Here is a 56221-nt window from a genome sequence, read left to right as displayed (position 1 = left end):
AGCCAGATCAACGAGGCGATCCAGCAGCTCGACAAGGTCACCCAGCAGAATGCCGGCGCCTCGGAAGAGATGTCCGCCACCTCGGAAGAACTCGCCGCTCAGGCCGAGGAACTGCAGGCCTCCATCGCCTTCTTCAAGGTGGACGGAGCATCGAGCAAGGCTGTGATGCAGCAGGCAAAACAGCTCCAGTCGGTCGCCCGGAAGATGGCAGCGGACGTGCCGGCCAAGCGCCCGGTAGTCGCAAGCCGTCCCCAGGCCAGGCCGAATGGTTTTGCCCTCGACATGAGCATGGGCGGCCCCGACGGTGATGACGAAGATTTCCGTCAGACGGCCTGATCCGAAACCTTAGAAGAAACCACGTCATCGGCCCGCTTCCATCGGACATGCGGGCCGGTGCCCCTCGCCGATCCCGATCGCTGTTCTCCATGTCCCAAGGATCTGATGCGGTGCCGAAATCAAGGAGTGTGCCCTATGGCCATTGCAGCAACTGAATCGCAATATGTGACCTTCAGCCTCGAAAACGAATGCTTTGCCGTTCCTGTCGAGGTCGTCCGGGAAATTCTCGACCACGAGGATCCCTTCCGCATACCTCACGGCCCAAGTTATCTCCTGGGCCTGCGCGATGTTCGCGGTCACGGCGTGCCCGTCATCGACCTGCGTCTGCGGTTGGGAATGTCACGGACCGAGAAGACACCGCACACGCGAATCCTCGTGATAGACGTGCCGATTGATGGCCGGTCTCTGTCGCTCGGCCTTGTCGCCGACCGCGTCTTTGAGGTCACCTCCTTCCGCCATGACGCGATCGAGGCAGCCCCTGATATCGGCATCCGCTGGCCCTCCGATTACATCGCAGGCGTCGTCCGCCGCACCGAAGGTTTCGTCGTCATCGTCAATTTGGCCAAGCTCTTCTCAGGCACGGACGTACGGTCCCTCGGCTCTGTCGCCGCCAGCAGTCTGGAACACGCATGAACGCTTTAGCCTCGAAGACATATGCGACAGCGGGTCAGGAAGGGCGGATGATGGCATCAGCCCTTGGCGACGGCCTGAGCCCGCGCAATTTCGACCTCTTGGCGCGCTACATCTATGACTACAGCGGCATCAAGATGCCGATCACGAAGAAGACGATGCTGGAGGGACGACTGCGTCGTCGCCTGCGCTTCGTCGGCGTCGACGGACTGAACCAGTATTGCGATTACCTCTTCCAGCATGGCGGGATCGAGAGCGAGGCCATTCACCTCATCGATGTCGTGACCACCAACAAGACCGACTTTTTCCGCGAGCCGACGCATTTCGACCACCTGAGCCGCAAGGCTCTTCCCGACCTCTTGGCGCAGGGGCATCGACGGCTGAGGGTCTGGAGTTCGGCCTGCTCGATCGGAGCCGAACCGTATACGCTTGCCATGGTGATCGAAGATTTCGTCCAGGCAAACGGCGGCCCCGACTATGCAATCCTTGCCACGGATCTGTCCACGGATGTGCTGCGCGTGGCAAAGCGCGGCATCTTCTCGACGGCAATGATCGAACCGGTCGATCGGGAAAGACGCAAGCGCTATGTCATGGAGCCCCGCGACCCCGGCCGCGGCGAAGTCCGGATACATCCCAAGCTGCGTGCCAAGGTCGGCTTTGCCCGGCTGAACCTGATGGATGCGTCCTACGGCGTAGGCGACCCCATGCAGATCATCTTCTGCCGAAACGTCCTGATCTACTTCGACAAGAAGACCCAGGAGAAGGTGCTGACCCGGCTCTGCGACCGTCTCGTGCCAGGCGGTTATCTCTATGTCGGCCATTCCGAAACCATCACCGGCTTCGCCCTGCCTGTCCGGCAAGTGGCCAATACGGTTTTTCAGAAGGTGTGAATTTGGCGATGGGCAAAAAGATACGCGTACTCATCGTCGACGACTCGGCCAGCGTTCGACAGGCGCTCACCCAGGTTCTGGAAGCCGATGGTGACATCGAAGTCATGGGTGTAGCGTCCGACCCCTTTGTTGCAGCACGACGCATCCAGGAGGAAGTGCCTGATGTAGTGACGCTGGACGTGGAAATGCCGAAGATGGACGGCATCACCTTCTTGCGCAAGCTGATGGCACAGCATCCGATCCCCGTCGTCATGTGCTCGTCGCTGACCGAAGCGGGATCGCAGACCTTGATGCAGGCGCTGGAGGCCGGCGCCGTCGACGTGATCTTGAAGCCCAAGATCGGCGCAGCCGACCATCTGGCAGAGGCCGGAGCCACCATTCGCCAGACGGTCAAAGGTGCAGCCCTCGCCCGCGTCAAGTCAGACCGCCGCCGCGTGGCATTTGCCGGTGCGACGGAAGCCAAACTGACCGCCGATGCGGTCCTGCCGCCACCGACCGGTCGGGCCATGGCAAAGACCACCGAAATGGTGGTTTGTGTTGGCGCGTCGACAGGAGGAACGGAGGCGCTGCGCGAACTGCTGGTCGCCCTCCCCGCCAATGCGCCTGGAATCGTGATCGTCCAGCACATGCCGGAAAAATTCACCAGCGCCTTCGCCTCTCGGCTCAATACGCTGTGCCAGGTCGAGGTGAAGGAGGCGGCCCATGGAGATCCGGTTCTGCGCGGTCACGTTCTGATCGCGCCGGGCGGCCATCACCTTCTGCTCGAGCGTCAGGGCGCGCGCTATCAGGTGGCGATCAAGGAGGGGCCACTGGTCTCTCGCCATCGTCCCTCGGTCGATGTCCTCTTTCGCTCCGCCGCGCGCGCGGCCGGGTCCAATGCGATGGGCGTGATCATGACGGGTATGGGAGACGACGGCGCGCGCGGCATGGACGAAATGCACAAGGCCGGCGCCTATACGGTGGCGCAGGACGAGGCGACATCGATCGTGTTCGGCATGCCCAAGGAGGCGATTGCCCGGGGCGGCGTGGACCGCATCGTACCGCTGGAGCAGATCGCCCGCGAGATACTGGCAGCCGACCGCAGGCACCTGGGATGAAAACCATCACCGTGCGGCACTTGAAGACGACAGCAATGAACACGAGAAACGAGGACTTGAGATGAATACCAAAAGAGCGCGTCAGTCCGAACGTTACTCGTCGCCAACAGACATCACCGGGCCAGAGATTGTCATCGGCAGGAGATTGAACGAGGCCCTTGCACAAATCGAGCAGCGTTTTCTCGACGGTGGCACCGTGCTGGTCGCCGTGCTCGAAGTCTTCAGCGGCCTGTTGACCTCGCTTGGCAGCATCTCCGATGCCTTGCGCGAGGACGAGGCCGCCGAAGCCACGGCGGAACTGGAGCACACCGCAGCCCTGATTGCGGCGCTGCCTGCCCAGCAGCAGGATCTGCGCCTTCGTTTTGAACGGATCGGTGACTATAGTCAGGCTCTCACCAGTGAAGTCCTGGCGATGGAAGACACATTGCGCTACCTGCGCACCTTCGCTGTCACGGCAAAGATCACCGGGGCGGGCATCGCCGATTTTGCAGGCTTCGCGGAGGAGATCGTCGAGCGCATCCAGTTCGCCAGCCACGAAGTGAAATCGTTCGGCGAGCGCATCGTCGCACTGCAGGATCTGATCACCCATGCCCGGACCGGAAGTGACGGTCTTGCCCAACACGACCAGTCTATCCCCGCAATCGTCGGCGATCTCGGCCGAAATGCCAATGCAATCCAGACCCAGCGCAGCTCGCTCGCTGATCTCGCGTCCCAGGTGACGAGCCTGGCGATGAAGGTCCAGGGTCGGCTGGCCAGCACTCTGTCGTCGTTGCAGATCGGCGACGTGACACGCCAGCGCCTGGAGCATTGTCAGGCAGCCTTCGATATCGCGCAAACCCATCTGGCCCGCTCGGAAGGACATGAGTTAGCACCCGCAGAACGCGAACGGGTTGTCCTCCTCATCATCCGCCTGGTCCGTGACCAGCTCATCGCCATGTCGGAGGATTTCCGCGCCGAATGCGCCACGATCGTGAGCAATATCGGTGCCTTCTCCCAGGATGTGACCGCGCTGATGGATCTGCAGCACTCGATGCTGCCGGCCGCTGACAACGCCTCTTCACGCTCTGCCATGGGCCTTGTCCGCGAAAGCCTGGAGACAGCCCGTGCCGTCGTCGGAGGCATCCAGCAGTCCGCCGGAGAAGCCCAGCGATTGAGTGCCGCCGTCAGCAGCATGGTCAAGGATCTCGTCGAAAGCGTCGAAACCATCCAGATCGTTCGAACCGACATCCAGTATATGGCTCTGAACACCAACCTGCGCTGCAGCAAGCTCGGCGAAGAGAGCCGCGCCATCAACGTGGTGACCAATGAACTGCGCACCTTCTCCGGCCGCCTGGATGATGTCACCGACCGCGCACTGGACCATCTGCGTCTGCTGGACGATCAGGCAACCGGCCTCAGCCAGACGGAAACCAGCCAGGACGGCGAAGGGGAACCCGACCTTGTGGCCCGCATCGAGGTGGCCCTCGCCCATGTCACGCTGGCAGGCAACACTCTGGACGACAAGCTGAATGACCTGCAGCAGCAGGGGCAGGAAATCTCCATCCGGGTGGCCAAGGCAACAGCCGGGCTGGACTTCCATCACGACCTGACGGCGATCCTCAACGACTGCTGCACCTTGGCGGCCGACGCCATCGACATGGAGCCGACCTGTGACGGCCTCGAAACATTCATTTCGGGCATCGCCGGTGAAATCTATGCGACCTATACGATGAAGTCGGAACGCGACGTGCATTCCGCCATATTCGGCGCGGCAGCGGACAAGGGTGAAATGGTCGAGGCTGCCCCGGCGCAGGCGCTTACGGACGACGAACTTTTCGACGACGCCCTGTTCTGAGCTCCTTGTAAAGGGAGCGGGCGGTGGCGAAGGTCAGGCGACCATTCTGACGGTTTGCGGTTCAGAAACCGCGGCCGCACCGATGGTGCAAAAGCGCATCAGACGCTCCATCACCTCGCGTCCCAGCATCTGGGCGTTTTCCTGGGCTCGGTCGAGATTGCTCACATGGCGGGGATCCATCGTGTAGAGCGTCTCGCCGCAGGAAAAGACGTCGCGGAAGGCCGCCCGCTCGACGATCGGCGTTGCCAGCAGATGCACCCGTTTCTCCGCCATCAGAGCCTTGACGCCCTGCAGGGCACGGGTGGTGATGATCGGGTTGATGCGCGTCAGCACGACCGAGTGCGGAACGCGGATGCCCGTCTTGTCCTGCAGATAGTAGAGCAGGTCGATGACATTGGCTGCTCCTTGCGCGTCCATCGCCGATCCCTGGGCCGGGATCAGCACGTAGTTCGAATATCCGAGCGCCTGGGCAATCAAGGGACTGCGATGGCCCGGCAGGTCAACGACCACAAGGTCGACGACATGCTGGTAACGCTTGATCTCGCGCTCGAGGCTGGCGGCGGAGACATAAGGGACCACCTGCAGCCGCTCCGGGCAATTCGGACCCAGTTGCTGGTGCCACCGCGAAATCCAGTGCTGCGGATCAGCATCGAGCACCGCGATCCGCAACCCCATTCGCGCCAGTTCGGTCGCGATGAGAAGCACTGCCGTCGTCTTGCCGGCACCGCCCTTCGTGTTGGCGAAAGTCACAACAGGCATATGAGCGTCCGTTCCCAGGCTGGCATGGCCGAAGCCTGCATCAATCTATCCGAATGAAATCCAGCATGACGCAATCATGCTTAACCATCGGTAAACCGGGAGCGAAATACGCGGAATGCGTGCGCGTTTCGTGGCAGGATCGGATCGACCTACGGTGCCTTCGAAACGGCCCCCGCGCCACTGTCCACCGGGATCGGCTTCGTCGCGATGTCAGAAACGGCAAATCGACGCGCGAGCCACGCACAGACCATAAGCTGAATCTGGTGGAAGAGCATGAGCGGCAGGACGATCGCGCCGACCGACTGCCCAGCGAATATGACGCCGGCCATCGGCACACCACTGGCGAGGCTTTTCTTGGAGCCGCAAAAAACGGCCGCGATGCGATCTTCCCGGCTGAAGCCGAAAAGCTTGGAACCGAAGAAGGTGATCGTCAGCACCACAGCGAGAAGAAGAACGTCGAGGCCAATCACCAGAGACAGATCCGCCGCCGAAAACTCGGACCAGATCCCCTCAATCACCGCATTGGAGAATGCAAGATAGACGACCATCAGGATCGACCCCCGATCAACAGGCGCGAGCAGCGATTTGCGTGCCCGGATCCAGTTGCCAATGAAGGGCTGCAGCACCTGGCCGAGCACGAAGGGCAGGAAAAGTTGCAGCAGGATTTTCCAGATCATGTCGAGCGACACGCCGACATGACCGCCCGCCGAGAAGAGAACGGCAACGAGCGCCGGCGTCAGAAACATGCCGAGGATGTTGGAGGCGGACGCCGCACAGATCGCAGCAGGCACATTACCTCCGGCGATCGATGTGAAGGCGATCGACGACTGCACTGTTGAGGGCAGAACGCAGAGATAAAGCAGCCCGAGATAGAGGGCCGGAGGGATCAGCCAGGGCGAGAGAAGACCCAGCAACAGGCCGAGCAGCGGAAAGACGACGAAGGTGACCGCCAGGATGAAGCTCTGCAGGCGCCAATGCAGGAAACCGGCCACCACCACATCGGTCGACAGACGCGCACCGTGCAGGAAAAACAGCAAGGCAACGGCCAGATTGGTTGCAATCCCGAACCATTCTGCAGGCTCGCCTGAAATCGGGAACACCGAGGCCAGTGCCACCATGGCGACGAGCAGCAGCGTGAAAGTATCGGGAATGAAGCGTTTCATTTGAGCGTTCCGGCATGGCTGGACAGTCCGCAGAGATTAGTTATTGTGAATTCCGATGCAAGAGATAACAGTCATCGGATATCGTGATATGCTTGATCTCGTTCACTTGCGCAGCTTTGTATCGATCTCGCAGCTCGGCAGCTTCACCGCCGCCAGTCAGAAGCTGGGCTTGGGGCAGTCCACCGTCAGTCAACACCTGCAACGGTTGGAAGCCGCCATCGGACGCCGACTTCTGGATCGTGACACCCACGGCGTCCAGCTCACTGCCGATGGGGAAGCCCTGCTTCCTCATGCCCGGCAGTTGCTCTCGCTCGAACGACAGACATCATCCCTGTTTGAAGCCGCTCGGCCGAGTGGCCGGTTGCGGCTCGGCATCTCGGAAGATCTTGTCTCGGGACAGCTGCCGGTCCTCCTTCAGGATTTCATCGCGGACTATCCGGCCGTGGAACTGCATCTGACCGTCGCCCTGTCGAAGGATCTGGCAGACATGCAGGACAAAGGGGAACTGGATCTGGTCTTTGCCAAGAGGAGGCTGGGAGACCGACGTGGCGAGGTCATTTTGCGGGAGCCGCTAGTCTGGCTGGCCGCGGATCCCGACGCCATTCTTGCCAATCCCGTGCTGCCCCTCATCGTGTTTCCACCCCCGAGTCTGACGCGGACCTTGTTGATGGAGGCGCTTGAACGCACTGGTCATCCATGGCGCATTGTCTGCTCCTGCCAGAGCCTGAGCGGCCTGACAGCTGCAGCGCGGGCCGGCATGGGAGTTCTGGTGCAACCGCGCAACCTCGCACCACCGGGGCTGCGCGAGTTACCGCCATCGGCCCTGCCGACGATCGAGGATGTGGAATTCATTCTCGTGGCGGCCCCAAGTGCGGATCGCAACACGATCGCAGCCTTCACCCGTCTCGTGCGCGACCGCGTGACAAACGGTCTGACGCCCTCCCGCTGATGCCGAGGTCGGCGCCCCGAGACGGGACCGCCCCCTTCATGCGCTTGGGAAACGAAGATTGGACGACTCGGACGGAGCCGGTCAGAGATCCGCAGGCACCTCTTTCAGCGCGATGTCCAGCGCTTCCAGGCATCGTTCCCCGTCAGCCAGGCTGAAGACCAGAGGAGGCCGGATCTTGATGATATTGCCGAACGGACCTGTCGACGACACCAGAACGCCGAGAGCCTTCATCCGCTCGCGCACCCAGCGCGCGGCAAGTTTCGCTGGCGCTCTTGTCTCGCGATCAGTCACCAGTTCGACACCGAGGAAGAGGCCCCGTCCCTGAATATGCCCGATGATCTCGTGGCGCTCCATCAGGGCTCGCAGGCCACTCATCAGGAACGAACCGCTTCGGGCGGCATTCCCCTGCAGGTCTTCGCCGACAAGAACGTCAAGGCAGGCATTTCCGACCACCGCTGAAACCGTGTTGCCACCAAAGGTGTTGAAGTAGCCCGTATGTTTCTGCAGGCGCTCGGCGATATCACGCCGCGTTGCAAGCGCTGCAATCGGATGTCCATTGCCCATCGGCTTCCCCATCGTGACGATGTCGGGCTCCACGCCAAAGGCCTGGAAGCCCCACATATGCGTCCCAGATCGGCCAAAGCCCATCTGGACCTCGTCCGCGATCGTCAGAGCCCCGGCACGCTTCGCCGCCTGATAGGCAAGCGGCAGATAGTCTTGCGGCGGCACGAGCGCACCGTTGGCGTCGAAGATGGAATCAATCAGGAGCCCAGCCATGCCAAAGCCCTGCTCGGACAGTCGCGACGCGGCTTCATCGACATGGGCGGCGTATTTCTGGCCCGCATCCCGTACGTCTTCGCGGTAAAGTCCGCGATACAGATTGGGCGGCGGCAGGGTTTCCACCCAGCTTGGCTTGTCCTCGATGTTATAGTCGATCAACGACAGCGGCGTCACGACCGTGGTGTTGCCGTGATAGCTGTTCTCGGTGATGACGATCCCTTCGCGCCCCGTCGATGCGCGCGCCAGACGAACGGCAAGATCGTTGGCCTCGGATCCTGTGCACACGAAGAACCAGGTATCGAGATGGTCGGGCAACGTCGCCCCAAGCCGTTCTCCGAGCCGCACGATCTCCGAATGCAGATAGCGCGAATTGGTGTTGAGCGTGCTGGCCTGCCGGGCGAGCGCCTCGACGACATAGGGATGGCAGTGACCGACATTCGCGACATTGTTGTAACAGTCGAGATACTCCTTGCCCGTCGCATCATAGACCTTGCAACCCAGCCCGCGCACAAGCTCCACCGGCTCGTTGTAAAACGTATAGGTCTTGCCCATCACCGCCTCGCGACGCTTGAGGAGCGCAGGCGTCGGCTGGGCACCGGCGACGACATCAACCTTCACGGACGGTACGACCGACGGCATCATGCCCGCTGAGAATTCGGCATCGGACATGGTTTCGAAGCGATGGATGGCCTCGATGTAGAGAGACTGCAACTCGCCAAGCTTGGACTCCGGCGGTTCGTCGAGGCCGGACTGGTGCGAGACGAGTGACACCTGAAGCAGGAGCCGGGCGAGAACCAGAGACCTCAAGATTTCGAGATCGGCCGTCTCCAGCGGCATATAGCGCTGATATCCACGCACGAGGCAGCGCGCCGCATGGACGGGATCATTCGACCAGTGAACGAGGGACGCAACGGTGACGGCGAGATCCTGAACCACCGGGCCGAAGATCATGTCGCCGAAATCGATGATCCCGTCGATACGGAATTCCGGGTCGAGCGTCACGAGAACATTGGATTCATGGAAGTCGTGATAGATCACCTGCGCCCGAAGCTTCGGCAGGCGCTCGGAAAGCACCGTCGAAAGATGAGGCAGAAAGCGTTCCGCAAACGGCCGGAGCGAGGCGGGTAAGGCCCGGCGCAACGGTTCGGAGAAAAGCAAGCCGTTTGCCAGATCCCAGGGCATGTTGCCGGGCGCGCCGGCACTGCGGAAGCCCTGAAGGGCGCGGGCGAGACGTCCACTGACCTCTCCCAGCAACATGAGTTCCCCAGCATCGAGAACCGTCCCGGATGCACTCAGTTGGTCTAGCAGGGTCTTGCCCGCAACAAAGGAAAGAACCCGCATCGTGTGTGCACGTCCGAGTTCATCGGATACCGTGGAGAACGCCTGACCATCGAGCGTCCGACGCAAGCGCGGGACCGGCACGTGAGGATCCACACGGCGGATGTGTTCGAGCGCTTCCGTCTGGAAGACGAGACTGTCTTGCGGCTCGTTCAGCGACGCCACTTTGACAACGAACTCCGCACCGGCATCTGTGATGAGGCGAAAGTTCTGTTCCCGCTCGCCGCCCAACCGGCGCCATGTCCCGACCAAACCATAAACGGCAGCAACCCGTTCTTCGATAACCTGGACAGGCAGATTGGGCGCCAGGATACTTCCGAGCATCGCTTCGGTGGCTTCACGTGTCGGAATGATGAGCGTCATCAGTCGAACCCTTCGCTGTCTAGTAAACTCGATGCCGCAGCCGAAGCCACCGCCGATCTCCCGGAAGCAGTCCGAGAGGTTCTCGTCGCTTGATCCAGGCCATAAGGCGTTGTCTCACGCCCCCCAAAGCCTACACATTAGGAATGCTCCGAGTTCACTTCGGCGAATTTCAAAGTTTCAGCACTCCACCCCTTCTGGATCGGGGTTGATCGAACGGAAAGCACTTCGGATGGCAGCGCGCGCAAGCTCGAAGATCGAGGTCAAGAGGCCGTGGGAACGGGGAGCAACCGCGCCGGACCATCCTTCACGGTGCGGCTGATGATGTCGATGAATGTCTTCAAGATCGGCCTGCTCTTCCAGTCGTCGAGCGTCGCAAGCTGAAATTTGGCCTTGTAGGAAAAGAGGTTGGGCCGGATCAGGCGCATGCGACCCGCCTTCACGAAGGAGGCGGCATAGTGATCGGGAAGATATCCGAGATAGGCACCCGACAGGATGAGATAGGCCTCCGCCTCCATATTGGAGACGGTGGCGTGCGGATTGGCGATGGCGAAGATCTTGATGTCGCGCGCTGCCCAATAGCTGCGCCCGATGATGCGGTAGGTGCGAACCTCGTCGATACCGATCTGATCATCAGGGGTGGAGAACAGAGGATGCCCGGCACCGCAGTAGAAGTTCTGGGTTTCTTCGTAAAGATCGAAGTAAGTGAGCCCCAACGCCATCCGGGGAAAACTGCCGACTGCGAGATCGAGCTTGCGCGCGACGACATCCCTGAGCAATTCACCCGGCGAACGGGTCTCCACGACCAGTTGCAGCGAGGGGGCCGCCTCAGACAAGGCGGAGATGGTCGACGCGATCGGCGAAGCCGGATCCGTGATCGTATTGTCGACAAGCCCGAGGGACAGGCTCCCGCTGAGATTGGAGCGCAACCCGGCAACCTTTCGCCGGAACTGGTCCAGCGAACCGAACAGCCTCTGGCATTCTTCGAACACCAGACGCCCGACCTCGGTCAGCTGAAATCCGCCGCGTCCACGTTTGCAGAGCGTGACGCCCAGACGCTGCTCGAGCGCCGAGACTTTCTCCGAGATCGTCGACAGGGAAAGGTTCAATTCAGCCTGTGCCGCTGAGAGACCGCCCGCCTCCACGACCTTGATGAATATCCGGATGAGACGGATGTCCATGTTGTCGACGGAGATCAGATTGCGCGTGGCGCTCTCGGTCTTCTGCATCTTGGCTGCTTCCCGTAAAAGTCGGCCCGTCTCGGTTCCACACAGTGGAACTATTTGACCAACAACGATATTCCCCGGGTCAATATTAGGCAAGCGATCCCTCGACAATCGCCGCGGGATCGCTTGACCACAGCAGATCGGCAACGCGGTCAGATCCGCGCGACAAGGTCAGGCTTCGTAGGTAATCCGGCCGCCGCAAATCGTATGCCGCGGTGTCACGCCGACGATTGCCTCCGGGTCCAGAGCCTCGAGATCCGCGTTCCAGATCACGATGTCTGCGACATAGCCCGACTTCAGCTGACCTTTCCAGCTTTCCGCAAATTCGGCATAGGCGCCTCGCACCGTATAGGCATCGAGAGCCTCCATCAGGGTCTGACGGTTGTCGGGAAGGTCGTCGCGCCACGGCTTGCGTGTCATGGCGGAATGGATCGACAGCATCGGAGACACGGGCGATACCGGCCAGTCTGTCGAAAAGATCATGTCGATGCCGGCATCACGGATCGCTCGCCATGCGTAGGAGCGAACCCAGTTGTCCACGCCGATGCGCGACAAGGTCGGCTCAAGTGGCAAGCCGCACTGACCGGGCGGCACGGTCGGCTGCATCGAAGCAATGACCTTCAGATCCGCCATCCGGGTCAGATCGCCCCAGCGCACCACTTCGATATGTTCGATGCGGTGGCGGCTGTCGCGAGGGCCACTCGCGGCACGTGCCGCCCCATAGCCATCCAGGACGCTCGATACCGCGCCGTCACCGATCGCATGCACGGCGATCTGCAGACCACGTTTGTCCGCCTCGATGCAGATCCGGTCGAAGGTCGCCTGGTCGATGCGCGCTTCGCCCTTCCAGCCCGGCCGGTCGGCATAGTCGTCGTACATCAGCGCCGTGTGGGAATCGAGCACGCCATCCATGAACACTTTCACAGTGCCGGAATTCAGCCACTCCCCCTGGAACTCGGCATGCCACGCAGCCGCCTTGTCCATCTGCTCGACGATATCGCCGCTGACGTAATGCAGCGGCACCCGGCCACGGCAGATCAGGTCGCCTTCAGCCTGGATCTCAGAGAGCAGTTCCAGCTGGTAGCGATTGCCGTCCATATTCTGGAAGCTGGTGATGCCATTGGCCGCCAGATGCTGGAGACCACGCTTCAGGAGGGCGCGATCATAGGCGCGGTCCGCCGCCGTCACATTTGCCGGTTCATCGCCCGTGCTCAGACCCAGGAGGTCGCGGCCAGCATTGGCGCCAAGTGCGATGACATCATCAAACGCATAGTGCTCGCGCAATTCACCTTGGGCCAGCCCATCCTCGCCGATGACGATCTCATTGCCAGGTGGCAGCTTGCGGCCCTCGAGGAGGCCAGCCTTGGTGAGCGCGATGGTGTTGGCCCAGACCGTGTGGTGGTCCGGCGACATCAGAGCAAGGGGACGGTCCGCCAGGATCGAATCGAGCACGTGCCTGTCGATGGGGCGCCCCTCACCGAGGATCGTATAGTCACAGGTATTGGCCATCAGCAACGGCTCGGACGGTCGCGATTCGGCATAACCAAGGATGGCGGCCTTCATCGCCTCATATCCCTTGACCTCGAACAGAGACAGCTGGTCGAGTTCGGCAGATGCACCGAAGAGATGGATGTGACTCTCGTTGATGCCGGGCGTGACGCTGGCACCCGCCGCATCGATCACACGCGTCTCACCGGTCCTGTAGCCGGAGATCTCGCTGTTGCTGCCGACGGCGAGGATCCGCCCGCCGGCGATTGCCAGCGCTTCCGCCTGCGGCTGTGCCGGATCCATCGAGATGATCCGGCCGTTGATGATGATCAGGTCCGCTGACACTGCCATGGGTATTCCCTCTTCCAAGGCGTCCCGTCTCCGACGCCCTATTTCTTGTTATTCGACGGTGAAATAGTATTTCCGGCAGGTGTCAGTCACCTCGAAGCGACCGCTGAAGCCCTTGCGCATGACGTAGCTGTCGCCGGCACCGAATGTGGCAGGTGCGCCACCGTCGGGCGTGATAACAACCCGCCCTGCGAGGATGTGGGCCATCTCGTTGAAGGGGTAGTTGTCCATCCGCTCGGCATAAGGCGTCGCCTCCCAGATACCGCAGGTCTGCGACCCCTCGAAGAAGATCACCGTACCCTGTTCTGTAGGGGCTGCGGTCAGCAGGCTCTCGGCGGGCACGACGCTACAGGCTGCAAGGCCGTCCGGTCCGTCCGAGGTCAGGGCGATGAGTTTGGACATGGGTGTTTCCTTTCTGCGAGGAGTCAGCTTGCGCGTGTCACATGTTTGACAGCGCGATAGGAGGAGAGCCCCCAGGGCCCCAACTCGCGACCGATCCCACTCGCCTTGAAACCACCCCAGGCGGTGTTGGGGAAAATGATCTGCGCGGAGTTGACCCAGACGTGACCTGCATCAAGCCGGCTTGCCACGGCATTTGCAGCCTCCGGATCGGTGCCGACCACGGTCGCCGCCAATCCGAATTCCGTGTCGTTGGCGATGGCGATGGCTTCGTCGACGCTGGCAAAACTTCTAAGCGCCAAAACCGGTCCAAAAATCTCGTCACGCCAGACCGGGTGATCGGATGGCACGTCGCGGTAGATCGTCGGCTCGATGAAGAAACCGTCGCGACCCTCCACGACACGACCGCCCGCGAGGCACTCGAGGCCCGACGCCCGCGCCGCCTCCAGCGTGTCCCTGACCTTGGCATATTGTGGGAAGGTGGTGAGAGGACCCATCTCGGCATCCGGCGTCTCGTGACCGCCGACCTTCAGCCCCGCAGCCTTCTCGACGAGAGCCTCGGTGAAGCGCGCAGCGATCTTCTCCGAAACTAGCAGGCGGGAGGTGGCGGAGCACATCTGGCCGCAATTGAAGAAGATGCCGGCAGCGGCAATTTCGACAGCCTGCGCGATGTCCGCATCTTCCAGGATGACGATCGGCGATTTGCCGCCGAGTTCCAGGGAGACGGGCACGACACGCTGTGCCGCGGCAGCCATAACCCGTGAGCCAGTGGCATTGGACCCTGTAAACGAAATCTTGCGGAAGCGGCGGTCGGCGCAGAGCGCCGTTCCGATCGCCCCGGCGCCTGGGAGAATATTGAGCACACCTGCCGGCAGGCCGGCTTCGATGGCGATATCGCCATAGACAAGTTCGGTCAGTGTCGTGAATTCCGACGGCTTGAGGACCGCCGTGCAGCCTGCTGCAAGCGCTGGAGCAAGCTTCCATGCCGTAGTCACCATCGGGAAATTCCACGGGACGATCAGCGCGACGGGACCGAGCGGCTCGAAATAGGTGGCGCCCTCCAAGCCGTCCATCGGCAGTTCGACCGATTGCCCCTGCTGGCCATCCAGACCTTCGGCGAGATCGCCATAATAGTCGAAGGTCGCGACCGCATCATCGACATCGATCTCGGCTTCGAAGCGGGGCTTGCCACTGTTGAGCATCTGCAGCGCCACAAGGTCGGCCTTCCGCGTCCGGAGCCCCTCGGCGATTGCCCTCAGATATGTTGCCCGCGCTTTTCCGCTCGTGCGGCGCCAGCTATCGAAGGCCCGCGTAGCGGCAGCGGCCGCAGCGTCAACCTGCGCGACAGAGGCCGGCCGAAACGCGGCAAAGGCCTTGCCTGTCGACGGGTCGATGACCTCGATCGCAGCACTCTCGCCTGCGTCGACCCAACGTCCTCCAATGAAGACGGTCTGGGCGCGGTCCAGCAGAGCGGCAGGAACCTCCATGTATGGCGGGCGGATGAATGTCGTCATAGCGGGAACCCCATTTTGTGGACCATGTTTATCCAGAGTTTGCGCCAGCCACCCTTCTGGTCGACCTCGTCAAGCGCGTACATCGTCGTCTTCGCCCCGATCCATCGGAATGGTTCCGGCGGAATCCAGTTCGGCAGCGTGCGGGCGAAGTCGAGCTCGAGATCGGGGTTGGTTTTCCCATCCAGAATGTCGAGGCCGATCGAGGCGCCGAAGCGCGTCGTGGTGACGCCGAAGCCGGAATAGCCCCCGGCATAGAGCCCCTTCCCGCCGTAATAACGTTGAAAATGCACCGCCAGACGCATCGTCAGGTCAATGGGTCCGGACCAGGCATGGGTGAACTTCACATCGGCGAGTTGCGGGAACGTGTTGAAGAAATAGCCAGCCAGGCGCTCGTAGGTTTCGATCTTGCGATCGCCCGCAGGGTCCGTATTGTTGTTGAAGTAATACCCAACACGCCCGCCGAAGATGATCCGGTTGTCGCGCGTGAGCCGCATATAGTTCAGCTGCGTGCGCGTATCGTAGATGCCCTGGCGGTTCTTCCAACCGAGCCGGGAAAGCTGCTCCGCAGTCAGAGGTTCTGTCGCCAGAACACGATCGCGAACCGACACGATGCGGGTTTTGATCTTCTTGTGACCCGCATTCCAGGCATTGGTGGCAAACAGGACGCGAGGCGCCTTGATGCGGCCGCCATGGGTCACGATCGTCAGCGTCCCGCCATCATCCTCCACACCGGTCATCGGCGTATGCTCGTAGATACGGACACCGAGGCTGAGCGCTACGCGCTTGAGGCCCCAGGCGAGTTTCGCCGGATGCACCGTGCCGCTGCGTTCCTTCGACCACATCGCGCCATCGAACAACGGCGAGGCCACTTCCGCCTGAACCTCGTCACGGTTGAGCAGGACGACATTGTGTCCGTAGCGCTGTGCAAGCTGGAATTCCTCTTGCAGTTCGTCCAGACCACCCGCTCCAACGGCAACCGTCATTTCGCCGGACCATTCGACATCGGCGTCGATGCCATGGTCATCAAGCGTCTTCGACCATCCATCGAGATTCACCTTCCCGAGCCGTTCCAGCGCCGCCAGATCCTGGGGAAAGATCCGGTTGGCATTGGACAGTCCGTGCATGACGGACGTCGACACGATCCCACCCGGCCGACCGGAAGCGCCATGACCGACCTTGCCGGCTTCGATGATGGCAACATCCCGCCCCGGATTGGCCTGCTTGGCCAGGATCGCGGCCCAAAGACCGGTAAAGCCTCCGCCAACAATGACGAGATCGGCATCAGCACGGCCAACCAGATGTTGTTCACTGGCAGGAGCCAGCGGATTGTCGAGCCAAAACGGATAGAGCGTGGCCTCTGCCAGCGCGCTGCGCACAGTAGTCATTTGGAATGGGCCCCGAGCAATTTGGGAAGGTCGCTGAAACGAGCGACGAGCGAGAAGATGACGACGGTGACGAAGACGAAGAAGACCGAAGCGGACGCCATGACGGGCGTGTAGCCGTAGCGCAGCGAATTGAAGATCTTCATCGGAAGGGTTTCGATAACGGCACCCACCGTCATATAGGCCACGAGATACTCGTTGAGCGACACGACGAAAGCGAAGGCAAAACCCGAGATCAGGTACGGCCGCACAAGCGGCAGCACGATGGTCGTGAGGATCGTGCGATTGTCCGCGCCCATCGTCGCAGCCGCTTCAGGCAGGCTCGCTTCCAGCGAACTGAAACCGAGCGTTAGCGACACGAGTGGAAGCGACACGAGGAAAATCCCGTGACTGATCACCACCGTCCAGCTTTGTCCGTAAAAGCCGGATTGCGTCCAGAAAGACAGGAAACCCATCGCGGTGATCACGGGCGGAAGGAGGAAGGGCATCAGGCCGACCGCGATGATCACCTTCACGATGCCCATGCGGTAGCGCCAGTTGAACCAGGCCAGGGGAAAGGCGATCATGACGGCGAAGGCTGCGGACAACAGCGCGATCAGGCTGCTGTTGAACAGGGCGGCCGACCAGTCTGGTGTTCTGAAGAGATCGAGATACCAACCCAGGTTGAAGCCCTGCGGTGGAAAGGTCAGCGACTTCTTCGCGTTGACCGAGACACCGAGGACGACGATGAACGGTGCGGCCATGACGATGGCGAGCACCGAGAAGAACACGCGGCGCAGCAGAACCTGACTCATTGTGCACGCTCCTTGCGACCGAAGAGGACAACGGCACCGACAATCAGCAATGTCACGATGACCAGGAAGACCGAGAGAGCTGCCGCAAAGGGAATGTTCGACTGCACCAGCGCCTGATCGCTGATCGCCACGGAAAGCGTCCAGTGCTGCGGTCGCCCAAGGATCTGTGGCATCAGATACGTGCCGAGCGTGAACACCATGATCATCAGGAAGGTCGTGATGATGGTGTTGCGCTGCATGGGCAGGACGACGGCGAAAAAGGTCCGCAGCGGCGACGTTCCCAGTGTGCGGGCCGCTTCTTCGATATGCGGATCGACGCGTGACAGGATCGGATAAAGGACGAGGACCGCATAGGGAAAGGCGGTATAGACAACCCCGGCGACGAGAGCGGCCAGTCCCGGTGCATAGGATGCGGGCGTCTCAAGCAGCCCCAGATATACCAGCAGATTGCTGATACCCGCAGTGCGCGACAGGATGGTCGACCAGGCAAAGCCGATGATCGACTCCGACAATGAGAGGATCGAAAGCAGGAAGATCAGCCAGCAGACCTGTGTGGATCGTGGCGCATTGACCAGAAGATAGGAGAAGGGAAAGGCGATCAGGATCGAGATGACCGCAACGCCCAGAGCAAGTCCGAAGGACGCCCCGAGAAGACGCGCAAAAAACGGGCTGAACAGACGCTCATAATTCGCGACGGTCACCACGTTCTCGACGAGGCCACCACCCGCGTTCTTGTAAAACGAGATAAGCAGCATCGATCCGAAAGGTACCACAAAGAAGAGCACCAGAAGCGCCGCCGGGACCAGAAGCGGAAGATATCCCGAAACGGATGAGGGTTTCGCGACGTTCATGCTCCCCCCAGGACGACACAGGCGGAACTGGGAACGTGCACATGGACTTCCTGCCCGAGAGACAGCCGAGCATCCTGCCGTGAGGGAAGCGAGACGATCAGGTCCTTGGCAAGACCATCAACGGCAACACTGACCTCGATGGACGAACCCAGATGGCGCGTAAACGCGATCCGGCCGACCACGCTGCTGTCGCAGGGCACCTCGCGAAGCTCCAGATCCTCGGGGCGCACGGAGAATGTGATCTTTCCCGAAGCCGGCGCTTGCGGCATGGCAACGACCCCACCTGGGACGCTCACACGTCCCGGTGTTGCAACACGCCCCTCGATGAGGTTTGCCACTCCGATGAAGTCGGCCACGAAAGCATTTGCAGGATTGCGGTAGATCTCCAGGGGAGGAGCCACCTGCTGGATGACGCCACCCGACATGACGACGACGACATCGGCCGTCGTCATGGCTTCCTTCTGGTCATGCGTAACCAGGAAAGTCGTGATGCCCAGTTCCTGTTGCAGGCGCTTCAACTCAACCTGCATCGCTTCGCGCAGTTTGGCGTCGAGCGCAGACATCGGTTCATCAAGCAGGAACAGCTTCGGCTTCAGGGCAAGCGCTCGCGCAATGGCGATGCGCTGGCGCTGACCACCGGACAACTGCGTGATGGCGCGGTCGGCAACGCCCGGCAGATGCACGAGCTTCAGGAGCCGCTCCACCTCGGCCTTCTGCACCTCTTTCGAAACACCGCGGATGCGTAGCGGATAGGCAATATTCTCGCCCACCGTCAGATGGGGAAACAGGGCCAGCGATTGAAACACCATTCCGAAGTCCCGCAAATGGGCAGGCACTTCGGTGATGTTTCGATCATCGAGGATGACATGCCCTGCGGTGGCGTCTTCCAGACCCGCTATAATCCGCAGCAGCGTGGACTTGCCACAGCCGGATGGGCCCAGCAGACAAACGAACTGGCCGTTGTCGACCTTGAGCGAAATGTCGCTGAGCGCATGGACCGGGCCATAGGCCTTGTTGAGATTTTGGATCGCCAATCCGGACATGTCTTTGCCTCCAGGCATTGGAGGCGGGCGTTCGGCCCGCCTCGCGATCATTGGAAAACGAGCGGGCGGATCAGCCCTGCTGCATCTCGCTCCAGACCTGGTTGATGAAGTCCGTCTTCAACGCCTGCATTTCGTAATGCGGCGTGATCGGATCGATCGTCGAGGAGACTGCGTTGAACTCCTCATCGGTCAGATCCATCAGCGACCGGTCGACGATCGGCGCGCTTCCGAGGGTGCGGGCGAGCTTGGCCTGGGTCGACGGCTGAGACATGTAATCGATATAGACGTGCGCCAGATCCAACGATGAAGCCGCAGCCTTCGTCACGGCCCAGGAGCCATAGTCGTAGATGCCGCCTTCGACCGGCATGGTCGAACGAACGGGGAAGCCATCCTTGATCGCAATGCTCGTCACGTCGTGGAAATATTGCCCCATCGGGATCTCGCCCGACTTCAGTGCCTGCTCGAACTGCGCTTCGTCGCGGTACCAGAGACGAACGTTTGGCTTCAGCTCCGCGACCTTTGCAGCAGCTTCGCGGATCCCGTCATCCGTATCGAGATGGTTGATGCCACCGAAATAGCATTTTGCAGCAACTTCGAGCAGATAGGAGTTTCCGACATTCGCGAGCAGCCCGAGGCTGTCCTTGTATTTCGGGTCCCAGATGTCCTTCCAGGATGTCGGCGCCTCCTTGTAGACGTCGGTGTTCGAGACGAGGGTGATGTACCAGCTGGTCGCCCCGACACTCACGACTTCGCCGGCGCTGTTGGTATGCACCAGGCTCGGCTTGACGTTCTTGAGGTTCGGCAACTTCTTCGGATCGAGCGGCGCCCAGAGACCGGAATTCGTCCCGCGGATGACAGGAACGCCAGCCATCATCGAGACATCGACGGGCGCAGAACCGGCCTTGCCAGCCTGCTCCAGCTGCACCAGCCATACTTCGCCGGTCGGCTCCGCAACGCTTTCGATTTCAATGCCGGTTTCAGCGGTAAAGTCCGGAAAGATCGATGCATCGAAGGTGTCTTTAAAGTAACCACCATAGAGGCCGACGCGAAGCTTCTTCTCCTGCGCCCTCGCAATATAGGGAAAACCACCCGTCGCAGCCAGGGCGCCGAGGGTTGAAAGCCCCGCCAGAACATGGCGGCGCGGCATGGACATGTTGATGACCTTATCGCTCATGGAGATCCCCTTTGAATTTTTGTATCCATTCCAAGCAGGGTCGGCGATTGATCATTGGAAGTACATCAGATTCACGCGCCCATCATTTCGGAAAAATCAGAAGTAAGGCCCGCGCGGGGACCTCTATTGTCGTTGCAGATTCCAAGGAGACCAAGTCATGACGGACCAGCAACATCTGAAGGCCCTGCGCGAGAAATACGGTAATGCTGCCGGCGGTGACATTTTCGATCCGCATTTCCGAAAGGTGGCCGAAGCCCAGTTCACGGGCGGCGACAAACGCAAATGGCCTTTCGCCGGGATTCCGACCCTTCTCGATGCGCCTGCGATGCCGGACGCAGCCGCGCTGGACGATTTCGGCGGGCTTGATATCGCACTCGTCGGCGTGCCCATGGATTTGGGTGTCACCAACCGGAACGGCAGCCGCTTCGGACCACGTGCGATCCGCAGCGTTGAACGGATCGGCCCCTACGATCACGTTCTGCGCGTCTCTCCGCAGACCAAGGCAAAGGTTGCCGATATCGGCGACGTGCCGATGCAGAGCCGTTACGATCTGGCTCGATGCCATGCGGATATCGAGGCTTTCTACCATCGCCTCATCGGTGCCGGTGTTCGCCCGTTGAGCGTGGGCGGCGATCACTCGATCACCTCATCCATCCTGAAGGCGGTTGGTGCGAAGGAACCGGTCGGTCTCATCCACATCGACGCCCATTGCGACACTGCCGGCCCTTACGAAGGGACGAAGTTCCAACACGGCGGCCCCTTCAGACTGGCGGTGCTCGACGGCGTTCTCGACCCGAAGCGCACCATCCAGATCGGCATCCGCGGCCCGGCCGAATATCTCTGGGAGTTTTCCTATGAAAGCGGCATGACCGTCGTGCATGCCGAAGAGGTGAGCGAAAACAGCCTCCCGCGCATCATCGAAAAGGCGCGCCAGATCGTCGGAGACGGCCCGACCTACATCTCCTTCGATATCGACAGTGTTGATCCGGGTTTTGCGCCGGGAACCGGAACACCCGAAGTGGGCGGCCTGCAGCCGCGCGAGGTGCTGCAGATCCTGCGCGGTCTGTCCGGCCTGAACATCATCGGTGGCGATGTCGTGGAAGTCGCACCGCAATACGATCCGACCAGCAACACGGCGCAGATCGCAGCCCAGGTGCTGCATACGATCCTGTGCCTGATGGTGGATCAGGAGACGGACGCCGGAAAGGCATAAACGCCAGACCGGAAAGCCCGTCGTGCCGGTGTGCAATTCTGTCGACACCGGGGACTTGGACGACTGGCTGAATTCATTGGACGGAAGAGGGAGTTAGCTCCCCCGAAGAAGCGGAAGGAGAGATCGTCTCCTTCCGCTTTTTTTGTCTGACCTCAGGCGGCCTTGCTGATCTGGCCACGTCCGACGACGAAGCGCGAGATCATTTGGCTGAGGGTGTTTGCCTCGCCGTTCAGCACGGCCGAAGCCGCAGTCGTTTCTTCGACCATGGCCGCATTCTGCTGCGTTGCCTGGTCCATGTGGTTCACGGCGGTGTTGATCTCCCGCAGGCCGGACGCCTGTTCGCCGGTGGCGCGCGAAATCTGTTGCATCAGCGAGTCGATCGCCTGCACCTGTTCCGCGATCCGATCGAGGGACTCGCCGGTTTCCGCGACGAGCGTAACGCCCTGGCCGACCTGATCGTTCGAGGCGGAGATGAGCGCCTTGATTTCCCGTGCGGCCTGGGCCGAGCGCTGGGCAAGTTCCCGGACTTCCTGAGCCACGACCGCAAAGCCCTTGCCAGCCTCACCCGCACGGGCTGCCTCGACCCCCGCATTGAGCGCCAGAAGGTTGGTCTGGAAGGCGATCTCGTCGATCACGCCGATGATCTGGCTGACCTTGCGCGAGCTGTCCTCGATACCCTCCATCGCGGAGATGGCCTTCTGGACGACCTCCCCGGAGCGTTCTGCCTCGGTGCAGGCCGTCTTGACCTTGCTGGCGGCCAGTTGGGCATTGCCGGCACTTTCGTTGAGCTTGTCGGCGATCTCGCCGAGCGCTGCCGTCGTTTCTTCGAGGCTGGCGGCCTGCTGTTCGGTGCGCTTGGACAGGTGGTCGGAACTGCGGCTGATCTCGCGGGTTCCGGCATTGAGCGTATCGACAGTCACATTGAGGCGCAGGACCGTGTTTTCGAGGCTATCGACCGCAGAATTGTAGTGATCGCGCAGTTCTGCATAGGAGCCCGGGAATTCTTCCGAGATCCGGTGAGAAAGATTGCCGTCCGCGAGCTGCTGAAGTCCCTTTCCGAGCGCCATCACAACCTTGCGCTGGGTTTCCGTGACCGCATGGCGCTCCGCCTCGGTCTGGCTGCGCTGTTCTTCCGCAGCAAGGCGCTGCCGCTCGGCCACGGCCTCGATGCTGCGGCCTTCGGCCAGCTGATTGCGGAAGCTATCGAGCGACGTTGCAAGAGCGCCCACTTCGTCCTTGCGGTCCTGCCCTCCCACCGGCTGTTCGTAATCGCCACGGGAAAGGCGTGAGACCTCTTTCAGCAGGGCGCCAATGGGTTTCTGGATGAACATGCGCACGGCGGCCAGAAGAGAGATGATCACGGCGGCCATGATGACCAGACCACCGGCAATCAGGATCAGCGTCTGCTGGTTGACGATGGCGGATACCACGGCAACAGGAACGTCCTCGACGATCATCCAGCGTGTATTCAAGCCTGGCAGATCGAAAGGCATGACGACGCGGAACACCGGTTCCTGGTCCACCCCGATCACATTCTTGAGGATGACGGTCTCACCCTTCAACGCCGCAGCCTTCACGGCCGCATCACCTTCGAATTCATAGGGCTTCATGATTTCGCCCTTGTCGGGGGCGGTAAGCCAGAGCCCCTGGCCGGTCTGGAGATAGACACGTCCGACACCGAAGGGACGCTGATCTTTCAGGGCGGCGGAAAGTGTGTCGAGGCCAACGTCGACACCGAGTACACCACGGAGCTTTTCAGCGCTGATGACCGGATAAACGATGCTCATCATCAGCATGCCGCCGGCTTCATCCTCGACATAGGGCTCCGTCGCAACACCCGCACGGGTCGACGAGGGCAAGGAGAAATAACCTTCTTCACGATTGATGACTTCCGGAACGAGCAGCTCGAGGCCATTCGCGCCACGTGTCCAGTATGGCGTGAATTCGCCACTGCCGTTGACGCCAGTTGCCGTGGCCGGTGCAGCCTTCTTGCCATCGAAGCCATTCACGTCTTCCAGCATCCAGGAGCCGAAGACCAGATCGAATTTCTCGATCAGCGCAGGCAGCATTTCGGTCACGCCGGCCCTGTCGACCTCGGTCCGTTCAACGACGGAAGCCATCGCCTTGACGGAACCCGCCAGATTGTTCAGCTGCGATGCAACCCCGGCAGCCGTTGCCTTGGCATCCGTGCGGGCTTGGTCGAGCGTCATCGAAACAGTGCGTTCGCGAACCTGATAAATGACGGCTACGAAGGTCACTGCCAGACACAGCAAGATGGCGGTTGCGCTAACGCTGAGCAGCTTGAATGCGAGAGTCCTGGTCATGATCGGTCCTTGATCCCTATCCGCAACGACCTTTCCCAGAAGAAATGGCCGATGATTTCCCCGCAAATCTGACAGCAGGTCCATAAAATATTGCTAATTTTTACAGTGCGGAGGTAAACGACCGTCGAATAAGATGAAAATCTGCCCGTCCCGCACCGGTCATGTCGATGCGCTCAACGCAAGCGGGCAAGGCAGCATGATACCCAACCATCGAGCTTGGCCGCGCCGCCCTTTGGTTCACACCGCCTTTGGATCGAAGTGCCGGAAGCTTGGTCCAATTGGCGTCGGGACCATTCGGGTTTTCACCGCCCGGAAGCGAAGGGCAAAGCCTCCCATTCCTTCCGCAAGATCGCATATTGCATGGTATTTTCGTAGATCGGCAGACCATCATCGCCGTTTCTGAAGGACACGAACTCCACGAACAGCCCTTCCCGGCGCATATGCATTCTTTCGCACAGCCGCTGCGATGGGAGATTGTCGTCCTCAACATAGGCGTACAGCCGGCGCGCGCCCTTGACTTGAAACAGATAGGCGAAGAGGGCGTGCACGGCTTCCGAGGCAAGACCTGAGCCGCCAAAGTCTGGATTGAAATTCCACCCCACGGAATAGGTGTCCTCCTCCGCGATGGCGAAGAGGTCGCCTACGAGCCGGTCCGTCTCATTGAGGCAGACGGCGACATATTCGTCGCTCGTGCTTCGCTTTTCAGCCTCCGCCTTCGCTTCGTCCATGTTTTCAAGCTTCAGCGACAGAAAACAACTGACTTTCGGATCCCGCAGATAGTCAAAGAGATCGCCTGCATCGTCGGACCGGAAATTTCTCAAAACCAGGCGGGACGTCTTGAGAATTTCCATCAGGTACACTCCTCTATGCCGCGACACGAATGCGAAATCGGCGGCACCATGGTTCGATGATGCGCGCCTGCAGAAGCTGCCAAAATGGTGACAGCCCGCGGCTCGGATGGATAGGCCTTGGCGCCGGCTGCCACCAATCACAACGGCTTTACTGGCTGGCCTTGGTTCCTCCATCGGAAGGCGCCGCCCCGATCTTGGCAAGGTAGCGCTTGTGACCCACGATCCCCTTCTTGAGGAAGATCGGCAGAAGGCGTGGCAGGATCCACGGAATGCATCCGAAGATCCGCGACAACACCCCGTCTCCGTACGGCAGGTAATATTCGAGACGTCCCTCGCGAACCGCCCGGATGGCGAGATCGGCCACCTGTTCTGCGGACAGCGGATCGGAGACGAAGTTCAGGGGAGAACCTCCGCTTTGGGCCTCCATGCGCAGCATCGGGGTATCAACGCCGGAGGGGAAGATGCTCGACACGCGAATGCCCCGGCTGCGCACTTCGAGCGACAGCGAACTGGAGAAACCGCGCAACCCGAACTTGCCTGCGGTGTAGACCGTGCTGTCGGCCAGCGGCAGGATTCCCGCCATGGATACGATGTTGACCACGGAGCCACCGGCCGGAACGGCTGGCAGGAAATGGTGCAGCACCCGGAGCGGCCCGAGCAGATTGATCTGAACCTGAAGGTCGATATCCTGCTCCTGAAGACTGAGGAACGGGCCAGGCTTGATGAGGCCGGCATTGTTGACGATGACGTCGACCCGCCGCGTCATGGCTTGGACAGTCGCTGCGGCAGCGGCCACAGACGCGGAATCGGTCAGGTCGCAGACGATGCCGGTGGTCGCGCCGCCGAGCTTTTGCCGTGCCGCATCAAGCCCGTCTGCATTGATGTCGAGCATCAGCACATGGAAGCCCGCATCGAGCAGACGCCGGGTCAGCGGCTGGCCAATTCCGCCGGCAGCACCCGTCACGAGAGCGAACTTGCCTTTGCCGTTGAGGATCTTGCGCGTGCTCATTGACCAGCCTCCAGCGTGCTGTGTTGTTTGTCTGCGGATTGGACAGTGAACGTCTTCTGCGATCCACGTTGTCGGTGAACTCCGTCCTCGGGGCGCCTCAGATCCGCGTAGGACCCGTCATCGAGATCCGGCCAGCCGAGCTTGCGACGGAATTCGGCCATCAGGCGCTTATAGGTGTCGGTGTGGACGTAGTTGGCGTGACGCGGCGAGTCGATGTAGACCTTGCCGCCGCGCAGATCCGGAAAGTGCGTCCGGCGTTGCTCATCGAGCCAGGCCCGAGCCACATTGGTCTCTGTCGCATGCACGTCGGCGATAATCAGTTGCGCCATTTCGTCGAAGCGGCGGTAGGCGGCATCGGCAAATTCGGTGAAACCCAGGACATACAGACCCCGCTCCGACCGGTGGATGACATTCATGTAGAGCTGCGGTCGACCATCCTTCCATTCGAACATCGCCGGATCGAAGAATGGCATCTTGTACTCGTATCCCGTCGCCAGCATGATCAGGTCGACCTCTTCTTCCGAGCCGTCCTTGAAGATGACCGAGTTTCCGCGCAGCTCCTTGATATCGGGCTTGGCGATCAAATCCCCATGTCCGAGATAATGCAGGATCTGCGTGTTCATGATCGGATGGCTGGACAGCGCATCGTGATCGGGTTTCGGCAGCCCGAGACGTGTAAGATCGCCATTCAGGGTATCGAGCATCTTGCCGACATCTGTCGACACCGCCACGCCCTTTGGTGGCAGAACCTGCCCACTCATCAGGACGTCGGTCGGAATGCCGAACAGATGTTTTGGAACGAAGCGATAGCCTCGGCGCACGCTGAAGAAGGCCTTGTCTGCGAACTTCGCCGCATCGCAGGCGATATCGACGCCGGAATTGCCGGCGCCCACGACAAGCACGCGCTTGCCCGTGAACTCCTCGGGCTTCATGTACGAAACCGAATGGCGGATCTCGCCTTTGAAGCTATCGGCGCCCGGTATCCTCGGAATGGAAGCATGCCAGGTAACCCCTGGGCAGGCCACCACCCCCGCATAGGTGCGGATCTCACCGGTGGAAAGCATGACCTTCCACTTCCCATCCACGGGCACAGCGGAAACGACCTCCACGTTGAAGGTGATGTAGTCGTAGAGACCGAAGGCGCGGGCGAAGGACCGGATATAGTCCAGGATCTGCTTATAGGAGGGGTAGTCCGGAAAATGATCCGGCATCGGAAACCCGTAGAAATAGGAGGTCCATTTCGAAGAAATGAAATGCGCGCTTTCATAGATCGGCGTTCCCGGATTCTGGGGATCCCAGAGCCCGCCAACATCCGAGTGGCGCTCGAAGCAGTCGAAGGGCACGCCCTCCTTGATGAAGGCCCGTGCCATGACCAATCCCGACGGTCCGGCACCGATGATGCAGTAGTGGTTTTCGTAATTGGTCTCGACGGCAAGACGCTCGGAAACCGGTCGATACTGGGCGCCGGCGATCTGGGCATAGACATTCGGACGGTTGATCTTCAGCCACCGCGCATAGACGAGGGCAAAGAGAGAGAGCGGCAGGAAGACCCAGGGCAGACCATTGATCAGCGGATTGTCGCTGCCGGTCAGCTTTTGATAGCTGTTGACGACGAGCACAAGGCACACCGTCAGTCCCAGCGCGCCGATTGTCGGCAACACGCGTGTCGTGACACGGTTTCCACGTTTCGCCTTGACGAAGAAACCAACCACCGCCAGCGAGCATGCAATCTGCATCGCCAGGATGCCGATCGTACCCAGACCGATCATCGAGGACGCAATCCCGAGATAGGGTGATACGCCGTACATTCCGAGCCCGAAGACGACGATCAACTGCAGAGACGTCATGAAGACGCTGGCGACATGCGGCGAGTGAAAGTTCGGGTGAAAATTCGCAAGCGCGCTTGGAAGAAGGTGGTCGCTGGCCAGCGCAAAAAGATAGCGGCTGGCGGCGTTGTGGACCGCGAGAAAGCTTGCCAGCATGCTGGCAACGAGCAGCAGCCCCATGACGGCCGTCAGCACCTCGCCGCCATAGCGATTGGACAAGGCAAAGAGCAGATTGCCGGATTCGCGAGCCGCCAGAGGCTGAACCTCGTTTGTCCCGATCGAACCGATGATGATCCAGACGGAGACCATGTAGAAGGCGACCACCACCGCGAGCGAGATATAGGTGGCGACCGGAATGGAACGCCGCGGGTTCTTGGTCTCCTCGCCATAGAGAGCTGCGGCTTCAAAACCGAGGAAGGATACGATTACGAAGGGGATGATTGCACCGATCGACGGATTAAACACCTGGCTTGCCGACCAGACGTCGAGCGGCAGGGCCGAAAGGCCGAGCTTCGATAGAACCAGAACATCGAAGACCAGCAGAACCGAGAACTCGGCAATCATGAAATAGGTGAGAACCCGCGCCGACAGATCTAGGGAGCGGTAACCGAGGAAAGCAACGGTGAGAATGCCGAAGGCGGCACATCCCATCCATGGCAGTTCGTAACCGAGTTCCTTGGTCAAAAGCGAGGTGAAATAGCCGAAGGCGGCGGCCATGCCGAGCGAATAGGCGCAGTAAGCCAGCGCTGCGGCATAAGCCGCAATGACGCCGGCCGGCCGGCCGAGCCCCTGCCCCACTTGAGTATAGAAGGCGCCTTTGCTGACGATCTCGCGGCTGAGCGCCGTGTAGCCGAAGGCAAAACACAGAAGCGTCAGCCCCACAAGAACGAAACCTGCAGGCATGGAGAGACCCGCACCCGTTTCAAAGGCCAGCGGCGTATTCCCGATCATCGCGGCAAGCGGAGCGGCAGCCGCGATGACGAGCACGATGACGCCTGCCGTTGTCAGCGCGCGTTTCTTCGATTGGCCAGCCGGATAGGTGGCCGAGTTTCGGCGATTTAAATCCATCTATGAGTTCCCCTGCTGCAGTCGATTATCGTGACGACCGTCATTTCAAACTCGAGCATTGATCGAGTTTGCAAAGCTGTCAATATCGAGCGATGCTCGAATTTCAAAAAAACAGGATTCGACCGAGTGGATGACGTGAACCAGCAACAGGAGATAGCGAGCGAAGACCGCCTGAACATGCGGAGTGCGGGGCTGCAAAACCGCAGCCGTGAACGTGTGGAGCAGATCCTGGCGGCAGCAGAAGCCCTCGTTGTCGAAACGGGTATCGAAGGATTGAAGATGCGCGAACTCGCCCGACGCGCCGGGCTTCCGATCGCATCGCTCTACCACTACTTTCCGTCGAGCAGCAGCATCGTGCGCGCGATGGCCATCCGCCACCTGGATGACGTGCGGGCTGTGCTGGGCAGAGAACTCGAAAAGGTCGTCGATCCCTCGATGCCGATCGACCGGCGCGCTTACACAGCCGACAGCCTGGTGCGCACCGTGCTCGACCACCTGCTGCGCACGCCGGCATCGGCAACGATCTGGGACAGTCTGAGATCAAGCCCGGAGCTGCGCCAGCTGGACATGGAAGATACCGCCACGAACGCCCGGGCGCTGGAGCCCTATCTGCGCTGGGTCGCCCCCGACCTACGCGAAGAGCGGATCCCCATGCTGATGATGGTCATCCTCGAAGCCCTGCAGGCAAACGTCATCGTCATCATGCATTCCCCCACGGACATGCATGCAAGGCTGATCGACGCTCTTGCCGATATGCTGACCGCAACGCTGAAAGGCCTGCAGACCATGGAGGCATAAGCGGCAGAGACATCAGGCCTGGCTCAGGCCCATCGGATGCACTGAAGGAAACAGGGCGAGCAGGGCCTTATTCCTGGACCGACACCTCGTTGTCATCGTCGGCGCGCTGTGACTTGCGCCTTCGCCCCCTTGTCGGAGCAGGTGTCCGGTCCATGTCCATCAGGAGGTTCATCGCCCGTTCAGCATAACTCAAGGCCGCGACAAGGGCGTCTTCGGCCGACTGCAGATCCTTGGCTCGGAGTGCAAGAAGAACTGCAAGGAGATGGGCATGGATCTTGCCGACAAAGATCGGCGCTTCGAAAATGGCGTTGGAGGGTGGAGCGACATTGACCCAGACATATTCGATCATCTCGATGAGCGCGCTCGAACCTCCAATCCGGTAGAGCTCCATCAGGATCGCATTGAAGCGCTGGGCGTAACCGGTCGTGTGCCCTTCATCGATTGCGCGCTGGATGTCCTCGGCCTCGGAGATCAACTTGTCCAGCTGCGGCGCGGTGATGCTCTTGAAAGCCTTTTCCAGCGCAAGCGTCTCAAGCCGAACAGTGATTTCGAAGAATTCGGAGAAGCGTCGCTGCGAGATGATCGGAACGCGTGCAGACCGGTTCTCTTCGACGGTCAACGCACCTTCATCCCCCAATCGCTTGAGAGCCAGACGCACCGGCATGGGGCTCACGCCGAACTCCGCCGCCAGATTTCTGATCTTCAGCGTGTAGCCCGCAGGCCAACGACATTCCATAAGATCCTTGCGGATGGAGTTGTACACCCGATCCGCGATCGTCTCTTTCCCCACCAGAGGCTGACTTTGCTTCATCCCGTCCCGTTCCGAATTTTCACGGCGTGACAGCGAAAGCACAATCTTCACGCCGCTTCAATGGAAAGCGAATGGATTGGCCTCGTCGGGCACAAGCTTCGCGCGGAATCGGCGACAGGAAAGTCGTTGCGGAGGGGTTGCCGGCCCCCTCCGCAGTTGCGCAGCACGAATTACGCGTCGCGATGTACCAGACAATGTGAACAGGCCCCTGGAGATGAGGAAACCTGCGGTGCAAGACTCAAGATCAGTTGATCCAGCCCGCCCAGACGGACTCGTTCTTCGCCACCCAATCGGACGCGACAGCATCGGCAGCCTGGCCATCGACTTCTTGAAGCTTGATGGCCGCCGCCACCTCGTCGGTGTTGAGCGACAGCTTCTTCATGATTTCGGTCGCGTAGGGTTCCTTCGTCTCAAAGCCTTTGTTCACCAGCTTGAAGACAGAGCCCTCGGGCGGCGCACAATCGCGGGTGGCGTCCGGATTTGAACCCCAGGCTGGATCATCGTAACACGCCTGCTCGAAGGCCGGCAGTTCGATGAACGAGCCCGTATCGCTCCCGTAAAGCCAGTGAGGAACAAAGCCGTAGCCGATCACCGGCACCTTCTTCTGGATGTCGCCCTGCATGGTCGCGATCATCGTGCCGAGCGAACCCGGCGGCGTGACATGGATATCGAGCTTGAGCGCCTGGGCCGTTTCGACCGGTCCGATGATATCTGCGGGTACCCCGAGAAAATTGATCTTGCCTGCGGTCTCGGGTGTGGAAAGAGCCTTGACGCAATCAGGCTTGGTCAAGGCTTCCCAGTTCGGCAAGCCCGGGCAGAGGTCAGCCACATAGCTGGGATACCAAAGCCCTTCCTTGACGCGCACGCCCACCTCACCGAGCTTTTCGACCTCGCCGGAGGCCAGCGCCTTGTCGATCTGTTCCTTCACGGAGCTCCACGCGGCCGGTGACGCATCGATGTCGCCGAACTCAAGCGCCGTGAAGTGCGCGCTGTAGTCCGTCTTCACATATTCCACTTGGTAACCGGCCTTGGACAACACCTGCCCAAGAACATTGGTTATGAAGTCAGCATCCGGAATGTTAAAGACCGCGAGCCGGACAGGATCATCCGATTGCGGCTTGCCGGCAGCGAAGGCCGAAGCCGGAACCACCGTGAGGGCTGTCAGGCCCACCAGTGTCAAAAGTCTCTTGGCACTCATGCGAATTCCCCTTTTTAGTTTATGAGATGCAGTTGATCCGAGCGCGCCTGCCTTCTCGAAAATCGAGGAAGGCCGGCCTACTCGAAACCGGGCGGCGGCGTGTAGCCGCCGAAGATCGCGTCACAAAGGGCGGAGAACGCCAACGTCGTTCGGTCCCCGTAGGACGGTCCGATGAACTGAACACCGGCAGGCATGGTGCCCACCTTGAAGGGAAGAGGCCGCACCGTGACCGGCAGATGCGCCAGCGTCGCGAGACCCGGCCAGAGCAGGTTTTCGAGATAAGGGACGTCCCGGTCGCCGACGCGGAGAACCCGTGCCATGCTCGGGATCGGACCATCGCCATCCTGGTTCTGATGGGGAAACGCTGTCGTCATTGCCACGGGGCAAATGAGAATGTCGAAGCTTTCGAACCAGCTGTTCCACTTGGCGATATGGTGCGCCTGCCGCTCACGCAGCGCGAAATATTCCGACGTGCTGGATCGAACGCCACGGGCGGCACGCCCGGCAACGCTGTCGGCCGGATAGGTCGCAGCTGCCGTGTCATAATCCGAAAGATCGGCGCCACCCAGTTCGCCGCCAATCACCGCAAACAGCAGGGAGATGTAGAGATCTTCGTCCCCCGGCAGCGGGTTCGGGGCCTCGGCAAGCTCGACGACGTTGACGCCCTCCTGCGCAAGCGCGCGACCGAAGGCTGAAATGGCCTGATGATAGTCTGGGTCGACCGGGAAGCTCCCGCACCAGATGGCCACCCGGAAATCGCGAAGCGAAGTGGCGCGAGCCTGCGGAAGGTTCAACGTCCAGGCTTCGCCAGGTGCCGCGCCGGCCAAAACATCCATCGCGGCGAGGAGGTCGGCGGAGCTTCGGGCCAGCGGACCGCAAACCGACAGTGGCGACTGAACGAGCGCGCCGGGATTGGGCGGGATCTGGCCCCGCTGCGACACGACCCCGTAGCTCGGCTTATGGCCCCAGACGCCACAGAAATGCGAGGGAACGCGAATGGAGCCGCCAATGTCGCTGCCCAGCTCCAGCCCTGTGAACCCCGCAGCCAACGAGGCGGCCGAGCCACCTGAAGATCCCCCTGGCGTGCGACCGAGGTCCCAGGGATTGTTCGTGACACCGTAGATCGGATTGTAGCTCTGGTGGTCGGCCGCAGCGAGCGGGACATTGGTTTTGCCCCACATAACCGCACCGGCAGCGCGCAGCCGCGCGACCGCATCGGCATCCCGAGCCGATCGATAGTCCTTCAGCTCCGGGATGCCCGCCGTGCAGCCGAAGCCGCCCACTTCGAACGTATCCTTGATGGTCATCGGAAGCCCGGCAAACGGACCGGCAATGGCTCCGTTGTCCACGGCCTTTGCCGTCACTTGCGCAAGCTCGAGCTGTTCCTCGACTACGGCATTGACCTTAGGCCCAAGCGCCTCGAACCGCCCGGCCATGTGCGCCAGCAATTCTACGGCACCAATGCGGCGGCTGCGCAGCTCAGCCATTGTTTCGGTGGCAGTCCACCAATGCGGGGGAGTCGTTTTGGGCATCATTCCCTCGGCCGTTCGAAAACTGAAATCCGTCAAGACGCCCCATGTCGGCCGGCAAATGCAGCAATTGCCACATCCAGGATGCTTGCCTCACGTCCGAGCTGTCGAAAAACATTTCATATGCAACACACACAATTGTCAATCACAAATATATCAAAAAAGACGCCGCAAAACGGAAGGATGAACGCGAAGGCATAGTTCAAATTCGCCGAAATTGAGGAATTATGGTGCGGCTTCCGTCAATTGAAGACACAAGGAACCAGAGTTTTGTAATTCAAATGAGATACTATGATAACAGCTGCGCCACGAGCAGGCACGTCTGTGGCACCGAACAACCACGGAGGCGGATCGAAAAACCCGCGCACGCTACGACAGACGGGAACGGATACCTGCACGGGTGATGTCGTTCATGCCCGTTCTGCGGAGCGATCCGGTCCACCCGGATGCGCCGCTCCTGGCGAACCCTCTGAGCCACCGCCAGGAACAATGTTGGAGATGCGATGGCCCGGATGCCCGCGCCATAACCTCGCTTTGCGGATCGCGACCTTAGTAGCCCAGGGCACAACCATCCATGCGACTGTCAGACCCGCCGATCAAAACGCCTTGGTCCCAGTCGATCATGATCATCTGCCCACCGCCGTGAGGCTCCGGCGCCTCCACGATCGTGTGCCCCATCTGTCGCAACTGCTCGACAGTGTCTTTGGGAATGCCGCGCTCGACCACTGTCTCCCCCATTGTGTGGAAGATGCGCGCCTGGTCGATCGCCGCCTGCGGATCGAGACCGAAATCGGCAACCCCGGTTAGCACATGCGTGTGGCCAAACGGCTGATAGTCGCCACCCATGACGCCATAGACGAGCCAGGGCCGCCCGTTTTTCAGGGCCATACCCGGCATGATGGTGTGCAAGGGGCGCTTGCCGGGACCAACGGCATTCGGATGGCTGGGATCGAGCGAAAAGCCCATGCCCCGGTTTTGCAGCGTGATCCCGAAGGTCGGAGCAACCCTGGTTGAGCCAAATCCCCAATAGACCGAATTGATGAAGCTCACGCAGTTTCGATCCTTGTCGACGACGGTGAGATAAACCGTATCCGATTTGCGCATCAGTGGCGGGGGCAGATGCGTCGCAAAACGATCGGGGCTGATCTCGGCACGCAGCCGCGCCGCATAGTCCTTCGACAGAATCGCGTCGAAGGGATACGCGGCATGCCGCGTGTCGCAGACGAAGGCGTCACGGTCCCGGTAAGCCAGCCGCCCCGCCTCGACTTCGAGATGCAGCCGCTCGGCACTCATCGGCTCCATCGCGGAAAGATCGAAACCTTCCAGGATATTCAGCATCAACAGTGCCGTGATACCTTGGTTGTTCGGAGGAATCTGGCAAACCTCCATGTCCCGATAGGTCGTGCGCACGGGCGTGACATACTCGCCTTCCGCCGTCTCGAAATCCTCCAGAGTGTGGTAGCCACCGAGGCCTCTCAGGTAATTCACGATCTCCTTGGCCACCGGGCCCTTGTAGAACCCGTCACGCCCATTTTTCGCAATCAGGCTCAGCGCATCGGCGAGACCCGGATTGCGGAAAACCTCGCCGGCCCGCAGTGGACGATCATTCGGCAAAAAGATGCGGGCGGCATTGGGATCGCGCCGAAGCCGGGGCGCATCCTCGATCCAGTCATGGGCAACCCGCGGATGAACGGGGAACCCGTTGCGGGCGAAATCAATGGCAGGCTGAAGGAGTTCGCCGATCTCCTTGCAGCCGTGATCGGCCACGAGCCGGGTCCAGGCATTGATGGCACCGGGGATGGTCACGGCATGCGGGCTGCAATCCTCGATCTGTGTCGCCCCTTCGGGAGCAAGTCCCGTCGTCGGCAGGCCGCGCGGTGTGCGACCGGAACCGTTGTAGCCGATTACGTCGCCCGTCCCGTTCTTGGCCATGAGGACGAAGCAGTCCCCACCGATCCCGGTCTGCTGCGGCTCCACCACGGCAAGCACCGCAGCAGCGGCAACGGCCGCGTCGATCGCAGCCCCGCCACTGCGCAGGACCTCGATGGCAACGCGCGTGGCATGCGGGTTGTGTGTGGCAGCCATGCCGTTCATCGCCATGGCGGGAGATCGGCCGGGAAGTTGTAAATCTCTCATGATGATATCCTTATTGCCCTTGAGGCCGACCGCATTCCGGTTCGGCGCCCAAGCGCGTCTGTCGTTTCATGATGGGCCAGCCGTCCCGGCCGCAGCGCCCAGGATCAAGCCCCGGACACTGCAGACCAAGAACGACCGCAGCGCCCTCAATGGTCTCTTTTGCCGATGACGCGCGACAGGAAGGCCGCCGTCCGCTCATGCTTTGGCGCGGTGAAGAACGTCTCCGGCGGCGCGTCTTCGATGATGCGTCCTTCGTGCATCATGATCACACGGTTTGCGACTTCCCTCGCAAACCCCATCTCATGGCTGACGACAATCATCGTCATGCCTTCCCGGGCCAGTTCCTTCATCACATCGAGAACTTCGCCGATCATCTCCGGATCGAGTGCGCTCGTCGGCTCGTCGAACAGCATGACCGACGGACGCATTGCGAGCGCCCGCGCAATGGCAACACGTTGCTGCTGGCCGCCGGACAACTGCGCGGGATAGGCATTTGCCTTGTCGGCAAGACCCACGCGGGCGAGCAGGGTACGCGCTGTCTCGATCGCTTCGGTGCGCGGCACCTTGCGAACATGAACCGGCGCTTCGATGATATTCTCCAGCGCCGTCAGGTGCGGAAACAGGTGAAAGAGCTGAAAAACCATGCCGATTTCACAGCGTTGACGCGCGATGTTGCTCTCGGCGTCCTCCACCAACCGGCCATTGCGTTCGCGATATCCGATCAGATGGCCATTCACCTCGATGCGGCCGCCCTGAATCTTCTCCAGATGGTTTATGCAGCGAATGAACGTGGTTTTGCCCGACCCGGACGAGCCCACGATCACGATGACCTCGCCCTTGTAGACATCGAGATCGATGCCTTTCAGCACCTGAAGGTCCCCGAAGCGTTTCTCGACACAACTGACCCGCACGATAGGCGCCTGTTTATTGGTAACCTGATCCGTCATCGGGTTTCCCTCCCCTCGCCAAGTCCGAACATCTTGCGGAAGATGGATGGTGACTGCTGGGCCACAACCCGCGCCGCTGGATCACCGAACCTGCGCTCGATGCGTTGCTGGACGAAACCCCAAAGCGTGGTCAGGGTCAGGAAGTAGCAGGCGACGACCAGATACAGCTCGAACACCCGGAAGGTGACCGAAGTGACCATCTGTGTCGCAAGAAGAAGTTCAGGCACCCCTATGACGCTGAGGAGGGTGGTGTTCTTCAGCATGGCATTGAACTCGTTTCCGAGCGGGGGAATGACAACCCGCGCCGCCTGAGGCAGGATGATGCGACGCATGTAGAGCGGATAGGTCATCCCGAGCGACTTCGATGCTTCGGTCTGACCGACCCCCACCGATCCGATACCGGCACGGATGATCTCAGCCATATAGGCCGCTTCATTGAGGGTCAGGGCAAGAATGCCTGCCTGGATGTTTCCAGGCAGGATGAACAGGCCGAGATCGATATCTTCGAAGCGAAACAGGTTTGCGGCAGCAAGGCCCGTATAGATGAAGACGATCTGGACCAGCAAAGGCGTGCCGCGGAATGCCCACACGAAAACTCGTGCGGGCACGCGCAGCGCGCTGAACTTGGAAATCTGCGCCAGTGCGATGAACAAGCCCAGCGCCGTGCCGAAAGCCTGAGCAATGACGCTGACGCTCAAGGTCAACCAGAGACCGTGCAGATAAACCGAACTCGGCCTCAGGAGATATTCCCAGAAGATGCTCAGGTCGAAATTCATGGCAACGTCCTATTCGATCACGTCGCCACCCAGCTCCCATTTCTCGAGCAGTTTGACGTAGCTGCCGTCCTCCTTCATCGAGGAGAACGCCTTCTGGATCGGGTCGAGAGTGTCGGCCTCACCCTTGCGGAACGCCATGCCGGTTTTGATCTTGTTGAAGGGCTCGCCCGCCACATCAAAGACCTGTCCGGCCGTATGGAAGAAGAAGGCGGCCGTCTCCAGTGTCGTGCCGTAGACGTCGACCTGTCCGATCTGCAGTGCCTGCCGGGCATCCGCATCCTTCGGGAAAACGACGACGTTGATTTCAGGCTTGCCGGCATCCTTGAACTGCTTGTTCTGTTCATCGAGCAGGCTCTGGATCGTGGTGCCGTTCCCGACGGCCACCTTCAGACCCGAAAGATCAGCCAGTCCCTTGACGTTCTTGGGATTGCCCTTGGAAACCAGCAGCGACTGGCTGGAATACATGTAGTTGATGAAATCGACGACTTCCCGGCGCTCCGGCTTGTCGAAGAGCTGCGACAGGATAGCGTCGCACTGTTTCGCCATAAGGGCGGGAATGATGGCGCTGAAGGCAACTTCCTTCCAGGAGGCTTCAAGCCCCATCCGCTTGGCGAGTTCACTACCCAGTTCGATTTCGAAGCCCGTCAGCTTTTGCTGGTCATCGTAGAAGCCGAGCGGCGGATTGCCGAATTCTGCGCAGAAGGTCAGCTTGCCACTGGTTGTCAGATTGGCTGGCGGCGCGATGGTGGCGGCATTCGCAACACCTGCCATCAAGACAAGCATGGACGTACCGAGCGCCGTGACGAAGGATCTTTTCATTGATATTCCCCTTTTTGTTACGCGCAGTATCAGACCGTCAAGCTGTCGGCTGACCTGCACTTGCTTGGATATTTGTTATGCATCGACACCACTTATTCTTGCGGCGTTCGTTCTTTGCACGCGGAATCCCCCCGACTTTTCCCTATCGGGCCGCGCCATCACTGAGAAAGACTTCCCTCCATTTTTGAAAGAAAAGGCTGCAGACGCCCCACGGCAGCACGAACAATGCCAAGCGGACGCGGTGCGCAGATGATCTGGAGGAGGAGAGCCCGGGACGGATGACCAGCCAGTCGGATCGCTGGCGGGCAGCCACCCCGTTCGGCACCAAAGTCTGGAAAGCGAGCCAATTCCGGCATGACAACCTCCAACGAGACCTGGATGATAGTCTTGAGGGGCATCTGATTACTTAGGTTTCTGCCGTAGTTTCCGGGGGCGATTTCCAGACTGAACAAAACGGCGTTCGCGCGCGCGGAAGCGATCCGACTGAAGTGATCGACTTCAGATCCAGCCAGTGACCCATCGGGCAAGATTGATTGTTCAGGACGCTTGTCTGCTCTGGACGAGCACCGGGCGAGGCCAACAGCTATACTAACTCAGCCCTCACCCTCGGAGCGAAGATCATAGTAATGGTTTGCCATATTCAGGTATTTCCATATTGTCTGGACCGCCCCATCAACGCGGGCGATCCAGGCTCGTTGTGGCGAAGAGCCTCACGAATGCGCCTTCGAGCGCTCCTGTCGGACCTGACCTCCGTCAACCGAAGCGGAAGCTGGAGAGGCCAAACGGACGTTCGATCGCCGGGCGACCATTTTCCAGAGGTTCTTCCATTGCATCGACGGCGATCGGCGTGCCGGGAGCCTCAAGCCGGAAAGGCCCGCGCCGTCCAGCGGCCTCGGAAAGTCTGAGAACATAATTCTCGCCCTCGTCAGACGGTTTCAGCGCGTGGAACCGGGCCTGCTGGCCGGCAAAGGTCACGGGGCGGATTTCGTATGGACCATCGCTGCTCGCAGGCACGAAGCGCAGTGGGTCTGCCACCAGATCCGCCTGCGCCTGCACGGTTTCGCTCCACCACCGGCCATCATGGGGCATGATGGCATAGGTGAAGCGGTGATGCCCCTCGTCGGCGAGCATGTCGGGATAGGTTGGTCCGCGCACGAGGCTCAGCGTCAACACATTGTTGCGTGCCGAGAACCCATACTTGTCGGCGGAAAGCAGCGCCGCCCCCCAATCCGTTTCGGACATTGAAACAAATCGATGGGCACTTCCCTCGAACTGCGCCCGTTGCCAACTCGTGTTGGCGTGGGTCGGTCTGCGAGTGACACCGACAGCCTGATCATACACGGCTTCGTCGGCATGAACTGTCACCGGGAATGCAGTCCGCAAATAGGTGCGCCGGTCGTGCCAGTCGAGATCCGTGACGATCTCGAGCCGCGGCGCGTTGGACCAGAGACGCAGGCGCTGGACGATACGGCTGGCCGAATGACTCCGGGTGATCTTGATCTCGGCCAGATGAGGACCATCAGCGCTGATGGTCATGCCATCCAGCGACAACCATTCTTCTTCCCCGAGTTCAAAACCCGGCTCGATGTCCCAGGCATCGAAGTTGCGCGGCAGGTCGTTCCGGTAGAGCAGAAGCCGATTGCCCGGCCCCGCCATGAGTTCACGTCCGGACGCCTTGTCGAAAAGGCTTTCGATGCGCCCATGTGCGTCGAGCCGGACGGTGACGAAGTCATTTTCCAGTCGGAAACAATCGCCCTCGACACTGGCTTTGGCCGTGCGCGCGGAAGGCTTCGAGACGAAACCAAGGGAAAGCGGCGACAGCGACTGGTCTATCGCGGCAACGAACCCGTCCTCCGTTGCCTGGGGTGCCAGCGATGCCGGAAGCGTATCGGCGCTTGCGATCTGGAATCCCGACTTTGAAGACCCGGAGAGATTGGCGACAAGCAGGCCTTCATCCGCTCCAGAGCGTCGCGCCGCCATCGCCGAAAGGCGATCCGTCACCACCGCTGCGGCACGGGCGACAACCGCCTCCAGTTCCGGTTCAGTCTGCTCATAGACCTCCCGGATGGACGAACCGGGCAGGATGTCATGGAACTGGTTCCGCAACATCATTTGCCAGTCCGCCGACAGATCCGGCATGGCCGCATCTCCCCCGTCGAGCCGGTCGATCACGCTTGCGGCCTCTGCAGCAACCAGACCATATTCGGCAAGACGGTTGAGCTGCTTCGTGCGCCCCTGGGTCGTCAAAGTCGCACGATGATATTCAAGGTACAATTCGCCGGCCCAGACCGGCACGGCCAGCGACTTCGCCTGCTCGGCAAGCATTTCGATATAAGGCTCGATGGCCGCGTGCTCGATGTGTGGGATGGCCGGCATCGAATTGATGATCGGGATGCTCTCGATCTGGTCGGGATCAGGGCCGCCGCCGCCATCCCCCCATCCATAGGAGGCGATCACCGCATCCGTCATGTCCTTGGCGGAATGTTTGTCCCAGACCTCCTGAAGGGCTGCAGGCGTCATCAGCATGTTGTAGCCGTCATTGTCATAGGCATCGAACGTGTGGACCAGAACACGCGAACCGTCATTGCCCTGCCAATGGAACAGGCTGTCATCCAGCTTGTTGGTCTCGTTCCAGGAGACCTTGATGGTCACCATCTTGTCGACACCGGCATGGAGCATGATCTGCGGCATGGCCGCCGTGAAGCCGAAGGTGTCGGGCAACCACGCTACCTTGCTTTCGATCGAAAACCTGTCGCGAAAATACCGCCGCCCGTGGATGAACTGCCGCAGGAAAGCCTCGGCGGAAGGCATGTTGGTGTCACACTCCACCCACATGCCGCCGATCACCTCCCACCGCCCTTCGGCGATCCGGGCGCGGACCTGCTCGAAGAGCGCAGGGTCCTCTTCCTCGATATGACGATAATATAGCGCCGAGGATTGAAGGAAGCGGAAATCCGGGTGCTTCTCCATCAGCGAATTGACGCTGGCGAAGGTGCGATTGATCTTGCGCACGGTCTCCGGTTGAGGCCAAAGCCAGGCATAGTCGATATGGGCATGACCGGTGGCAAGCACCTTGCCCTGCTTGGGATAGGCGCGACGCAGATCCGCCAGCAAAGCATCGAGCTTGACGGTTGCGGCGACCACCGTCGCCAGAGCCGCCTCACCGACGGGGGCCGGCTGATCCGTCGGCTCAAAGCTCCTTTCCCAGATGTCGAGCGTCCAGTTACGGCTGGCGAGACGCGGACCGACCTCTGATGTGGCGGTCGGCAGCCGCAAGCCCGCAAGCGCAATCTCCCCCGCTTCGAAAAGGGCGCGCGCCAGTGCCTTGTCGCGTACGGTATCGGCTGTATTGCGCAACACCTCGATCCGGCGCCGCAATGCCCTCACCTCTGGATGGAAGAAATGCACCGCCGCCTCCCGGAGCACCGGCAGACGGTTTGGCACACCGAACAGACCGCGCGCGACAGACTGCGCTTCAATCGTAAAGGCCACACCCCGGGGGGCGTCGAAACGCTTGTGGCGCTCGTTCCCGGCAAAGCTGTCGATCACCCGCCCCTCACCATCCAGCAGGCGGATGAGCGTTTCACCCCCGAAATCGAGGCGCAGCTCCACACCCGGCCCCTCGGGCAAGGTAACCGGCCCATCGAGAAGGAAACGATGCACACCAAACCGATCCGCCCAACCATCGCCGGTCGCAACCACAGCCTCGCCACCCGCGGGGGAGACTTCTCTTATAGGCCCCAGCGGCTGAAAGGCGCGAGTTTCGAAGGCCCCCAATTCGTCGGCCCAGACCTCCATGTGGCGGGAAAGCTGCTCAAGGTTGCGCTGGCGATCGCGATAGGATTTCATCAAGATGTCTCCGTGGGCCGGCATAGCGCCGGATTATTTAATCCCTTTCGATGATTAAACACGTCGCTCGCCGTGGTGCAAGCTCTCCCACGCGGCCGACCATGCCATCCTTGTGCTTCCCACCGCAGAAGATGAAAGCAGGATATTTCGAAAAGTCTGTTTTTATTCATACGTTTAATGCCAGAGAAAGCAAGCTTTCAGAACTGCGTGTAGCGTGAAATCCGACCTCCTGCCCTGCGATATCGCCGCATCTTCTCAAAGCCGGCACCCCACCACATCACCCTTTTGCGGCATCCGCCACGAACAGATGGCCTGCTTGACAGCTCCAATATAATTCACAATAAGTATTTAAAAGGGAACGGGGGAAAAGGCGGTAACGTCACATTCCCTGGAGTGTGGGAACGAGGCCATGCTGCAAGAAAAACTGCAGATGGCCGGTACAAAAGGAGGATTTTCATGACTTTACCGACCAGCATGGACAGACGCGACTTCCTGAAATTTTCCGCAGCGGGCGTCGCCATCGCTGCCGCCGGCGGCTTCAAGGTGACCGTCGCAGAGGCTGCCGAGGGTGTCCTCGATATCTTCTTCAACTCGGACACCAATATCATTGACTTCTGGACGAACGTCATCAAGCCCGGCTTCGAGGCCGCCAACAGCGGCGTAACGCTGAACCTGGTGCCAGGCGGCGGCGGCTCCGGCGTCAACGCTCTGGCCGATCGCGCCATGGCCGCGTTCCAGGCCAAGAAGGATCCTCAGGTCGACCTGCTTGAGGCAACCTCCCCCTTCTATCCGGCCGGATCCATCGAAGCCGGTCTTTGGGTAAACTTCGAAACCGCTGGCCTGTCCAATTATGCCAAGGTCAATCCGGTCACCATGCAGTCGCCCTTCCTGCTGCCCTATCGCGGTTCGCAGGTCGTGCTGATGTACAATGCAGACCTGGTGAAGGACGTGCCCACCTCCTTCCCGGCGCTTATCGAGTGGATCAAGGCCAATCCCGGCAAATTCGCCTATGCTCGCCCCGACCTCGGCGATTCCGGTGCCTGCTTCGTGGAACGCGCCCTGCAGGAAGTCACCGGCAAGAAGCCGGAACTCTTCCTCCCGGAAAACTACACGGATGAATACGCCAACCCGATGTTCGAGAAGCTCTGGCCGCTCCTCCAGGAGATCAAGCCGGCCTTGTTCAACGGTGGCGAATACACATCCGGGAACACCGCTTCCATCCAGCTTCTCGCTTCCGGCGCGATTTCGATGACGGTTGCGTGGTCGGACATGGCGTTGCAGGCGATGAGCCAGGGCGTGGTTCCGGAAACGACCGCCGTTGCGCAATTGCAGGATCTGGCCTTCACCGGCGGCTTCTCCGGCGTCGTCGTGCCGAGCGTCGCCCTGAACAAGGACGCCGCGATCAAGCTCTGCGATTACATCATTTCGGCCGAAGTCCAGGAAAAGGTCGTGACGGATCTTGGCGGCTTCCCCTCCATCGGCTGGGAAAACTTGTCCAAGGAACTCCAGGAGAAGTTCTCGAAGGTGGCTCCAAAGTCCATCCCGGTCTTCCCCGGCACCTGGGAGCCAAAGCTTTTCGAAGGCTGGTATCGCAACGTCGCCTCCGACATTGCGCGATAAGGACTGGTCATGGCCGGGACGAACAAGACGGACAAGATCGACTGGCTGGGTTACGGCTTCATCGCCATTCCCGTGATGGCGATCGTCATCTTTCTGTTCTATCCGGCCGCCCTTGCCATTTTCGGGACGCTCTTTCACCAGCGCCCCGAAGGTGGGGTGGGACTGGACTTCTCGAGTTATGTCTTTTTCTTCACCGACCCCTACAGCCTTGCCAACCTGTTTCGCACGCTGTGGACGACGATTGCGGCTCTGGTCTTGATCATCGCCGTCAACCTGCCGATCGCCCTTTACATGCGCTTCACCAAGGGCTGGCTCGCCGCTTTGATCCAGGGCCTCGCACTCTTTCCGATGTTCGTGCCCGGCATCATTATCTGCTATGCGCTCATCCGCTATCTCGGGCCGAATGGATGGCTGCAGAGCCTGCTCGCCTCGATCGGCTTCACCCACTATGCCTCCCCGATCACGACCCCCTGGGGGCCGGTGATCGGGCTCATCTGGGACGGCATGCCGATGACGCTGTTGATCCTGATCTCCGGACTGTCAACGATTTCGGATGCTTCGATTGAGGCGGCCAAGGATGTCGGCGCGAGCAGGCTGCGGCTCTTCCGCTCGATTATCCTGCCTCAGATCAGCCATTCGATCCTGATCGTCTCGGCCCTCAATTTCCTGGGCTTCTTCGGCCAGGTCCTGATGCCTTTCATGCTCGGACCGACCAACCCGGAAATGATGGGTCCGTTCATGCTGCGCACCTTCGTTTCGGTCCGAGATCCCCTGCAGGCGGCGACCCAGGCGACGATCACTTTCCTGATCTGCTCGCTCGCCGGTCTGGTCTACATCCGCTCGCTGGCCGCGCGCAAAGAGGAGCGCTGACATGTTCACGAACCGGCGCAATGACGTCTTTGGACCGTTGATTCTGATCTTTCTCGTCTTCTTTATCGTGCTGCCGGTCGCAACCGTCTTCCTCTGGGCATTCGCCGAGCAATGGTTCTACCCCTCGGTGCTTCCGACACGATGGGGATTGCGGTTCTGGGAGCAGCTTGTGTCCCGTCCGGAGGTCTGGCAGGCCTTTGTCACCTCGATCCAGCTGTCGACGACGGTGACAGTGCTGTCTGCGGTGATCTGCCTGCCCGCTGCCTACGCCTTCGCGCGCATGGACTTCCCCGGCAAGTCGGCCTTCATGATGTCCTTCCTGATGGCCAATGCCTTTCCGCGTTTCGCGCTGATCGTGTCGATCGCCGTCTTATTCCTGACCCTCGACCTGGTCGGCACCTTCCAGGGCGTCGTCATCATCCAGTTTCTCAACACATTGCTGCTGATGATCTGGCTGCCGAGCGCCGCCTTCCGCGCCATACCGCGCGAAACGGAGGAAGCCGCGCGGGATGTCGGTGCTTCGCCCTTGCGTGTCTTCTGGCACATCACGCTTCCCCAGGCGTTTCCGACGATCGCAGCCGCCCTTCTGATGACCTTTGTCTGGACCTTCTACGAAACAGAAGGCGCCTGGCTGGTTGGCGCGCCGCGCATCCGCACCATGCCGCTGCTGATGATGTCGATGATCAACAACCAGCTCGTCGTGCAATACGGCGCAGTGCTCTCTGTGATGTTATGGGTTCCCTCGCTGGTCGCCATCCTTCTGGCCCGGCGCGTGATCGGCGGCGACGCCTTTGCCAAGGGCCTCGGTGGCTGATGTTCATTCTTTCCTCTCAAGGCTCATGATCCATGTCCACGCTTGATCTCATCGACGTCACGAAGACCTACAGCATCGTGACTGCCATCGAGCCGCTGTCGCTCAAGATCGGTGATGGCGAACTGGTCTGCCTGCTCGGTCCGTCCGGCTCCGGCAAGTCAACCTTGCTGAGGATCATCGGTGGCTTCGAGACGCCGACCGCGGGCAAGGTCTTGATCGATGGCGTCGATGTCGCCTTCGACCCGCCAGAGAAGCGGCCAACCGCCATGGTGTTCCAGAGCCACGCCCTTTGGCAGCATATGAGCGTTTTCGAGAACATTGCCTTCGGCCTCAAGCTGCGCGGTTTCAGCAAGGCGGATATCCGCCGCAAGGTAGAGGCCGGGCTCTCGCTTGTCGGCCTTCAGGACTATGCCAACCGTCGGCCGAGCCAGCTGTCTGGCGGCCAGCGCCAACGCGTGGCCATTGCCCGTTGCGTCGTTCTGGAGCCGAAGATCCTGTTGATGGACGAACCCTTCGCAAGCCTCGACCAACATCTCCGCGACCGGTTGCGCGAGGAAGTACGCCAGATCCAGAAGACCCTCGGCATCACCACCGTCTTTGTCACCCACGGCCAGGATGAAGCGCTGTCCGTCGCCGACCGCATCGTGGTGATGAGCATGGGGCGCATCGAACAGGTCGGCACGCCGGGCGAGATCTACGCCACGCCGGCGACCCCCTTCGTCGCTGGTTTTATCGGTGACATGAACATGGTGCCGGTGACCGTTTCGAACGGTTTCGTTGACATCGGCGGCATTTCACTGCCGGCCCCTTTGCCGGAGGGACCTGCGACATTGGCCGTACGACCGGAAGATATCGTTCTGGGCAAAGCCGATACGGCGGCGGCGGCAAACATTATCCGCATCGTCAACTATGGCTCGTTCATCAAGGTGACCGCGTCCTTGAACGGCCTTCAATGGAAGGTACAAGCCCCGAAGACGGCGTCGATTGCGGAGGGCGCCACCCTGTCGCTGTCCGTTGTCCGCTACCAGATTTTCCGCGATGATCGGGTCGTATTCCGGTCTGACGACACCTGACCCGGCACATCTGCGCAGGTTCCCCAGACGTCACAGTCAGGCCGACATGAAGGCCAACCTGCGCGCGGTCGCAATCCGCAGGCGCGCAGAAGTCCGTCTCGTCACACGCCCCCGCTGGAAATCTCGAACGGCCGCACGTCTGCGAGATTTTGCCGAATATAGAGATGGCGGAAATTGTGGCTGGTGTTGACGAAGATCGGCAGCATGGCAGCCCCCGTGACGGCGGCATCTTCGCTGAGCCTTGCCGTCACAAGGCGCGGATGGACACGATCATGCCGGGCCGCCGGAGTCGGGCGAAGCGGATAGGCACGGTCAACCAACCGCTCGATCAGCGGCTGCGGCAAAGCACCACCGACAGCGATGAAGGCCGGATCATACATGACTTCAATGATCGCGACGACATCACGCATCAGCCGCGCGGCCGAGGCGAGCCAGTCCATCAATCTGTGGTCCCTGATGGCAAGCAGATTGAGTATTTGCTCCGGCTCCGGATTGAGGCCAAGCCCGCAGGCGAGGCCAAGCCCGCCGATGGAAATCAACCCGCCCTGCGCCGTCGTTTCATCCGGCGTTTCCGGCCAGGTCTGCGATCCACCGAGGCCGGCAAAAGGAAGCAGACCGATCTCACCGGCAGCGCCCCCCACGCCCTTGTAGGGGTAACCGTCAATGATCAGGCCGGCGCCGGAGCCGTGGCCTATGTAGTAGTATACGAAGGTTGCTTCCTGCGTGTCCGGCCTGTGAATGCGTTCACCAATGGCTGCGGCCGTCGCATCATTTTCCACGAGCACCGGAAATCCCGTCAGCCGCTGAAGTTCGTCCGCAAAGGGAAAGTCCCGCCACGCCTGCCAGTGCCGCATGGAGAAATCGAACTCGTCCCCAGCCGATCCGAAGGTCGGCAACACCAACCCGACACCCCAGACATGCTGCGCGGGCAGGCCATGTTCGGCGAGCAGGTTCGGCAATACCGTCGCAAGCTCACGAACGGCAGCAGCCGGATCGCTCGTATCGACACGCGCGATGCGCCGGGCCCGCTCCTTACGGGTCAGGTCGAACACCAGGATGTTACAAAAATTCTGGTCGAGATGGACGCCGATCGAGAAACCGGCTTCCGCATTCGGCTCCAGGTAGATCTGCGGCTGGCCGCGCATGCCGGATGACCGCCCGGCTTCCACGATCAGGCCCTGCTCGAGCAGTTCGCGGGTGATCGACGAAATGGTCTGCGGCTTCAACCCGATGATCGAGGCGATCTCGACCCGGCTGATCGGGCCGCGTTGAAAAATCGTCTCGAAGACGAGGCGCCGGTTGTGAATGCGGGCATCCTCGATACGGCTGCCTGCAATACGTGCCTCGCCTTCGTCCGAACTCGGACCGGAGCTTGCCCCGGTCTGATTCAAATTCGCCATATCAACCGCTTCCCGCCGATCAAAGCCCCAGAGCCTTCAAGGCTTCCCGATTGCGCTTGGCGATCGGCAAAGGCTTATCCGGCGGGCAAGGATACATGTCCTGCTCATACACCACATAGCCCGCATAGTCGCGTGATCTGAGAAAATCCACAACCGTGCGGAAATCAACCATTCCCTTGTCCAGCTCACACATCACGCCAGACTGGAAACCGGTGATGAAATCGATGTTCTCCCGGTGGATCTTCTCCAGAAGAACCGGATCGACATTCTTGAAATGGTAATAGGGAATCCGATCGGCATAGCGCTTCATGAACGACACAGCATCGGCACCCGTATATGCGTGATGGCCAAAATCGAAGCAGAGACCGACCAGTTCCGCAGGGGTCTCATCCAGCAGGCGAACCACCTCGGCTTCGGTTTCAACGCCAGAACCGACATGAGGATGGAAGACGAACGAGAGGCCGTGCTCTTCCGTGACATAACGAGCCGCCTCGGTGACGTTGGCAATCATGGTCCGCCAGTTCTCCGCCGACAGCGCCCTGTCCTTGCCCGGCGGGGGCAGGTCGCTGTCATCCATCAGCACCACCCATTCCGCACCGACAGCCTTCAACAGGCCGCAGGTCTGCTCCAGTCTCGGGCGCAAACTCTGCATGGCATCGGTCGGCGCCAGAAGGTGAACCAAGGCCGAACCGCAGATGCTGAGACCCCGCGCCGACAGGGCATCGGTCAAACGTGCAGGGTCTGTCGGCAGATAGCCCCACGGGCCTGTTTCGGTGGCGGTGAAGCCGGAATCCCGAACCTCGTCCAGGTACCGCTCCCACGGCGTCTGTCGTGGATCATCCGCATACCACACACCCCACGCATCCGGTGCCGTTGCCAGTTTCATCATCATCTCCGAGATTTTAATTACCGACTGTTACCATATTCGATCCGTCGGAGGGTTTAAAGAGCGAAAACGCTTCTTCGACTACATAGCCCTGATTTTGATGAATTTTCTTGCAATTCCTACGAAAGACACCCAGCAAGAAGATCAAAAGAAAATTCTAAAACATGAAAAACGGGGCCATAGATCCGAAATTTATCTTGATAAAATCCTTCTTACGTATTTATTTGAGGCTCACGAGGTGAAAGCGGTCTGACCCGCTTCCCAACCGTCTTCAGGAATAGGAAATTTCGATCATGATCAGGTTAGGCCTGCTTGGGCTCGGCGAAGTCGCGCAGCTCATCCATCTTCCCATTTTGCAGCGGCTCGGCGACCTCTATACGCTGGCGGGCGCCTATGATCCCTCTCCTTCCGTCAGCAAGGCGATCAGTGCCCGCTGGGGCATCGAGACAGTGTATGAAACGGCGGAGGCCATGTTCGCCGCCTCCGACATTGACGCGGTGATGGTGCTGAGCCCGGATCAGTTTCACGGGCGGGACGCACGCGCAGCGCTGACAGCCGGCAAGCATGTCCTGATTGAAAAACCCTGCTGCCTGGAGCTCGGCGACCTTCAATCGCTCAGCGAAACCGCCGAAGCATCCGGGAAGGTGGCGATGGTCGGCTATATGCGTCGCTTCGCCCCAGCCTTCCTCGAGGCGAAAGCAAACCTGCCAGCGCTGGACGAAATCACCTATGTGCGTGTCCGCGACGTCATCTGCGAGGGTCCCTGGTATTTCCGCCAGACCGACGGCGTCGTGACGCCTGAGAACGACCTGCCCCAGGAGATGCTGGCGGCGGGAGGGGCACTGCGCAAGCAGATGCTGGACAGTGTCCTCGGCAGCGCTACTCCGGCGGAACTGCGAACGGCCTATACCGTGCTGACAGGCCTGTCCTCCCACTCGCTCTCAGCCATGCGTGATCTGTTCGGTCCGCCGAAAGCCGTGCGTGCGGTCAGCATCAAGCAGGGGGGAACGCAGATTACGGCCCTTCTCGACTATGGCCATTTCACCGCTCTTTATGAATGCATGATCGGCGATGTCGTGCGCTTCGAGGCAGGCTTCGAAATCAACACACGCTGGAAGCGCATCGCCTTCGAATACCCGACCCCGTATATCCGCAACCTGCCCATGACGCTCGACATCCAGACATCGACGGAAAACGGAAACAGCTTGACGCGGCTCGGACCATTCCATCAGGATCCCTTCGACGTGGAATTGCGCGCCTTTCACGCTGCCGTTACAGCAGGCGGCGAAAACCGCACGCCACCGGCGGAATCGGCGCCCGATCTCGCCCTCTTCAAGGCCATCATCGAGGCGGCACGAAACTGAGTTATCCGATGCAGACGCCTCCCCCGAAGCCCCTCGTTGTGATCGGCAATCTCAACATCGACATCATCATCGGCCCGGCAACCTGGCCCGAAGTCGGCACGGAGGTCTTTGTCGATCAGGACGAGGTGCGTGTCGGCGGATCCGCCGGCAACACGGCGCTTGCATTGCAGGCGCTAGGGCATCCGCACACATTCATCGGCTCGGTCGGGTCGGATACCTTCGGCACGATACTGGAACAGGCCTTTGCGCCGGAGACCTGCCGACTGATCAAATGCCCCGCCCGGACCACTCTGACCGTCGGCATCACCCATCCGGACAGCGAGCGTACCTTCTTCACGACACGCGGACATCTGCCGCATCTTTCCGCCGACGACGTCATTGTCCAATTGGACACGGTCGATATCGACGGAGGCACAGTGCTCCTCTCCGGTGCCTTTCAGACCGAGCGTCTGATGGCCGACTATGATCTCGTGATCCGGGCAGCAAACGCCCGTGGCGCGACAATTGCCGTCGACCCAGGCTGGCCGACCGGCGGCTTCAGCACCCAGACCCGCTCGTTTCTCCAAAATCTCGCCTCGAAGAGCCGCTGCGTCCTCCTCAATGAGACCGAGGCCATGCATCTAAGCGGCGCCGACACCCCGGAAACGGCCGCCCGCGCGATCCATGCCCTGCAGCCGCCCGGCGCCGAGACCGTGGTGAAGTGCGGCAGCCGCGGAGCACTGGTCCTCGACGTTGGCGGCGGCCTTCGCTGGGTCAACGCTCCGAAGGTCGATGTCATCGACACCATCGGTGCGGGTGACGTCTTCAATGCCGGCTATCTCTCCGGCCGCAGCCTCGGCCACTCCCCCGCTGTAAGCCTTGGCCGCGCCGTCGCACTCGCCTCACGAGCCATCTCGACGCAACCACGGCGATATGAACTGAACGAGAACCAGCAAGAACCGGAACCGGGACAGGGCTGACGCGTCAATCGAAGACGCAGCCGTCCGAACGTGCCTGCGACATCGGCTGCGGCACGCCTTCGACACCCCGCATATGTGCCCTAAAAGAGGTGTTGCGACGAACACTGAGCCGCCCTAGCCTTTTGCCCAGGAGAGGCTGAGGATAATTCGGATGCGGTGCGACGTTCAGAACCTCGCGGTTCATCCCGGTCTGGGCGATCGGCCAATCCGGTTCCGCGACGCCTGTCTGTATTGGCTGACACGCAAGATGAATCTGCCAATGACCGAACCCGTTGGAAGGCCCCCGGCCTCATGGAAAGGCATCTCTTTGGGACCGTCGCGATCCAGCGCCTGGATCTTCGCAATCCTCGGACCACCAATCGGTGGCATTGCCACGTTGTGGCTGGCCGGCGCGGCGCCCTGGACCTTGCCCTTGCTGCTCGCCACGCTTGCGCCCGCCTATGTCCTCGGTCTCGGTCCCGCCTTGCTGGTGGCATCACTGGACACTTGGCTCATGCGGCAAGGAGTGAAACCGGCGGGTCGTTTGCTGGCCGCCGCGTTCGGTGGTGCCGCTTGCGCGCTTGCCCTGTTGGCGCCCCTTTATGCTGCCGGTCTCGTGCGAGGCCTATATCCGCTTTCTCTCTGCCTGATTGCCGCAGGTTCCTCCCTGCTCTGTCTGATTGTCGTTCTGCTTGTCCGTCGTCCATCACACTGAGTGTCTTGCGCCCAGTGCCTGTAGTCCATCTGCGAGATACGTCATGAAATTGGCTGGAATGATTGCAGTTGTATGTCTTCTTGTCGGCAGTGGCGCCGCGCAGGCCGCAATGGAATGCGAACCCCGCATGCCACCCTATCGCCCTGGACCCGTGGAGGATCGACTGGGCGAACGCCCCTGCCCTGCAGCACTGCTTGCAACCTTTTTCGCGCGACAGTCACCGCCACAGGAATACGGGTTCGAGATCGTCGGTTATCATCGATATCGCAATCCAGACGACGGATCGCCCGAAGCAGTCGTCGAGTTCCGCCTGCTGCCCCCCGGCGGACACGGCTTCGGGCCGGATCTGCGGGTCTGCGAGCGACCGAACGCTGCCGCCGACATGCAGATCCAGTTCACCTATGACAGGGACACGCAGCGCTGGTTCGACCTCGACAGCCGCGGCGCGACCATTCCGTCGGAGATCTGCGAAACCCGAAATTATTGGACCTCACAGGATATCGCCGATTTTGCCGATCCGCCGCAATTCGGTCGCTTGTCCGCCGCCGAACGCGGCAATGTCCACGATGTCGGAAAGGGGGCCGAACGTCGGGCTATCCTTGATGCGGTACGCGAAGCCAATGCCGATCTCAATGATCGCATTCCGATCGTCTTCGTGGTCGAATTGCTGCGGTCGGATGGCGAACACGCGTTCTTTCGCGGCCAGGTCCGCATGCGTGATGGAGGCGGTCCGGTTTCTGCCGCCGATTGGGGCGAATGCGAGCAGGATCCCCGCGACGGCGTCGTCGAGGCCCTCCTGGAACGACGGCACGGCAGATGGCGGGCGCTGAAGTCGAACCGTTGCGCCGATGACGTACTTCTGAACGACGACGAGATGCAACGGTATCGCCTGCTCCTTATGGAAGAGTGACCGCCTCCGCCTCGCCTTTGACGCCGTTGCAAGTGTATCTGCATTGTCTATACTTTCCGGATGGTCTTTGGCGGCGCCTCGGCGGCCCGTCATGGTCGGACATCCGGAGATGTGTGCATGGTTCTGCCATTCCGCGCCAAGACCGCCATGGACGCCAAAGAGGCGGGACTGGGCTTCCATGAACTGTGCGACGCCTATGGCCGCATGATAGGCCATGACTACTCGGACCTGACCATCGAAGATGCCAACCGGGTGCGAAGCTTTTCCAATATTTCCCTGCCGGAGGCATGTGCCACCCTCTTCGATCAGGGACTGTCCCGCTTTTCCATGTCCGACAACCGCAACGGCCTCGATCTCGTCATGATATCGATGCCGGCCCCCGGCTCCGAATTGATCTATGAACAGCGGGGCATCTGCATCACCGCACGCGGCGGGGATGCGATTTTGCATTCAACCGCAGAACGCCTGATCTCCCATTCGACACAGGTTGGGGAAGTCCTGGCGGTGGCCTTGCCGCGCCGCAAACTCATGGGGCTGGTGGGACCCGGCGCGCTGGGACATATCCGCAAACTGACCATGGACGATCCCGCCTGCCGACTGTTTCGCTGCTATGCCCAGTCGCTGCTGACACTTGAGAATGATCCGGATTTTCGACTTGCAGACCGAATTGGCGACCAGTTGGCAGAACTCGCAGCACTCGCGATCGGGGCGAGTCGCCCGGGCCATGAGCAAATCCGCGAAGGAACGGCCCTCCAGGACGCGCGGTTCCACCAGGCGCAACAGTTCATCAAACGGAATTTGACGGAACCTGGACTGAACGAGACCCATGTTGCGCGGGCGCTGTGCATTTCGCCGAGCGCCGTGCGTCAATTGTTCGGCCGACGTGGCTCGTCGATCGGGCGCTTCATTCGCGAGGCGCGTCTGGCGCGCGCCTATGCCATGCTCTCTGATCCGACCGCGATGCCGCGTCGAGTGGTGGATGTCGCGGCCGATTGTGGATTTGAAAGCATGTCCGCTTTCTATTCCGCGTTTCGCACCGTCTATGGCTGCAGCCCGACGGAAGCGCTGCGTAAAAATTGATTTTGGCGTTTCAAATATCAAAAACCGGATGTGCATCTGTCAAAATTCGGACGCGCAAGTGACAGCACTCGCGCACCATCGCGCCTGGCTCACGGAAGAGGAAACGACCTTGGGACTGGAACGCACAGATCACGCTTTGCAGGTCAATATACGCGCCCGCATGGGAAAGCCGCAGGATGCGGCAGCCATTGCTTCATTGCTCGCATCGACGGATCCCATCTTCGGGGCGCTGGCAGCTTCCAATGCAGCGACTTTCGCGCGGTTGATTGATGCAGAAGCGATCCGAACCGGCTGTATCGAGCTCCAACAACCGGATGGCGGCTGGCTGCTAGGCGCGACTGGCCTATCCGCCTTTATCGATGAGGCAACCACGCGTTCTTGGCTCGCTGAACCTCGGGCAAACTTTCCCGCACTTCTTCTTCAACGCGCATTGACGGGATCAACCGCGTTTCTGACACCGTCCGAGATTGGCCGAGCGAATTCTGGCGATGGCCTCAATCTGTTCATTCTCGGCTTCTCCTACTCGCTTTCACCGCAGTCACCCTTGCTCCCGCCGCTTCTGACGCGGGCTATCGGCCATTTCGTTTCCTGCCACCAGGGGTACAAATTGCTGCGTTTGATGCGGGAGGATCCGGCACCGATTGCTGAAATGTTCCTGCGCTCGGGAATGCGCGCCCTTGCCCACTTCGATCCGGAGCCAGGCCAGGATGTGGGGCGTGTGGCGATGGTCATGGAGCGCTCGGAGACGATGCCGCTCTTTCCGAATTCCCCGGCCACCATGCTGTTTCAATTCGTCCCGCCGCAGATCGGGTTCTCCCCTTCCGAGCGCCGCATCCTGCACCTTGCCCTGGAGGGGTTGTCGGATGGCGATCTTGCATCGGAGTTGTCGATTTCGCCTCATACCCTGAAGCGCAGTTGGAGAGTGATCTTTGATCGCGCCCTGTCTGCTGCCCCCCTGATATTCGGCTCCTTGGCGGAACCGCGTGATAGCCAGGGTGTTCGAGGGCAGGAGAAACGCCGGCACCTGCTTCAATACCTCCGAGATAATCCGCAGGAATTGCGTCCCTACGACCTGCCACGAAAGACCAGATCGAGATAAACATCCGAAGTCCTCGACAAATAGTCTTTTTTGATCGCCAAGTTTTCGCTGGAAACCTCAGGCGTTCACCCGTCGACCATCCGAGCACGTCCACCGCCTGCTCCAGCCATCAGTCCACCCGAACCACTAGAGCAAATCCAGCAAAAGTGCGAAGCGGTTTTGCGTCCGGAATTGCGTGGAAACAAAGACATAGGGCATTGAAGGCGACTCCGTTTTCGCCGGAAATGCTCTAGGACCCGATTGCAGAGGAAATCTGCAATCGGGTCAGTGGGCGACCTGTCGAAGGCAAGCCGACTGTATTCCCAAGACGCAAGGCCTAAGGCTTCACGGCCGAACCAAGACCGGAGAGACCGAGAAGCAGATTGTTGTAGCCCTGCGTCGCACCCAGCCCGAGGCCGGGATTCGTCTTTCCGCTTGATGGAGCCGGTTGCGGCAAGCCCGCCGGCGGCACGGAATTGGCCGCTGGAGACAGGACATCGCCCGCGCCGGCACCGGCACCGCCGAAACCGCCGGCTGTTCCGGGAACAGTGTTGGCAAGCGCCGGATTGGGGCGGCCATCCGGCAACTTTTGCTGCAGGCCTGTCTGGCCGAGTGGGTCGACCATGGAGGACCCAACTTCTCCGCCACCGCTGGCCGGAAGCGGAAGTGTTGGCTGCAGTGCGGGGTTCGGGCGGCCGTCGGGCTGCGTGGTCTGCACACCGGTCTGGCCGAGTGGATCAACGGTGGACGCACCACCCGACCCGCCGGTCGCGGGAAGTGGCAGCGTCGGTTGAACCGCAGGGTTCGGTTTGCCATCAGGCTGTGTGGTTTGCACACCGGTTTTTCCAAACGGATCGACACCGCTGCTGCCAGAACTCGAAGGCGCAGGGCTCGGCGGCGGGGCGCTCGACAGATCGCCCTTTCTTCCGCCCTTCGACCAGGCTTCAAGGCGATTTTGCTCGGCATTGCCCAGGTTGTTCAAAGCCTGCTCATACGCCGCCTGGTTCTCGGGCGTTGGGTTCGCTTCATAGCGGCTACCAGCCTCGGCCGCGCGCCTGTTCGCCTCGGCTGCCCTGGCCGTCCATTCGTCGATGTCCTTCTGCCCGTACTGATAGCCGTCCGGCTTGGGCGGCAAGCCGCGCGGAATATCCGGGCCGACGTCAGGACCCGCACCGGATGCAGAATTGCCGGTTGCGGGCATCGGTGCCGTCGGCTGGACCGCAGGGTTCGGTTTGCCATCGGGCTGCGTGCTTTGCACACCGGTTTTTCCAAACGGATCGACACCGCTGCTGCCAGAACTCGAAGGCGCAGGGCTAGGCGGCGGGGCGCTCGACAGATCGCCTTTTCTTCCGCCCTTCGACCAGGCTTCGAGGCGATTTTGCTCGGCATTGCCCAGGTTGTTCAAGGCCTGCTCATACGCCGCCTGGTTCTCGGGCGTTGGGTTCGCTTCATAGCGGCTACCAGCCTCCGCCGCACGCCTGTTCGCCTCGGCGGCCCTGGCCGTCCATTCGTCGATGTCCTTCTGCCCATACTGATAGCCGTCCGGCTTGGGCGGCAAGCCGCGCGGAATATCCGGGCCGACGTCAGGACCCGCACCGGATGCAGAATTGCCGGTTGCGGGCATCGGTGCCGTCGGCTGGACCGCAGGGTTCGGTTTGCCATCGGGCTGCGTGCTTTGCACACCGGTTTTTCCAAACGGATCGACACCGCTGCTGCCAGAACTCGAAGGCGCAGGGCTAGGCGGCGGGGCGCTCGACAGATCGCCTTTTCTTCCGCCCTTCGACCAGGCTTCGAGGCGATTTTGCTCGGCATTGCCCAGGTTGTTCAAGGCCTGCTCATACGCCGCCTGGTTCTCGGGCGTTGGGTTCGCTTCATAGCGGCTACCAGCCTCCGCCGCACGCCTGTTCGCCTCGGCGGCCCTGGCCGTCCATTCGTCGATGTCCTTCTGCCCATACTGATAGCCA

General features: G+C 60.7%; 43 protein-coding genes and 1 pseudogene. 17 read left to right on the top strand and 27 right to left on the bottom strand.

What is annotated here, in order from left to right:
- The 5 genes and pseudogenes from DFO46_RS23180 to DFO46_RS23160 all read left to right on the top strand — a co-directional run.
- Positions 1-336: pseudogene (locus DFO46_RS23180) on the top strand (methyl-accepting chemotaxis protein); the annotation flags it as partial.
- A gap of 135 nt (positions 337-471) precedes the next feature.
- Positions 472-969: a chemotaxis protein CheW gene (locus DFO46_RS23175; RefSeq protein ID WP_110793935.1), complete on the top strand. Its 498-nt coding sequence runs from the start codon at positions 472-474 to the stop codon at positions 967-969.
- A 47-nt stretch (positions 970-1016) separates the two neighbouring features.
- Entirely contained in the window at positions 1017-1856 is an 840-nt protein-coding gene (locus DFO46_RS23170; protein ID WP_245422707.1) for a CheR family methyltransferase, read from the top strand.
- A gap of 8 nt (positions 1857-1864) precedes the next feature.
- Complete coding sequence (locus DFO46_RS23165) at positions 1865-2953, top strand: chemotaxis response regulator protein-glutamate methylesterase (RefSeq protein WP_110793937.1); 1089 nt, start codon at positions 1865-1867, stop codon at positions 2951-2953.
- Positions 2954-3014: 61 nt separating this feature from the next.
- Entirely contained in the window at positions 3015-4787 is a 1773-nt protein-coding gene (locus DFO46_RS23160; protein WP_147412796.1) for a hypothetical protein, read from the top strand.
- A gap of 33 nt (positions 4788-4820) precedes the next feature.
- Here the strand turns inward: DFO46_RS23160 and DFO46_RS23155 are convergent, their stop codons facing one another.
- Together DFO46_RS23155 and DFO46_RS23150 are read right to left on the bottom strand one after the other, a co-directional pair.
- Positions 4821-5546 (bottom strand): ParA family protein, encoded by a 726-nt coding sequence (locus tag DFO46_RS23155; protein ID WP_110793939.1) that lies wholly within the window; start codon positions 5544-5546, stop codon positions 4821-4823.
- A gap of 149 nt (positions 5547-5695) precedes the next feature.
- Entirely contained in the window at positions 5696-6709 is a 1014-nt protein-coding gene (locus DFO46_RS23150; RefSeq protein WP_205908210.1) for a bile acid:sodium symporter family protein, read from the bottom strand.
- 88 nt (positions 6710-6797) lie between these two features.
- On the opposite strand from DFO46_RS23150, the gene DFO46_RS23145 reads away from it, so the two are divergent.
- Positions 6798-7658 carry a LysR substrate-binding domain-containing protein gene (locus DFO46_RS23145; protein ID WP_110793940.1) on the top strand — a complete coding sequence of 287 codons (861 nt, stop codon included), beginning with the start codon at positions 6798-6800 and terminating at the stop codon, positions 7656-7658.
- A gap of 81 nt (positions 7659-7739) precedes the next feature.
- Here the strand turns inward: DFO46_RS23145 and DFO46_RS23140 are convergent, their stop codons facing one another.
- The 10 genes from DFO46_RS23140 to DFO46_RS23095 form a co-directional block, all read right to left on the bottom strand.
- Entirely contained in the window at positions 7740-10139 is a 2400-nt protein-coding gene (locus DFO46_RS23140) for an aminotransferase class III-fold pyridoxal phosphate-dependent enzyme (RefSeq protein WP_110793941.1), read from the bottom strand.
- A 260-nt stretch (positions 10140-10399) separates the two neighbouring features.
- Positions 10400-11365 carry a LysR family transcriptional regulator gene (locus DFO46_RS23135; protein ID WP_205908211.1) on the bottom strand — a complete coding sequence of 322 codons (966 nt, stop codon included), beginning with the start codon at positions 11363-11365 and terminating at the stop codon, positions 10400-10402.
- Positions 11366-11533: 168 nt separating this feature from the next.
- Entirely contained in the window at positions 11534-13201 is a 1668-nt protein-coding gene (locus tag DFO46_RS23130; RefSeq protein ID WP_120279269.1) for an amidohydrolase, read from the bottom strand.
- A 48-nt stretch (positions 13202-13249) separates the two neighbouring features.
- Complete coding sequence (locus DFO46_RS23125) at positions 13250-13600, bottom strand: cupin domain-containing protein (protein ID WP_120279268.1); 351 nt, start codon at positions 13598-13600, stop codon at positions 13250-13252.
- A 23-nt stretch (positions 13601-13623) separates the two neighbouring features.
- Positions 13624-15111, bottom strand: coding sequence for an aldehyde dehydrogenase family protein (locus tag DFO46_RS23120; RefSeq protein ID WP_210210665.1), 1488 nt, complete (start codon positions 15109-15111; stop codon positions 13624-13626).
- Complete coding sequence (locus DFO46_RS23115; protein ID WP_120279267.1) at positions 15108-16496, bottom strand: FAD-dependent oxidoreductase; 1389 nt, start codon at positions 16494-16496, stop codon at positions 15108-15110. Before DFO46_RS23115 ends, DFO46_RS23120 begins: the two co-directional genes overlap by 4 nt.
- Positions 16493-17287, bottom strand: coding sequence for an ABC transporter permease (locus tag DFO46_RS23110; protein WP_110793945.1), 795 nt, complete (start codon positions 17285-17287; stop codon positions 16493-16495). The genes DFO46_RS23115 and DFO46_RS23110 overlap by 4 nt, the downstream gene beginning before the upstream one ends.
- Positions 17284-18138 (bottom strand): ABC transporter permease, encoded by an 855-nt coding sequence (locus DFO46_RS23105; protein WP_110793946.1) that lies wholly within the window; start codon positions 18136-18138, stop codon positions 17284-17286. Before DFO46_RS23105 ends, DFO46_RS23110 begins: the two co-directional genes overlap by 4 nt.
- Positions 18135-19181, bottom strand: a complete 1047-nt coding sequence (locus DFO46_RS23100) for an ABC transporter ATP-binding protein (protein ID WP_120279266.1) — start codon at positions 19179-19181, stop codon at positions 18135-18137. The genes DFO46_RS23105 and DFO46_RS23100 overlap by 4 nt, the downstream gene beginning before the upstream one ends.
- A gap of 70 nt (positions 19182-19251) precedes the next feature.
- The gene (locus DFO46_RS23095) at positions 19252-20355 is read right to left on the bottom strand and encodes an ABC transporter substrate-binding protein (RefSeq protein ID WP_110793948.1); all 1104 of its coding nucleotides are present in this window, start codon (positions 20353-20355) and stop codon (positions 19252-19254) included.
- Between the two features lie 157 nt (positions 20356-20512).
- Here DFO46_RS23095 and speB point away from each other — a divergent pair, with 157 nt between their 5' ends.
- The gene (gene speB / locus DFO46_RS23090) at positions 20513-21568 is read left to right on the top strand and encodes an agmatinase (RefSeq protein ID WP_120279265.1); all 1056 of its coding nucleotides are present in this window, start codon (positions 20513-20515) and stop codon (positions 21566-21568) included.
- 152 nt (positions 21569-21720) lie between these two features.
- Here speB and DFO46_RS23085 read toward each other — a convergent pair whose 3' ends face one another.
- From DFO46_RS23085 to DFO46_RS23070, 4 genes are all read right to left on the bottom strand, one after another.
- A complete protein-coding gene (locus DFO46_RS23085; RefSeq protein WP_183042015.1) occupies positions 21721-23892 on the bottom strand; it encodes a methyl-accepting chemotaxis protein in 2172 nt (723 codons plus the stop codon).
- 302 nt (positions 23893-24194) lie between these two features.
- The gene (locus DFO46_RS23080; RefSeq protein WP_120279263.1) at positions 24195-24743 is read right to left on the bottom strand and encodes a GNAT family protein; all 549 of its coding nucleotides are present in this window, start codon (positions 24741-24743) and stop codon (positions 24195-24197) included.
- A gap of 148 nt (positions 24744-24891) precedes the next feature.
- Positions 24892-25752 (bottom strand): SDR family NAD(P)-dependent oxidoreductase, encoded by an 861-nt coding sequence (locus tag DFO46_RS23075; RefSeq protein WP_120279262.1) that lies wholly within the window; start codon positions 25750-25752, stop codon positions 24892-24894.
- Positions 25749-28646 (bottom strand): amino acid permease, encoded by a 2898-nt coding sequence (locus tag DFO46_RS23070; protein WP_120279261.1) that lies wholly within the window; start codon positions 28644-28646, stop codon positions 25749-25751. Before DFO46_RS23070 ends, DFO46_RS23075 begins: the two co-directional genes overlap by 4 nt.
- A 126-nt stretch (positions 28647-28772) precedes the next feature.
- On the opposite strand from DFO46_RS23070, the gene DFO46_RS23065 reads away from it, so the two are divergent.
- Positions 28773-29444 carry a TetR/AcrR family transcriptional regulator gene (locus DFO46_RS23065; RefSeq protein WP_147412795.1) on the top strand — a complete coding sequence of 224 codons (672 nt, stop codon included), beginning with the start codon at positions 28773-28775 and terminating at the stop codon, positions 29442-29444.
- 67 nt (positions 29445-29511) lie between these two features.
- Here DFO46_RS23065 and DFO46_RS23060 read toward each other — a convergent pair whose 3' ends face one another.
- The 8 genes from DFO46_RS23060 to DFO46_RS23025 all read right to left on the bottom strand — a co-directional run bounded on the left by DFO46_RS23060 (position 29512) and on the right by DFO46_RS23025 (position 41509).
- A complete protein-coding gene (locus tag DFO46_RS23060) occupies positions 29512-30255 on the bottom strand; it encodes a GntR family transcriptional regulator (RefSeq protein WP_147412794.1) in 744 nt (247 codons plus the stop codon).
- 244 nt (positions 30256-30499) lie between these two features.
- Complete coding sequence (locus DFO46_RS23055; RefSeq protein WP_110793956.1) at positions 30500-31453, bottom strand: ABC transporter substrate-binding protein; 954 nt, start codon at positions 31451-31453, stop codon at positions 30500-30502.
- A gap of 77 nt (positions 31454-31530) precedes the next feature.
- Positions 31531-32940, bottom strand: coding sequence for an amidase family protein (locus tag DFO46_RS23050; RefSeq protein WP_245422706.1), 1410 nt, complete (start codon positions 32938-32940; stop codon positions 31531-31533).
- Between the two features lie 591 nt (positions 32941-33531).
- Complete coding sequence (gene ggt / locus DFO46_RS23045) at positions 33532-35118, bottom strand: gamma-glutamyltransferase (protein WP_120279258.1); 1587 nt, start codon at positions 35116-35118, stop codon at positions 33532-33534.
- 146 nt (positions 35119-35264) lie between these two features.
- Positions 35265-36065 (bottom strand): amino acid ABC transporter ATP-binding protein, encoded by an 801-nt coding sequence (locus DFO46_RS23040; RefSeq protein WP_120279257.1) that lies wholly within the window; start codon positions 36063-36065, stop codon positions 35265-35267.
- Entirely contained in the window at positions 36062-36841 is a 780-nt protein-coding gene (locus DFO46_RS23035) for an amino acid ABC transporter permease (protein ID WP_110793960.1), read from the bottom strand. Before DFO46_RS23035 ends, DFO46_RS23040 begins: the two co-directional genes overlap by 4 nt.
- A gap of 9 nt (positions 36842-36850) precedes the next feature.
- Positions 36851-37660, bottom strand: coding sequence for an ABC transporter substrate-binding protein (locus tag DFO46_RS23030; protein ID WP_110793961.1), 810 nt, complete (start codon positions 37658-37660; stop codon positions 36851-36853).
- A gap of 753 nt (positions 37661-38413) precedes the next feature.
- A complete protein-coding gene (locus DFO46_RS23025; protein ID WP_110793962.1) occupies positions 38414-41509 on the bottom strand; it encodes a glycoside hydrolase family 38 C-terminal domain-containing protein in 3096 nt (1031 codons plus the stop codon).
- Between the two features lie 456 nt (positions 41510-41965).
- On the opposite strand from DFO46_RS23025, the gene DFO46_RS23020 reads away from it, so the two are divergent.
- The 4 genes from DFO46_RS23020 to DFO46_RS23005 are packed head-to-tail and all read left to right on the top strand — an operon-like array spanning position 41966 to position 45886.
- A complete protein-coding gene (locus DFO46_RS23020; RefSeq protein ID WP_245422705.1) occupies positions 41966-43129 on the top strand; it encodes an extracellular solute-binding protein in 1164 nt (387 codons plus the stop codon).
- 9 nt (positions 43130-43138) lie between these two features.
- Positions 43139-43999, top strand: a complete 861-nt coding sequence (locus tag DFO46_RS23015; protein ID WP_120279255.1) for an ABC transporter permease subunit — start codon at positions 43139-43141, stop codon at positions 43997-43999.
- 1 nt (position 44000) lies between these two features.
- A complete protein-coding gene (locus DFO46_RS23010) occupies positions 44001-44813 on the top strand; it encodes an ABC transporter permease subunit (protein WP_110793965.1) in 813 nt (270 codons plus the stop codon).
- A gap of 32 nt (positions 44814-44845) precedes the next feature.
- On the top strand, positions 44846-45886 hold the full coding sequence (locus DFO46_RS23005) for an ABC transporter ATP-binding protein (protein ID WP_120279254.1): 1041 nt from the start codon (positions 44846-44848) through the stop codon (positions 45884-45886).
- A 101-nt stretch (positions 45887-45987) separates the two neighbouring features.
- Here DFO46_RS23005 and DFO46_RS23000 read toward each other — a convergent pair whose 3' ends face one another.
- Together DFO46_RS23000 and DFO46_RS22995 are read right to left on the bottom strand one after the other, a co-directional pair.
- On the bottom strand, positions 45988-47286 hold the full coding sequence (locus tag DFO46_RS23000) for an ROK family transcriptional regulator (RefSeq protein WP_110793967.1): 1299 nt from the start codon (positions 47284-47286) through the stop codon (positions 45988-45990).
- Between the two features lie 19 nt (positions 47287-47305).
- Entirely contained in the window at positions 47306-48172 is an 867-nt protein-coding gene (locus DFO46_RS22995) for a sugar phosphate isomerase/epimerase (protein ID WP_245422704.1), read from the bottom strand.
- Between the two features lie 293 nt (positions 48173-48465).
- Between DFO46_RS22995 and DFO46_RS22990 the strand changes: the two genes are divergently transcribed.
- The 5 genes from DFO46_RS22990 (at position 48466) to DFO46_RS22965 (ending at position 54278) form a co-directional block, all read left to right on the top strand.
- Positions 48466-49536 carry a Gfo/Idh/MocA family oxidoreductase gene (locus DFO46_RS22990; protein ID WP_120279252.1) on the top strand — a complete coding sequence of 357 codons (1071 nt, stop codon included), beginning with the start codon at positions 48466-48468 and terminating at the stop codon, positions 49534-49536.
- 8 nt (positions 49537-49544) lie between these two features.
- Positions 49545-50495: a PfkB family carbohydrate kinase gene (locus DFO46_RS22985; protein ID WP_120279251.1), complete on the top strand. Its 951-nt coding sequence runs from the start codon at positions 49545-49547 to the stop codon at positions 50493-50495.
- A gap of 803 nt (positions 50496-51298) precedes the next feature.
- Positions 51299-52099, top strand: coding sequence for a hypothetical protein (locus DFO46_RS22975; RefSeq protein ID WP_147412793.1), 801 nt, complete (start codon positions 51299-51301; stop codon positions 52097-52099).
- A 117-nt stretch (positions 52100-52216) separates the two neighbouring features.
- A complete protein-coding gene (locus DFO46_RS22970) occupies positions 52217-53179 on the top strand; it encodes an AraC family transcriptional regulator (protein WP_183042014.1) in 963 nt (320 codons plus the stop codon).
- Positions 53079-54278 carry a hypothetical protein gene (locus DFO46_RS22965; RefSeq protein ID WP_183042013.1) on the top strand — a complete coding sequence of 400 codons (1200 nt, stop codon included), beginning with the start codon at positions 53079-53081 and terminating at the stop codon, positions 54276-54278. Before DFO46_RS22970 ends, DFO46_RS22965 begins: the two co-directional genes overlap by 101 nt.
- Before the next feature lie 316 nt (positions 54279-54594).
- Here the strand turns inward: DFO46_RS22965 and DFO46_RS24015 are convergent.
- The coding region (locus DFO46_RS24015) for a hypothetical protein (protein WP_183042012.1) at positions 54595-56221 on the bottom strand (1627 nt) is incomplete at its 5' end.

It is taken from the genome of Rhizobium sp. AG855 (assembly GCF_003610655.1).
Taxonomy (GTDB): domain Bacteria; phylum Pseudomonadota; class Alphaproteobacteria; order Rhizobiales; family Rhizobiaceae; genus Allorhizobium; species Allorhizobium wuzhouense.
This window is presented reverse-complemented; position numbering and strand designations above follow the sequence as displayed.

What these genes read in the sequence shown, in the direction of transcription:
- DFO46_RS23100 (WP_120279266.1), bottom strand. Translation starts at nt 19,181, where the DNA reads ATGTCCGGATTGGCGATCCAAAATCTCAACAAGGCCTATGGCCCGGTC.
- DFO46_RS23130 (WP_120279269.1), bottom strand. Translation starts at nt 13,201, where the DNA reads ATGGCAGTGTCAGCGGACCTGATCATCATCAACGGCCGGATCATCTCG.
- DFO46_RS23135 (WP_205908211.1), bottom strand. Translation starts at nt 11,365, where the DNA reads ATGCAGAAGACCGAGAGCGCCACGCGCAATCTGATCTCCGTCGACAAC.
- DFO46_RS22995 (WP_245422704.1), bottom strand. Translation starts at nt 48,172, where the DNA reads ATGAAACTGGCAACGGCACCGGATGCGTGGGGTGTGTGGTATGCGGAT.
- DFO46_RS23075 (WP_120279262.1), bottom strand. Translation starts at nt 25,752, where the DNA reads ATGAGCACGCGCAAGATCCTCAACGGCAAAGGCAAGTTCGCTCTCGTG.
- DFO46_RS23030 (WP_110793961.1), bottom strand. Translation starts at nt 37,660, where the DNA reads ATGAAAAGATCCTTCGTCACGGCGCTCGGTACGTCCATGCTTGTCTTG.
- DFO46_RS23085 (WP_183042015.1), bottom strand. Translation starts at nt 23,892, where the DNA reads ATGACCAGGACTCTCGCATTCAAGCTGCTCAGCGTTAGCGCAACCGCC.
- DFO46_RS23040 (WP_120279257.1), bottom strand. Translation starts at nt 36,065, where the DNA reads ATGACGGATCAGGTTACCAATAAACAGGCGCCTATCGTGCGGGTCAGT.
- DFO46_RS23170 (WP_245422707.1), top strand. Translation starts at nt 1,017, where the DNA reads ATGATGGCATCAGCCCTTGGCGACGGCCTGAGCCCGCGCAATTTCGAC.
- DFO46_RS23175 (WP_110793935.1), top strand. Translation starts at nt 472, where the DNA reads ATGGCCATTGCAGCAACTGAATCGCAATATGTGACCTTCAGCCTCGAA.
- DFO46_RS23105 (WP_110793946.1), bottom strand. Translation starts at nt 18,138, where the DNA reads ATGAACGTCGCGAAACCCTCATCCGTTTCGGGATATCTTCCGCTTCTG.
- DFO46_RS23070 (WP_120279261.1), bottom strand. Translation starts at nt 28,646, where the DNA reads ATGGATTTAAATCGCCGAAACTCGGCCACCTATCCGGCTGGCCAATCG.
- ggt (WP_120279258.1), bottom strand. Translation starts at nt 35,118, where the DNA reads ATGAGAGATTTACAACTTCCCGGCCGATCTCCCGCCATGGCGATGAAC.
- DFO46_RS23120 (WP_210210665.1), bottom strand. Translation starts at nt 15,111, where the DNA reads ATGACGACATTCATCCGCCCGCCATACATGGAGGTTCCTGCCGCTCTG.
- DFO46_RS22970 (WP_183042014.1), top strand. Translation starts at nt 52,217, where the DNA reads ATGGTTCTGCCATTCCGCGCCAAGACCGCCATGGACGCCAAAGAGGCG.
- DFO46_RS23110 (WP_110793945.1), bottom strand. Translation starts at nt 17,287, where the DNA reads ATGAGTCAGGTTCTGCTGCGCCGCGTGTTCTTCTCGGTGCTCGCCATC.
- DFO46_RS23020 (WP_245422705.1), top strand. Translation starts at nt 41,966, where the DNA reads ATGACTTTACCGACCAGCATGGACAGACGCGACTTCCTGAAATTTTCC.
- DFO46_RS23160 (WP_147412796.1), top strand. Translation starts at nt 3,015, where the DNA reads ATGAATACCAAAAGAGCGCGTCAGTCCGAACGTTACTCGTCGCCAACA.
- DFO46_RS22965 (WP_183042013.1), top strand. Translation starts at nt 53,079, where the DNA reads ATGTCGCGGCCGATTGTGGATTTGAAAGCATGTCCGCTTTCTATTCCG.
- speB (WP_120279265.1), top strand. Translation starts at nt 20,513, where the DNA reads ATGACGGACCAGCAACATCTGAAGGCCCTGCGCGAGAAATACGGTAAT.
- DFO46_RS22975 (WP_147412793.1), top strand. Translation starts at nt 51,299, where the DNA reads ATGGAATGCGAACCCCGCATGCCACCCTATCGCCCTGGACCCGTGGAG.
- DFO46_RS23005 (WP_120279254.1), top strand. Translation starts at nt 44,846, where the DNA reads ATGTCCACGCTTGATCTCATCGACGTCACGAAGACCTACAGCATCGTG.
- DFO46_RS23150 (WP_205908210.1), bottom strand. Translation starts at nt 6,709, where the DNA reads ATGAAACGCTTCATTCCCGATACTTTCACGCTGCTGCTCGTCGCCATG.
- DFO46_RS22985 (WP_120279251.1), top strand. Translation starts at nt 49,545, where the DNA reads ATGCAGACGCCTCCCCCGAAGCCCCTCGTTGTGATCGGCAATCTCAAC.
- DFO46_RS23145 (WP_110793940.1), top strand. Translation starts at nt 6,798, where the DNA reads ATGCTTGATCTCGTTCACTTGCGCAGCTTTGTATCGATCTCGCAGCTC.
- DFO46_RS23125 (WP_120279268.1), bottom strand. Translation starts at nt 13,600, where the DNA reads ATGTCCAAACTCATCGCCCTGACCTCGGACGGACCGGACGGCCTTGCA.
- DFO46_RS23035 (WP_110793960.1), bottom strand. Translation starts at nt 36,841, where the DNA reads ATGAATTTCGACCTGAGCATCTTCTGGGAATATCTCCTGAGGCCGAGT.
- DFO46_RS23155 (WP_110793939.1), bottom strand. Translation starts at nt 5,546, where the DNA reads ATGCCTGTTGTGACTTTCGCCAACACGAAGGGCGGTGCCGGCAAGACG.
- DFO46_RS23010 (WP_110793965.1), top strand. Translation starts at nt 44,001, where the DNA reads ATGTTCACGAACCGGCGCAATGACGTCTTTGGACCGTTGATTCTGATC.
- DFO46_RS23140 (WP_110793941.1), bottom strand. Translation starts at nt 10,139, where the DNA reads ATGACGCTCATCATTCCGACACGTGAAGCCACCGAAGCGATGCTCGGA.
- DFO46_RS23050 (WP_245422706.1), bottom strand. Translation starts at nt 32,940, where the DNA reads ATGGCTGAGCTGCGCAGCCGCCGCATTGGTGCCGTAGAATTGCTGGCG.
- DFO46_RS23115 (WP_120279267.1), bottom strand. Translation starts at nt 16,496, where the DNA reads ATGACTACTGTGCGCAGCGCGCTGGCAGAGGCCACGCTCTATCCGTTT.
- DFO46_RS23060 (WP_147412794.1), bottom strand. Translation starts at nt 30,255, where the DNA reads ATGAAGCAAAGTCAGCCTCTGGTGGGGAAAGAGACGATCGCGGATCGG.
- DFO46_RS23015 (WP_120279255.1), top strand. Translation starts at nt 43,139, where the DNA reads ATGGCCGGGACGAACAAGACGGACAAGATCGACTGGCTGGGTTACGGC.
- DFO46_RS22990 (WP_120279252.1), top strand. Translation starts at nt 48,466, where the DNA reads ATGATCAGGTTAGGCCTGCTTGGGCTCGGCGAAGTCGCGCAGCTCATC.
- DFO46_RS23025 (WP_110793962.1), bottom strand. Translation starts at nt 41,509, where the DNA reads ATGAAATCCTATCGCGATCGCCAGCGCAACCTTGAGCAGCTTTCCCGC.
- DFO46_RS23095 (WP_110793948.1), bottom strand. Translation starts at nt 20,355, where the DNA reads ATGAGCGATAAGGTCATCAACATGTCCATGCCGCGCCGCCATGTTCTG.
- DFO46_RS23080 (WP_120279263.1), bottom strand. Translation starts at nt 24,743, where the DNA reads ATGGAAATTCTCAAGACGTCCCGCCTGGTTTTGAGAAATTTCCGGTCC.
- DFO46_RS23000 (WP_110793967.1), bottom strand. Translation starts at nt 47,286, where the DNA reads ATGGCGAATTTGAATCAGACCGGGGCAAGCTCCGGTCCGAGTTCGGAC.
- DFO46_RS23165 (WP_110793937.1), top strand. Translation starts at nt 1,865, where the DNA reads ATGGGCAAAAAGATACGCGTACTCATCGTCGACGACTCGGCCAGCGTT.
- DFO46_RS23055 (WP_110793956.1), bottom strand. Translation starts at nt 31,453, where the DNA reads ATGAGTGCCAAGAGACTTTTGACACTGGTGGGCCTGACAGCCCTCACG.